Origin of the sequence: Xanthomonas sp. LMC-A-07 (assembly GCF_030208825.1) — a bacterium.
GTDB classification, from domain to species: Bacteria; Pseudomonadota; Gammaproteobacteria; order Xanthomonadales; family Xanthomonadaceae; genus Xanthomonas; species Xanthomonas campestris.
Genome location: NZ_JARVTF010000001.1, coordinates 1 through 57671, shown reverse-complemented (window position 1 = coordinate 57671; position 57671 = coordinate 1). Strand labels below are relative to the sequence as shown.

Annotated in this window: 38 protein-coding genes, 1 other RNA gene and 1 pseudogene (1 of these 40 running past the window's edge); 7 read left to right on the top strand and 33 right to left on the bottom strand. The window is 67.0% G+C overall.

From position 1 onward, the window contains the following. The 4 genes from QRM89_RS00200 to hemF form a co-directional block, all read left to right on the top strand. Nucleotides 1-2203: the 3' portion of a S9 family peptidase gene (locus QRM89_RS00200; RefSeq protein ID WP_285447014.1), read on the top strand. The gene continues 170 nt to the left of window position 1, outside the view; 2203 of the gene's 2373 nt are visible here — the last part of the coding sequence; its start codon lies beyond the left edge, outside the window; the stop codon is at nt 2201-2203. 539 nt (nt 2204-2742) lie between these two features. Continuing rightward, nucleotides 2743-3453 carry a hypothetical protein gene (locus tag QRM89_RS00195; RefSeq protein WP_014506145.1) on the top strand — a complete coding sequence of 237 codons (711 nt, stop codon included), beginning with the start codon at nt 2743-2745 and terminating at the stop codon, nt 3451-3453. Continuing rightward, nucleotides 3450-4019, top strand: coding sequence for a hypothetical protein (locus QRM89_RS00190; RefSeq protein ID WP_285447013.1), 570 nt, complete (start codon nt 3450-3452; stop codon nt 4017-4019). Before QRM89_RS00195 ends, QRM89_RS00190 begins: the two co-directional genes overlap by 4 nt. Before the next feature lie 301 nt (nt 4020-4320). Then, a complete protein-coding gene (hemF, locus tag QRM89_RS00185) occupies nt 4321-5220 on the top strand; it encodes an oxygen-dependent coproporphyrinogen oxidase (RefSeq protein WP_011039090.1) in 900 nt (299 codons plus the stop codon). A 550-nt stretch (nt 5221-5770) separates the two neighbouring features. On the opposite strand, the gene polA is transcribed toward hemF, so the two are convergent. Beyond that, nucleotides 5771-8572 carry a DNA polymerase I gene (gene polA, locus QRM89_RS00180; protein WP_285447012.1) on the bottom strand — a complete coding sequence of 934 codons (2802 nt, stop codon included), beginning with the start codon at nt 8570-8572 and terminating at the stop codon, nt 5771-5773. Between the two features lie 77 nt (nt 8573-8649). Between polA and QRM89_RS00175 the strand changes: the two genes are divergently transcribed. Beyond that, nucleotides 8650-8931, top strand: coding sequence for a DUF2782 domain-containing protein (locus tag QRM89_RS00175; RefSeq protein WP_011039092.1), 282 nt, complete (start codon nt 8650-8652; stop codon nt 8929-8931). A gap of 280 nt (nt 8932-9211) precedes the next feature. Here QRM89_RS00175 and tssA read toward each other — a convergent pair whose 3' ends face one another. The 14 genes from tssA to QRM89_RS00105 all read right to left on the bottom strand — a co-directional run bounded on the left by tssA (nt 9212) and on the right by QRM89_RS00105 (nt 36133). Then, nucleotides 9212-10249 (bottom strand): type VI secretion system protein TssA, encoded by a 1038-nt coding sequence (tssA, locus tag QRM89_RS00170; protein ID WP_285447011.1) that lies wholly within the window; start codon nt 10247-10249, stop codon nt 9212-9214. Between the two features lie 48 nt (nt 10250-10297). Then, complete coding sequence (locus tag QRM89_RS00165) at nt 10298-17056, bottom strand: filamentous hemagglutinin N-terminal domain-containing protein (RefSeq protein ID WP_285447010.1); 6759 nt, start codon at nt 17054-17056, stop codon at nt 10298-10300. Nucleotides 17057-17067: 11 nt separating this feature from the next. Then, nucleotides 17068-18744, bottom strand: coding sequence for a ShlB/FhaC/HecB family hemolysin secretion/activation protein (locus tag QRM89_RS00160; protein ID WP_285447009.1), 1677 nt, complete (start codon nt 18742-18744; stop codon nt 17068-17070). Continuing rightward, nucleotides 18741-19178, bottom strand: coding sequence for a hypothetical protein (locus QRM89_RS00155; RefSeq protein ID WP_115573804.1), 438 nt, complete (start codon nt 19176-19178; stop codon nt 18741-18743). The genes QRM89_RS00160 and QRM89_RS00155 overlap by 4 nt, the downstream gene beginning before the upstream one ends. Beyond that, nucleotides 19175-22834, bottom strand: coding sequence for a bifunctional serine/threonine-protein kinase/formylglycine-generating enzyme family protein (locus QRM89_RS00150; RefSeq protein ID WP_285447008.1), 3660 nt, complete (start codon nt 22832-22834; stop codon nt 19175-19177). Before QRM89_RS00150 ends, QRM89_RS00155 begins: the two co-directional genes overlap by 4 nt. A 4-nt stretch (nt 22835-22838) precedes the next feature. Further along, a complete protein-coding gene (locus QRM89_RS00145) occupies nt 22839-23555 on the bottom strand; it encodes a PP2C family serine/threonine-protein phosphatase (protein ID WP_042597904.1) in 717 nt (238 codons plus the stop codon). Beyond that, on the bottom strand, nt 23552-24121 hold the full coding sequence (gene tagF / locus QRM89_RS00140; protein WP_285447007.1) for a type VI secretion system-associated protein TagF: 570 nt from the start codon (nt 24119-24121) through the stop codon (nt 23552-23554). The genes QRM89_RS00145 and tagF overlap by 4 nt, the downstream gene beginning before the upstream one ends. Before the next feature lies 1 nt (nt 24122). Beyond that, nucleotides 24123-27653, bottom strand: coding sequence for a type VI secretion system membrane subunit TssM (tssM, locus tag QRM89_RS00135; RefSeq protein ID WP_285447006.1), 3531 nt, complete (start codon nt 27651-27653; stop codon nt 24123-24125). After that, on the bottom strand, nt 27650-28900 hold the full coding sequence (gene icmH / locus QRM89_RS00130; RefSeq protein WP_285447005.1) for a type IVB secretion system protein IcmH/DotU: 1251 nt from the start codon (nt 28898-28900) through the stop codon (nt 27650-27652). Before icmH ends, tssM begins: the two co-directional genes overlap by 4 nt. Nucleotides 28901-28904: 4 nt before the next feature. Further along, nucleotides 28905-30239, bottom strand: coding sequence for a type VI secretion system baseplate subunit TssK (gene tssK / locus QRM89_RS00125; protein WP_115007769.1), 1335 nt, complete (start codon nt 30237-30239; stop codon nt 28905-28907). Between the two features lie 459 nt (nt 30240-30698). Then, on the bottom strand, nt 30699-32015 hold the full coding sequence (tagH, locus tag QRM89_RS00120; RefSeq protein ID WP_285447004.1) for a type VI secretion system-associated FHA domain protein TagH: 1317 nt from the start codon (nt 32013-32015) through the stop codon (nt 30699-30701). A 58-nt stretch (nt 32016-32073) separates the two neighbouring features. Next, nucleotides 32074-32622 (bottom strand): hypothetical protein, encoded by a 549-nt coding sequence (locus QRM89_RS00115; RefSeq protein WP_285447003.1) that lies wholly within the window; start codon nt 32620-32622, stop codon nt 32074-32076. Continuing rightward, nucleotides 32619-34586 carry a type VI secretion system tip protein TssI/VgrG gene (gene tssI / locus QRM89_RS00110; protein ID WP_285447002.1) on the bottom strand — a complete coding sequence of 656 codons (1968 nt, stop codon included), beginning with the start codon at nt 34584-34586 and terminating at the stop codon, nt 32619-32621. Before tssI ends, QRM89_RS00115 begins: the two co-directional genes overlap by 4 nt. 143 nt (nt 34587-34729) lie before the next feature. Next, entirely contained in the window at nt 34730-36133 is a 1404-nt protein-coding gene (locus QRM89_RS00105) for a tetratricopeptide repeat protein (protein ID WP_285447001.1), read from the bottom strand. A 328-nt stretch (nt 36134-36461) separates the two neighbouring features. On the opposite strand from QRM89_RS00105, the gene QRM89_RS00100 reads away from it, so the two are divergent. Further along, nucleotides 36462-36536, top strand: a non-coding RNA gene (locus QRM89_RS00100) — sX9 sRNA. Between the two features lie 303 nt (nt 36537-36839). Here QRM89_RS00100 and QRM89_RS00095 read toward each other — a convergent pair. The 18 genes from QRM89_RS00095 to tssB all read right to left on the bottom strand — a co-directional run bounded on the left by QRM89_RS00095 (nt 36840) and on the right by tssB (nt 56443). Then, complete coding sequence (locus QRM89_RS00095; RefSeq protein WP_285447000.1) at nt 36840-37127, bottom strand: PAAR domain-containing protein; 288 nt, start codon at nt 37125-37127, stop codon at nt 36840-36842. A 70-nt stretch (nt 37128-37197) separates the two neighbouring features. Further along, nucleotides 37198-39729, bottom strand: coding sequence for a serine/threonine-protein kinase (locus QRM89_RS00090; RefSeq protein WP_285446999.1), 2532 nt, complete (start codon nt 39727-39729; stop codon nt 37198-37200). Further along, the gene (gene ecfK / locus QRM89_RS00085) at nt 39708-40247 is read right to left on the bottom strand and encodes an ECF-type sigma factor EcfK (RefSeq protein WP_103702672.1); all 540 of its coding nucleotides are present in this window, start codon (nt 40245-40247) and stop codon (nt 39708-39710) included. The genes QRM89_RS00090 and ecfK overlap by 22 nt, the downstream gene beginning before the upstream one ends. Before the next feature lie 296 nt (nt 40248-40543). Continuing rightward, nucleotides 40544-41266, bottom strand: a complete 723-nt coding sequence (locus QRM89_RS00080; protein ID WP_119960900.1) for a ThuA domain-containing protein — start codon at nt 41264-41266, stop codon at nt 40544-40546. Nucleotides 41267-41370: 104 nt separating this feature from the next. Then, nucleotides 41371-42105 (bottom strand): hypothetical protein, encoded by a 735-nt coding sequence (locus QRM89_RS00075; RefSeq protein ID WP_285446998.1) that lies wholly within the window; start codon nt 42103-42105, stop codon nt 41371-41373. A 60-nt stretch (nt 42106-42165) separates the two neighbouring features. Beyond that, nucleotides 42166-42825: a type II CAAX endopeptidase family protein gene (locus tag QRM89_RS00070; protein ID WP_285446997.1), complete on the bottom strand. Its 660-nt coding sequence runs from the start codon at nt 42823-42825 to the stop codon at nt 42166-42168. A gap of 52 nt (nt 42826-42877) precedes the next feature. After that, nucleotides 42878-43243, bottom strand: coding sequence for a DUF4124 domain-containing protein (locus QRM89_RS00065; RefSeq protein ID WP_238154123.1), 366 nt, complete (start codon nt 43241-43243; stop codon nt 42878-42880). Nucleotides 43244-43672: 429 nt separating this feature from the next. Further along, complete coding sequence (locus QRM89_RS00060; protein WP_080870226.1) at nt 43673-44605, bottom strand: DNA/RNA non-specific endonuclease; 933 nt, start codon at nt 44603-44605, stop codon at nt 43673-43675. Between the two features lie 335 nt (nt 44606-44940). Then, the gene (locus QRM89_RS00055; protein ID WP_042597878.1) at nt 44941-45549 is read right to left on the bottom strand and encodes a hypothetical protein; all 609 of its coding nucleotides are present in this window, start codon (nt 45547-45549) and stop codon (nt 44941-44943) included. A 203-nt stretch (nt 45550-45752) separates the two neighbouring features. Then, nucleotides 45753-46733, bottom strand: coding sequence for a hypothetical protein (locus tag QRM89_RS00050; RefSeq protein WP_285446996.1), 981 nt, complete (start codon nt 46731-46733; stop codon nt 45753-45755). A gap of 45 nt (nt 46734-46778) precedes the next feature. Next, nucleotides 46779-49523, bottom strand: coding sequence for a type VI secretion system ATPase TssH (gene tssH / locus QRM89_RS00045; protein WP_285446995.1), 2745 nt, complete (start codon nt 49521-49523; stop codon nt 46779-46781). Nucleotides 49524-49580: 57 nt separating this feature from the next. Then, a complete protein-coding gene (gene tssG / locus QRM89_RS00040; protein ID WP_285446994.1) occupies nt 49581-50621 on the bottom strand; it encodes a type VI secretion system baseplate subunit TssG in 1041 nt (346 codons plus the stop codon). Next, a complete protein-coding gene (tssF, locus tag QRM89_RS00035; RefSeq protein WP_285446993.1) occupies nt 50585-52477 on the bottom strand; it encodes a type VI secretion system baseplate subunit TssF in 1893 nt (630 codons plus the stop codon). Before tssF ends, tssG begins: the two co-directional genes overlap by 37 nt. 3 nt (nt 52478-52480) lie before the next feature. Then, nucleotides 52481-52984, bottom strand: a complete 504-nt coding sequence (gene tssE, locus QRM89_RS00030; protein WP_115007705.1) for a type VI secretion system baseplate subunit TssE — start codon at nt 52982-52984, stop codon at nt 52481-52483. A 6-nt stretch (nt 52985-52990) separates the two neighbouring features. Continuing rightward, nucleotides 52991-53785, bottom strand: a complete 795-nt coding sequence (locus QRM89_RS00025) for a type VI secretion system accessory protein TagJ (protein WP_285446992.1) — start codon at nt 53783-53785, stop codon at nt 52991-52993. A gap of 66 nt (nt 53786-53851) precedes the next feature. Beyond that, nucleotides 53852-54355: a type VI secretion system tube protein Hcp gene (locus QRM89_RS00020; protein ID WP_042597867.1), complete on the bottom strand. Its 504-nt coding sequence runs from the start codon at nt 54353-54355 to the stop codon at nt 53852-53854. Between the two features lie 82 nt (nt 54356-54437). Beyond that, nucleotides 54438-55931 (bottom strand): type VI secretion system contractile sheath large subunit, encoded by a 1494-nt coding sequence (gene tssC, locus QRM89_RS00015; protein ID WP_114999454.1) that lies wholly within the window; start codon nt 55929-55931, stop codon nt 54438-54440. Between the two features lie 2 nt (nt 55932-55933). Then, nucleotides 55934-56443: a type VI secretion system contractile sheath small subunit gene (tssB, locus tag QRM89_RS00010; protein WP_042597864.1), complete on the bottom strand. Its 510-nt coding sequence runs from the start codon at nt 56441-56443 to the stop codon at nt 55934-55936. A gap of 281 nt (nt 56444-56724) precedes the next feature. On the opposite strand from tssB, the pseudogene tagK reads away from it, so the two are divergent. Then, nucleotides 56725-57382 (top strand): annotated as a pseudogene (gene tagK / locus QRM89_RS00005) (transcriptional regulator TagK). Nucleotides 57383-57671 lie beyond the last annotated feature (289 nt).

Here is a 57671-nt window from a genome sequence, read left to right as displayed (position 1 = left end):
GCGCGAAGGCAGCCCGGTGCGCGATACCTATCGCCAGCCCGCAGCGGGCGGCGCCGCCGCCGAGCGTGTGGCCGACACCGCGCGTGCGGGGCTGGATGCCGCCAACCCGAGCTACGACGCCGGCCGGCAACGCATGCTGTTTGCGCGCAACGGTGACATCTTCCTGCGCGATCTGCGCTCCGGGGCGCTGACCCAGCTGACCCGCAGCAACGAGGTCGAATCGCGCCCGCAATTCGCCAGCGATGGCGGTGCGATCTGGCGCGCCGGCAACAACTGGTACCACTGGCGTGCCGATGGCGGTACCGCGCAGGTGGCAGTGGTGAAGGCCGAGCGCGATCCCAACGCCGCGCCCAAGGCCGATGTGCTGCGCGAGCAGCAACTGGCCACCCTGGCCACCTTGCGCCGCGACCGCGAGCAACGCGAGGCGTTGCGCACCCAGGACGATGCCTGGCGCCGCGCCGACAGCACGCGCGCACCGGCACCGGTGTATCTGGGCGATGAGGTGGAGATCGTCGACAGCGCGCTGTCGCCGGATGGACGCCATCTGCTGGTGGTCACCCAGGCCAAGGGCGCCGACGAGGGCCAGGACGGCAAGATGCCCAAGTACGTCACCGAATCCGGCTACGAGGAATTCCAGGAAGTCCGCACCCGCGTTGGCCGCAATGCCCCGGTGGCGCACGCGCTGTGGCTGGTGGACGTGGCTGCCGGCAGTGCCAGAGCGCTGTCGTTCGACCCGTTGCCCGGCATCGCCACCGACCCGCTGGCCGCGCTGCGCAAGGCGGCCAAGAAAGATCCGCTCAAGGGCAACCGTGCCGTGCGCGTGGAAAGCGACGGCGATGGCAGCGGCCCGGCCGTGCACTGGAGCGATGACGGACGCAACGTGGCGGTGGAAATCCGCGCCGTGGACAACAAGGACCGCTGGATCGCCAGCGTGGATCTGGACGATGCCAAGCTGCAGCCGCGCCATCGCCTGAGCGACAGCGCCTGGATCAACTGGGGCTTCAACGAATTCGGCTGGCTGCCGGACAACCGCACGCTGTGGCTGCTGTCGGAAGAATCCGGCTATTCGCAGCTGTACACGGTGGAAGGCAATGGCAAGCCACGCCAGCGCACCCGCGGCACGTTCGAAGTGTCCGCACCGGTGCCCAGCGCCGATGGCAGCGGGATGTTCTTCCTGTGCAACCGGAAATGGCCGGGCGATTACGAGGTGTGCAAGCTGGATCTGCGCACCGATCAGCTCAGCGAAGTCACCGCGCTCGACGGCGTGGAAGATTTCAGCCTGTCGCCGAACGGCCAGCAGGTGCTGGTGCGCTATTCCGGCAGCTACCTGCCCCCGCAGCTGGCGGTGGTGCCGGCCGCTGGCGGCCAGGCCACGGTGCTCACCGACACGCGCACCCCTGCATTCAAGGCGCAGCCGTGGATTGCGCCGCAATACGTGCAGGTGCCTTCAACGCACGGCGCCGGAACGGTGTGGGGCAAGTACTACGGCCCGCAGCATCCCGAGCCCGGCAAGCAGTACCCGATCGTGATGTTCGTGCACGGCGCCGGCTACCTGCAGAACGTGTCGGCGCGCTACACGCCGTATTTCCGCGAGCAGATGTTCCATAACCTGCTGGTGCAGCAGGGCTACATCGTGCTGGATCTGGACTACCGCGCCTCCGAAGGTTACGGGCGCGACTGGCGCACCGCGATCTATCGCAACATGGGCCATCCGGAACTGGAAGACTATCTGGACGGCCTGCAGTGGCTGGTCGACACCAAGCAGGGCGATCGCGCGCGTGCGGGCATCTACGGCGGCTCCTACGGCGGTTTCATGACCTACATGGCGCTGTTCCGCAGCCCGGGCACGTTCAAGGCCGGCGCCGCGCTGCGGCCGGTCGGCGACTGGATGCAGTACAACCACGAGTACACCTCCAACATCCTCAACACCCCCGACCTCGACCCGCAGGCCTACAAGACCTCCTCGCCGATCAACTATGCCGACGGCTTGCGCGACCATCTGTTGATTGCGCACGGCATGATCGACGACAACGTGTTCTTCAAGGACTCGGTCGACATGACCCAGAAGCTGGTCGAGCTGCACAAGGACAACTGGCAGGTGGCGCCGTATCCGCTGGAGCGCCACGGCTTCACGCGGGCTGATTCGTGGCTGGATGAGTACAAGCGCATCCTCAAGCTGTTCAACGAACAGGTGAAGCCGTAACGGCAGCGGTCTTGCCAGGGCGATGCGTCGTGCATCGCCATGGCGTGGAGGTAATGCCGGCATTGCGTTCGCCGCCCTCCACGCTGGTGATGTTATGCAGGTACGACCGCCAGCGCGCGTGATTTTGGGTAATTGCATGTGTGGCGGCCTATCGGCACCGGCGTACTTGCCAGTGTCCGAATGATCCGATTGCTAAGTTAGGAGCGCACCTGGGCGCGACGGGACTTCCCGGTAACGCCTCATGGCGCCCAAGTGCGCTCCTACGATGGGATGCTGCGGCTAAGGGGAACACGCGAGATCGGCTGCCAGCGCTGCGTCGACCGATGATCGGAGCAGCGTATGCCGACCACGTGTGCGCGCACGGCAGTGACGCTGTAACGCACTCACCCCACCCTACGTGTCACGCCTTAAGCTTGGTGCAGGATCGGCAGCAGGCGTGCGTGTATGCGCCCCGTGCGCCGGTCCGCTGCCTGACCGGTGCGCCACCGGCCGTGCGGCGGCGCCATCCACTCCTCAATCGGCGCGTAGAAGGAATCGCGATGGGCCTGTGGGACCGTTTGTTTGGACGCAAGACCCCGGCGACACCGCCGCCCGCTGCAGCGCAAGCCGCGCCCGCCGCTGCCGCGGATGTAGACGCCGCTGCCGACATCGATCCACAGCTGCAGCCCGCGCTGGCGCTGTTCCAGCAGGGCGATCACGTCGGTGCGTACAACGCCGCAGTGGCGCATCTGGACGTCGGTGCCGATGCGCACCGCCTGTGCGCGATCTCGCTGAGCGCCCTGGGTCGGTACCACGAAGCGTTTCCGCATTGGCTGGCGTTGTTCGAGGTGGAGCAGAGCGCGCACAACGCGCTGCAACTGGCCACCACCTCGGTGATGTGCAACGAGATCGACCGCGGCGAAGCCTGGCTGATGAAGTTCGACCAGTTGAACGAGCAGGAACGCGCCACCTCGCCGGCCACCGCACGTACCAATTTCCTCAGCGCGCTGACCCAGGCCGGCCACGGCGAGCATGCATTGCCGCACCTGGAATGGCTGCGCGAAGCGTATGCCGGCATGTCGATCACCGATGGGCATTTCCTGTTCGTCCGCGGGCTGCCGTTCTTCGAAACGTTTCTGGAGCGCAGCACACCACTGTTGCGCGTCTGCCTGCCCGCCGATGCGCTGGCCGACTGGTATCTGCAGATGCAGCCGGCGCTGGATGCACCGGGCCAGGCGGCAGTGGCCGCGCACGTCGCCTCACTGCAATGAACCGCACGCTGGCACCGGCAACGCGCGGCGGGTTCGTCACGCCAATGGCGTGGGTGTCGCTGCTGCTGGGCGTGGCCAGCGCGCTGACCAACCTGCTGCAGATCCTGCTGATCGTGCTGGTTCCCGGCTCCACCGCGCTGCCACTGCCCCCGGGAATGCGCATGCCCGCCTCCTGGCAATGGCTGATCGACCATGCGGTGAGCCTGTCGGTGCTGGGCGTGGTGCTGTCGGTGGCCTTCGCCTGGATGAGCTGGGCCTTGCTGCAGCGGCGTGAGTGGGCGCGGATCGGCTTCGTGCTGGTGCTGGTGATCACCGGGCTGCTCAATTTCGGGGGCTTGGCCCTGATCGGGCCGCTGTTCGATGGCCTGCAGTCGATGCTGCCGGCAGACATCCTGCACAGCCCGGAGTGGCCGCAGATGCAGGCGCGCCTGCAGACCACGCGGCTGATGGCGCTGCTGCTCACCGGCCTCGGTGCGCTGGTGATCGCGCTGTTTCAGTGCGCCCTGGCGTGGCGGCTGTGCGCGCCTGCGGTACGCGCGGAGTTTGCGGCCTCGCCACGGGGCTGATCGTTCGCCTGGAATCATGGCTGGGAGCGGTTGTCTTCAATCGAAGAGACCTCGCGTGCGTGGCGCCCGCGCCGCCTGCGAGGCACGCTGTCGATCCAGCCCGGAAAAAGCCTTTCGCGACCGCCCTGCCGCCCAAGCCCCTGCGCGCAGTTGGCACTGCACCTCCACGGTGGATCGGGCGTTGTGGCGACGACCTGGCTGCCCTGCATGCGAACGACCAGACGACCCACCGCGTCGCACCGCGACACCTTGGCGCGTGTGCGAAATGCACGCAGCGCGGTGCACCGCTTAGAATCGAGGCATGAACGAATTCGACCGTGTACGTGACTATCTGACCGATCTGCAGGACCGCATCTGCGCCGCCGTGGAAGCCATCGATGGCAAGGCGCGCTTTGCCGAGGACTTGTGGCAGCGCGCGGAAGGCGGCGGTGGGCGCACCCGCATCCTGCGCGACGGTGCCGTGTTCGAACAGGCCGGCATCGGCTTCTCCGACGTGTCCGGCGCGCGGCTGCCGCCCTCGGCCAGCGCGCATCGGCCCGAGCTGGCGGGCGCCACCTGGCGTGCCTGCGGGGTGTCGCTGGTGTTCCACCCGCACAATCCGCACATCCCGACCACGCACGCCAACGTGCGCTACTTCCGCGCCGAGCGCGATGGCGAGATGGTGGCGGCCTGGTTCGGCGGCGGCTTCGACCTGACCCCGTTCTACCCGGTCGACGAAGACGTGATGCACTGGCACCGCACCGCACAGGCGCTATGCGCGCCGTTTGGCGAGGAGCGTTACGCCGCGCACAAGCGCTGGTGCGACGAGTACTTCTTCCTGCGCCACCGCAACGAGACCCGCGGCGTGGGCGGGCTGTTCTTCGACGACCTGGGCCAGGACTTCGAACGCGACTTCGCCTACCAGCGCGCGGTCGGGGACGGTTTCCTGGACGCCTACCTGCCGATCGTCGAACGCCGCAAGGACACGCCCTACGGCGAGGCTGAGCGCGCCTTCCAGCTGTACCGGCGTGGCCGCTACGTGGAGTTCAACCTGGTCTACGACCGCGGCACCCTGTTCGGGCTGCAGAGCGGTGGCCGCGCCGAGAGCATCCTGATGAGCCTGCCGCCGCAGGTGCGCTGGGAATATGGATTCCAGCCGCAACCGGGAAGCGCCGAGGCACGTCTGGCTGATTATTTGATTCCGCGCGATTGGCTCGGCTGAATGTCCAAACGCGTCACCGATGAAACACAGTGTTGATTCACGGATTAAATCGGCCCTATTTAAATTTGTGATTGCGGACGAAACCAGGTCGCCCCGTCATTCGATGAACTGGTTATGTTGCGCTGCACGCAGTGACGCGTGCACTGTGGCTCTCAGCACGCTCACTAAAAGCGCCGAAGAGTGCCATCCGCCACCGCCGCTACGCTGTAGGCCCGAGGCCGATTCACCGCTGTAGCACTGCGGCATACATGGCCTGCGTGAGAAATCGCAGGCAATAAAAAGCCCCGCAGACCAGGGGGAGGTCGGCGGGGCCAGGGAACGGAAACTTGGGGAGGAGTTTCCGCTCCGAGATCTGCTCCAGGGGATGGGAGAGATCTGCCGACAGGCGTTGCGCCCGTCGAGGGATATAACACCATTTTCTACATTGATGGATCGTGAAGATCGCCGTTAAGAATTTGTAGAATTTAGCGGTTATTCAGTGCTGCGGCGCGGTGCGAGTTTCTGAATATTCTGATCTGCGTATTCAGCATACGAGGCATGCGCTGCACCATCAATGCGCCTCGTCCCAGTTATCGCCCACGCCAGAATCGACCACCAGCGGCACGCGCAGGCTGGCGGCCGCGGACATGCGCGCGGTGACCTCGGCCAGCAGCGTGTCGACGAAGTCGGCGTCGGCCTCGAACACCAGTTCGTCGTGCACCTGCAGGATCATCAGGGCGCGCTGCGCGTGATCGGCAATCCAGCCATCCACGCTGACCATGGCGCGCTTGATGATGTCGGCGGCGGTGCCCTGCATCGGCGCGTTGATGGCCGCGCGCTCGGCGCCGGCGCGTTGGCCCTGGCTGCCGGCGTTGATGAAGTCCAGATACAGCCGGCGGCCGAACACGGTTTCCACGTAGCCCTTGTCGCGGGCCTGCTGGCGAGTGGTTTCCATGAAATCGCGCACGCCCGGGTAACGGCTAAAGTACAGCGCGATGTAATCCTGCGCCTCGCCACGGCCGATGCCGAGCTGGCGGGCAAGACCAAACGCGCTCATGCCGTACATCAGGCCGAAGTTGATCGCCTTGGCGGCGCGGCGCTCGTCAGCGCTGACGGTGTCGATGGTGCGGCCGAACACCTCGGCGGCGGTGGCGCGGTGCACGTCGGCGCCGGACTCGAACGCACCGACCAGGCCGGGATCGCCGGACAGGTGGGCCATGATGCGCAGTTCGATCTGCGAGTAATCGCAGGCGATCAGCTTGCGCCCGGCCGGGGCGACGAAGGCGCGGCGGATGCGGCGGCCGTCTTCGGTGCGGATCGGGATGTTCTGCAGGTTGGGATCGGACGAGGACAGCCGCCCGGTGGCCGCGCCGGCCTGGTGGTAGCTGGTGTGCACGCGCCCGGACTGCGGGTGGATCATCTCCGGCAGCTTGTCGGTGTAGGTGCTGCGCAGCTTGGTCAGGCCGCGGTATTCCAGGATCACCCGCGGCAGCTCGTGCTGGTCGGCGATGGCTTCCAGCGCCTCTTCGTTGGTCGAAGGCTGGCCCTTGGGCGTCTTGACCACGGCGGGCAGCTTGAGCTCGTCGAACAGCAGCGCCTGCAGCTGCTTGGGCGAATCCAGGTTGAAGCTGCGCCCGGCCAGCTCGGTGGCCTTCTGCTGGGCGGCGAGCATGCGCTTGGACAGGTCCGCGCTCTGGCGGCGCAGTTCGGCCGCGTCCACGCACACGCCGTTGGCTTCGATGCGCGCCAGCACTTCCACCAGCGGCATCTCGATGTCGCGGTAGACCTGCTCCAGGCCCGGCTCGGCGGCCAGCCTGGGGCCGAGCACCTGGTGCAGGCGCAGGGTGATGTCGGCATCTTCGGCGGCGTAGCGGGTGGCGTCGTCCAGGCTGATCTGGGCGAACGGGATCTGCTTGGCGCCCTTGCCGCAGACGTCCTCGTACTTGACCGTGTCGTAGCCCAGGTAGCGCTTGGCCAGGCTGTCCATGTCGTGGCGGGCGCTGCCGGAATTGAGCACGAAGCTCTCCAGCAGGGTGTCGTCGCTGTAGCCGGCCAGGGCGATGCCGTGGCGGCGCATCACGTGCAGGTCGTACTTGCCGTGCTGGCCGAGCTTGCGCACCGCAGGGTCGGTGAGCAGCGGCGCCAGCTGCGCCAGCGCCTGGGCACGGTCGAGCTGGGCCGGGGCGCCGGGGAAGTTGTGGCCGAACGGCAGATACGCCGCCTGGCCGGGCTCGGCGGCCACGCTCAGGCCGATCAGGTCGGCCTGCAGCGGGTCCAGGCTGTCTGTTTCGGTATCGAAGGCGAACTGGCCGGCGGCGCGCAGGCGCGCGATCCAGCTGTCGAGCTGTTCCTGGGTCAGGATGGTCTCGTACTGGCCGGGCGCCGACAGCGCGGGGTCCACTTCCATCGGGGCGCTGACCGGGCCGGACACGAAGCCGGTGCCGCGCGCGCGGCCGGGTTCGGTGCGGGCGCTGGCGGCGGCGGCTCCCAACGGCATCGGTTCGGTCAGCAGGCCGGCCTGGGCGGCTGCACCGCCGAGTTCGCGCAGTGCCTGGGTGAAGCCGTAGCGTGCGTACAGCACCGCCAGCGTTTCGGCGTTGGGCTCGCGCAGGTCCAGCGCGCGCGGGCCGCTGGCCAGGGTCACGTCGGTCTTGATGGTGACCAGTTCGCGGTTGAGCGGCAGCCGTGGCAATGCGGCGCGCAGGTTGTCGCCGATCTTGCCCTTGATCTTGCCGGCGTTGGCGATCACCCCATCGAGCGAGTCGTATTCGGCCAGCCATTTGGCGGCAGTCTTGGGGCCGCACTTCTCCACGCCGGGCACGTTGTCCACGGTGTCGCCCATCAGCGCCAGCAGGTCGACGATCTGGTCGGGGCGCACGCCGAACTTGGCGATCACCGCCTCGTCCGAATCCATGCGGCTGCCGCTCATGGTGTTGACCAGTTCGATGCCCGGGCGGACCAGCTGGGCAAAGTCCTTGTCGCCGGTGGAGATGGTGACGCTCAAGCCATCGCTGGCACCTTGCAGCGCCAGCGTGCCGATCACGTCATCCGCTTCCACGCCGTCGATGCGCAGGATGTCGATGCCCAGCGCATGCACGATGTCGCACATCGGCTGCACCTGCGCACGCAAGTCGTCGGGCATCGACGGGCGGTTGGCCTTGTAGTCGGCATACAAGTCATCACGAAATGTCTTGCCGGGCGCATCCACCACGAACGCCACATAGGCCGGGCGTTCCTTCAAGGTCGCACGCAGCATGTTGACCACGCCGAACAACGCACCGGTGGGCTCGCCCTGGGCATTGGTCAGCGGCGGAAGCGCGTGGAACGCGCGATACAGGTAACTGGACCCGTCGATCAGGACTAATCTGCTCATGCCGTAATTCTACGCTGCACGCCCACGCCACACCCGGCCAGCGCATACTCGGTGACGACCTCACACGGACCATCACGATGAAGAGAGCAAGTCTTTTGCTGTTGCCGCTGCTGCTGCTCGGCGGCTGCGCCACCACCGGCGGCGGCGGCGATGTGCCGGCCAATGCGGATGTCACCAGCAAGACCATGGGCAACGGCGACAAGGTCGACGAATACCGCGTCAACGGGCAGCTGGAAATGGTGCGCGTGACCCCCGCACGTGGCGCGCCGTACTTCCTCTACGACCGTGACCATGACGGCCATACCGACGCCGAACGTGACAAGGTCAACAAGACGTATTGGCAGTTGTATAGCTGGTGATTGGGGAGCGGTGATTGAGGAGCGGTGATTCGGGATTCGGGATTGGGGATTCGCTAGGCGAAGAGCTCAGCGATTGCGTCGCCCGGTGCTTGTTTGGTGCGTCCTGATGGCGTCAAACGGTTTAGCAGCTGCGGGCCAAACGGGCCCGCAGGTTTCGGTGCGACGAAGCACTGAAGCAGGCATGCTGGGCGAGCGGGTCCGGCAATCCTGCAGCGCCCGGCGAGCGGCTGGTAGCGCCGCTACTGTGCCCTGCGGCAGCCGACAGTGGTGAGCATATTGCTCAGCTGTTCTCCAGCGGGCCGGTGACGCGTTGCAGTTCATCGATCCCGCCTGGCGCCAGTTCCTTCATCAGCGCCAGGAAGTCGCAGCCAACCAGTCGCTGCGCGCGCCGCAACAACATCGGCACCGGGCTGGACGGTTCGTTGCGGGCGTAATAGGCGCAGATCTCCTCCAGCCGCCGCATGACATCGTCCGGGCCGGCGATTTCCCCAGTGCGACGCGCCGGGCTGCCCGCAGCGGTGGCAGTGTCATCGCCTGAATGCTCGGTGGCGTCGGCGGCCTCTCCCATGCCCTGGCGCGCCTGCCAGTGCGGCAGCACGAAGCGCTCCAGATCGCGCAGGTCGGCCAGCAGCGGACGCAGGTCCGGCGCGGCGGTGCCGAGCTGTTCGGTGAGCAAGGCATCGATCGCCCGTGCGGTGGCGGCGGCGTCGGTAATCGCCTTGGCCGAGGCCGCCAGCGTGTCGAGCGGGCAATCCAGGCAGCAGGCTTCGATCTCGGCCAGGCTGGGCACGGCCTGCCCTTCGGCCAGCTTGAGGCTGCCGTTGGCAGCGCGCAGGTCACGCAGGCTGAAGCGGCCCAGCCGCGGCGACTGCACGAACGCAGTGGTGCGCAATGCGCCGAGCAGGCCCATTGGGTCGCTCAGGCCCACCAGCGCGTTGACCCGCGCGGTGGGGTCGTTGTCGTCGTCGGCATCCAGTTGCGGGTGCACGCTGTCCCAGTGCTGGCCGAGCAGGCCGTGGATCAGCGCCAGGGCGTCTGCCCAGCCGGGCAGGCCGCGCAGCCGTAGCCAGGCGGCGCCGAGCTTGCTGGCGATGCGCAGGTCGCGGCTGCGCCGGCTCAACTCCAGCGCCAGCGTCTGCACTTTTTCCCAATCCGGCTCCTCGGCGGCGATCACGCTGTCGCCGAGCGTGCGTTCCGGGCGGATGGCCGATTCGCGCTCCAGGCGCAGGAAATCCGGGTCGTACTCCAGGTCCGGGCCGGCCGGCGCGTCATCGCCAACCGGTGCCAGCAGGGGGTCCAGCGCACTGTCGTCTTGCATGGCACAGGCTCCATCGAAGAGCCGCCGCGCACGGGCGGCGGCGGGACATCACGGGGGGCTGCAGACCGCGTCCGGGTCGCCGGCATCGCAAACCGGTTGCTGGTCGTCGGGCAGACGCAGGCCCGGGCGCACCAGGCCGAACGCGCGGTATGGCGTGCCGCTGGCGGAGAGATCGACAAAGGCCACCACGCGGCTGGCCGAACTCTGCGCCCGCGCCGCGAAGGCCGAAGTCGGCACGTTGAAGCCGGAGGTGCCGGCCAGGTCGAGCAGCCCGCCATCGGCGGTGGTGGCATTGAAGTAGGCCGGCGGCGCGCCGACCGCGCTGATGGTCTGGGTGCCGCTGCCGATCACGTACAGGGGGTTGTCCTGGGTGCCGATCCGGCCGGTGGCCGCATAGGTGCCGGTGCCGTTGCGCAGCGTCGCGCGGCCGTCCTGCAGCAGGTCGCCGCGTACCGACAGGAACAACGGGCTGTTGCCGGCATCCACGCTGTAGCTGCTGCCGTTCGCCAGCACCAGCAGCAGGTTGCCGGCGTTGGTCAGGCTGAAGCCGCTGCCGGCGGTGAAGTTGCCCAGGCGGCCGATGCGGTTGTCGATGAAGCTGGCGGCATCGCCCAGCACCACCGCGCCACCGGCGCTGCCACTGAGCAGGCCCGCCTCGATCCAGCTGCCGGCACGCTGGCGAATGCCAGCCACCGCCTGCAGCCAGCTGCTGGCGCCGCTGAGCTGACCCTCCAGCAGCAGTTCGCCGCCGCTGCGCAGGCGCAGCGAGGCACCGCCATCGACGCGGCCATTCACCAGCAACGTGCGGTTGCTGACCACATCCAGGCCCTGCGCGCTGAAATCACCCAGTGCGGCGATGGCGTTGTTGGCGCCGGTCAGCGTGACCGCCCCCGCAGCGCTGCCGCTCAGGCGGCCAGCCGTGAGGCTGCCGCCGGTCTGGGTGATGGCCCCGCCGCTGCGCAACGCGACGCTGCCGGCACTGTTGATGTCGTGCCCGAGCACGACGCCGCTGCCGCCGCTCAGAGCGATGCTCCCACCGCTGAGTGTGCCGGTGCTGGCGAGCTGGGTACCGGCCTGCAGGTTGAGTGCGTCGGTGGCCTGGGCGGTGACCGCCAGCGCGTCGCGATCAGCGATGGCGATGCTGCCGCCGGTGGCCTGCACGTTGCCCTGGAAGTCGTTGTTGGCGTCGGTCAGCACGATGGCGCCACTGCCGGCGTCCAGCACGCTGGTGCCGGCTACGGTCAATGCGCCTTGTTGGGTGATGGCGCCACCGGTCGCCAACGGCGTGACCGCCGCTGCCACAAATCCAGTGCCGGCCGCGTTGCTGCCGCCTTGCGTGCGCGCAATCAGCGTGCCGCCAATGCGGCCCTGCCCCAGGTCCAGGCCACCCGTGCTGGCGACATCCAGCGCGCCGACGTCCAGCGTTCCCAAGGCCAGCGCGTTGCGGTCGCGCAGGCGGCTGTCGCCACCGGAGAGCGACACCGCGGACTGGAAGTCGTTGCCTGCATTGTCCAGGGTGATGCCGGCGCCGCTGCTGTTGATGCGGGTGCTGCCGGTGATGGTGAGCGCACCACTCTGGGTGACCACACCGCCATTGGTGTTGGCGACCAGATCGCCGTTGATCAGGCCCACGCCGAGGTTCATCGCGCCGGTGCTGGTGACCTGCAAGCTGCCGGTGTCCAGCGTCCCCAGGCTCAGGGCATTGCTGTCGCGCACGGTGGTGGCGCCACCGCGCAGCGCGAGCACGCCCTGGAAATCATTGCCTGCGGCATCCAGCGTTATCGCGCCGCTGCCGGCATCGACCGCCGTGTTGCCCGCCACCTGCACTGCACCACCGGACTGGGTGATCGCCGCATTGGTGCTGGTCAAGGTCAGCGTGCCGGCGGTCAGCGTGTTGCTCAGCGCAATGCCGTTGGCACCGGTCAATTGCACGGCGCCACCGCGCAACGGACCTGCCGCTGCCAGCACGCCGCCGTTGGCCGCCAGTGTCAGCGCGGCGGTGCCGGTGTCGATCTGGCTGACAGGCAGGTTCAGGCCGCCGCCGGCAACCAGCGACACCGCGGCGTTGGCACCACTCTGCAGCGCAGCAACGCTCAGATCGTTGCGATCCTGCAACACGACGGCATGGCCACTCAGCGCGACCGTGCCGCCGAAATCATTGTTGGCGTCGGTCAGCACGATATCGCCGCTGCCTGCAGTCAACGTGGCTGCACCAAACACCGACAACGCACCGCCCTGGGTGATCGCCGCATTGCCGCTGGTCGCGGTGAGTGCACCGCGCACGCTGCCGCTGCCCAGGTTCAAGGCGCCCGCGCTGGTGGCGGTGAGTGCATCGGTGGAGAGCGTGCCCAGGGTGAGGGTGTTGCTGTCGCGGACCTGCGTGGCGCCGCCGCTCAGGTTGAGCGGGCCGACAAAGTCGTTACTGGCGCTGGTCAGGCTGATGGCGCCGCTGCCGGCATTGATCGTTGTGTTGCCTGCTGCAGTGATTGCGCCAGCGCTCTGGGTGATGTTGGCGTTGGTAGTCTGCATGCTGAAGGCGCCGGTGCTGCGCACAGCGTGCCCAAGCACCAGACCGTCGCGCGCGGTCAGGCGGACGTTGGCACCGCTCAGGTCACCGCCGGTGGCCAGGGCGCCGCCGTTGGCGACGAGGGTGAGGTCGGCACTGCCGGTCTCCAGTGCCTGCGTCGGCAGCACCAGTGCGCCACCGGCGGTCAGCGAGATCGCAGCATTGCTGCCGCTGCTGAGTGAGGACACCACCAGGTCGCTGCGGTCGGTGACGGTGATGCCGGTGCCGGTGAGGTTGATGCCGCTGCGGAAGTCATTGCCGGCCGAGTCCAGCGTGATCGCGCCGGTGCCGGCGTTGAGCGTGGCCGTGCCGCCGATGTCGAATACGCCGCCGTTCTGGAGGATGGCGGCATTGGTGGTCGTCACCGCAAGCGTGCCGGTGCTGGTCACGTCCTGCGCGAAGGTCACGCCATCGCGGCCGGTCAGCGTGAGATTGCGGCCGGCCAGCGCGCCGGTGGTGAGTGCACCGCCGTTGGCCCGCAGGGTGAGGTCGGCGCTGCCGGTGTCGATGATCTGCGCCGGTAGCGTTAGTGCGCCACCGGCGGTGAGCGAGACGGCGCCATTGCTGCCGCTGTTGAGTGCGGTGACCACGAGGTCGTTGCGGTCGACCACGGTGATGCCGGTGCCGGTCAGGCTGATGCCGCTGCGGAAGTCGTTGTTGGCACTGCTCAGGCTTAGGGTGCCACCACCAGCATTGGCCAGCGCGACGCCGGTGACATCCAGCGTGCCGGCGGTCTGGGAAATGGCTACATCGCTGCCCAGCTGCAAGTTGCCGCTGGTGGTGACGTCATGCGCCAGGGTGAGGCCGTCGCGTCCGCGCAGCGTGATGTTGCGACCGCTGAGCGTGCCCGCCGTGCTCAGCGTACCGCCGTTGGCGATCAGGGTCAGATCCGCGCTGCCGGTGTTGAAGGCTTGCGCGGGCAGCACCAATGCGCCGCCGGCGGTGAGTGAGACTGCTGCATTGCTGCCGCTGCTGAGCGCCGAGACGGTGAGATTGTTTTGATCGACCACGGTGATGCCGGTGCCGGTGAGGTTGACCGCGCTGCGGAAGTCGTTGCCGGCCGAGCCCAGTGCGATCGCGCCGGTGCCGGCGTTGAGCGTGGTCGCACCGCCGATGTCGAATACGCCGCCGTTCTGGAGGATGGCGGCGTTGGTGGTGGTTACCGCAAGCGTGCCGGTGCTGGTCACGTCCTGCGCGAAGGTCACGCCATCGCGGCCGGTCAGCGTGAGATTGCGGCCGGCCAGCGCGCCGGTGGTGAGTGCACCGCCGTTGGCGCGCAGGGTGAGGTCGGCGCTGCCGGTGTCGATGACCTGCGCGGGCAGCGTTAGTGCGCCGCCGGCGGTAAGCGAGACCGCGCCATTGCTGCCGCTGTTCAATGCCGACACGGTCAGATCATTGCGGTCGACCACGGTGATGCCGGTGCCGGTCAGGCTGATGCCGCTGCGGAAGTCGTTGTTGGCGTTGGCCAGCGTCACCGCGCCGGTGCCAGCGTTGATGGTGGCCGCGCCGCTGACGTCGAGTAGGCCGCTGCTCTGGGTGATGTCACCGGTGCTGCTGGTCAGTGCGAGCGTCCCGGGGGTGGTGACGTTGCCACCCAGGGTGATGCCGTTGATCCCGGTCAGGCTGATGTTGTTGCCGGCCAGGACACCGGAGGTGGTCAGGCGGGTGCCGCTACGCAGGGTGAGGTTGGCGGTGCCGGTGTCGATGTCGGCCAGCGGCAGGGTCAGCGCGCCACCGGCCTGCAACGAGAGCGCGTTGTTGCTTCCGTTGGTGAGTGCGCTCACGGTGAGATCGTTTTGATCGACGACGCTGATGCCGTTCCCGCTGAGGCTGAGCGTGCTGCGGAAATCATTGCCGGCTGCGTTCAAGGCAATGCCGCTAGCGGCATCGACGGTGGCCGCACCGGTGGCATCGATGGCGCCCGCATCCTGGACGATCGCGCCACTGCTGCTGGTCAGTTCCAGCGTGCCGGCACTGGTGAGGTTGCCGCTCAGGCTGATGCCGTCGCGCCCGGAGAGCAGCACGTTGTTGCCGGTGAGTGCGCCATTGCTGGTCAGCACGCCGCCGTTGGCACGTAGCGTGAGATCGGCGCTGCCGGTGTTGATCGCCTGCGTGGGCAGGGTCAATGCATTGCCGGCGGTGAGCGAAACGGCGCCGTTCGCACCACTGGTCAGCGAGGACACCACCAGATCGGTTTGATCGACCACGGTGATACCGGTTCCGCTCACGCTGACGCTGTCGCGGAATTCGTTGCCGGCGCGCCCGAGGTTAAGCGTGCCGCCGGCCATGGCCGTGGCGGTGCCGCCACTGTCCAATAAGCCGCCGGTCTGGTTGATGTTGCCGGCGCTACTGCTCAGCAGCAGCGTCCCGGTGCTGGTGATGTCGTGGTTGAGCGTGATGCCATCGCGTGCGCTCAGGCTGACATTCCGTCCGCGTAGCTCTGCGCGTGTACTCAACGTGCCGCCGCCGGACACCAGATTCAGATCGGCGCTGCCGGTGTCGAACGACTGCACAGGCAGGATCAGGCTGCCACCAGCCTGCAGATCGATGCCGGTATTGCCGGCCGAGGTCAACGACGCAACCTGCAAGGTCGTGCGATCGACCACGCGCACGCCCGCGCCGGTCAGGCTGATGGCCTGACCAAAATCATTGTTGGCGCCGGCGAGGTTGATGGCACCGGCACCTGCGTCGATCGTGCTGGTGCCGGTCACCGTGAGCGCGCCGGCGGTTTGGTCGATCGCACCCGTGCTGCTGGTCAAGGCCAGCGTGCCGGTCGCGGTGACGGCGTGGGCCAGGGAAATGCCGTTGGTGCCGGTCAAGCTGACGTTGCTGCCGGACAGCGCCGCAGCGGTGCTCAAACTGTCTCCGCTACGCAAGGCGAGGTCGGCGCTGCCGGTGTTGATGGCGGTGGTCGGCAACGTCAGCCGGCCGCCGGCGTTCAAGGACAGCGCACTGTTGCTGGACTGGCTCAGGCTGCCGATCGTCAAGGCACCCGCGGCGTTGACTGCGACATTGCCGCCGGTGGCGCTGAAGGTCCCGCCAAACGTATTGGCCGCGTTGTTCAGCGTCAGCGCATTGCCGGCCAGGGAAAAATTACTGTCTCCGCCAACGGTCAGCGCAGCGGTCTGGGTCAGGCCGTTGGCATTGGTCAAGCTCAGGGTGCCACCCACGTCCAGCATGCCGAGTGTGGCGATGCGGTTGCTGCCGCTGAAACTCGCGCTGCCGCCGATGCTGCCGCCCAGGGCGCCCGCAGTGTAGACGCCGCTCTGCTGCACGCTGCGGTCGGTGCTGATGCTGATCGCGCCGCTACCCACGTCGATGCTGCCGCTGCCGGCGATGCCGACGTTTCCGCCGCCGTTGGCGATCAGCGAGACGCTGCCGTCGACGCCGGAAATCGCCGCCGCGCGGATGATGCCGCTGTTGTTGATCAGCTGGTCGAACAGGCCTTGTGCCGCGCGCGCCTGCAGCGTGATGGTGCCGCCGGGCGCGCTGAGGGTGCCAGTGTTTTCTACTGCCACGCTGTCCAGCTGCAGCGGCAAGGCTTTGTCCACAACGACGCCGAAGCCACCGCTTTCGAAGGTGAGGGTGACCTTGTCGGCGCCGACCAAATTGATGTTGCCGGCGCTGGCGGTGATGGTGCCGTGGTTGACCACCTTGCCGCCGATCAGGTCGACCGCCCCGGCGGCCGCGTTGATGGTGCCGCTGTTGGACATCAGCGCGACCGTATTGCCGCCGGCATCGAGCACATCGTTGCCGGTCATGAAGTCAGAAGCGGTGGTGCCCAAGGTGCTGGCCACCAGACCGCCGACATTGATCTGCGCGGTACTGCCGAAGATCATGCCGTTGGTGTTGATCAAAAACACCTGACCGTTGGCGTTGAGATTGCCGAAGATCTGCGTGGGATTGCCGCCCTGGATCAGGTTGAGCACCGCCGCGTTGCTGGACGGCTGGTTGAAGGTCACCGTAGCCGATGAGCCGATGTCGAACGCAGACCACGTCAGCGCCATGCGGTTGGAGGTCTGGGTGATGGACTGGCTGCCCCCGCTGGCCGCATTGATGCTGCCGGTGCCGCCGACGATGCTGCCGCCGGTGGGCAGTTGCGTGGCGCTGACTTGCGCCATCACCGCAGTCGGCACGCCGGCGGTCAGGCAGGCAGCCAGCGCGAGCGCCAGCGGGCAATGCCGCAGCGGGAGGGCGCGCGGGGTGCGCGGGCAATGCGAAGCGTGGTTGGTGGCGTGCATGCGCAAAACCCTCAGAAAGAGAAGCCGAACCGCGTGTAGTAACGGACATCGTCGCGACCATCGGAGGCCAGGTGGCTTCCGGTCGGCAACGCGGCGCTGATGCGCCATTCGAAATTGGCAAACTGCGGCAGTCGGAAGGTGGCGCCGAGGCCGGCCGCATCGAAGCTGACCGGGGCGCTCCTGCCGTTGGACGCGAACACGCGGGCGTGATCGGCGAACACATCGAATTCCAGCAGTTCGCGCCAGGGGCGGCCGTTGAACGGCGAGGCAGCATCGGCAAATCCGGGCGCATCGACGTGGTATTCCAGCGCGGTGTAATACCCGCGATCGCCCAATGCATCGGACACCGGATAGGCACGCACGCTGTCGGGGCCACCGACGGCGAACTGCTCCATCGGGGTCAGCGTGTCGTTGCTGTATTGGCCGTTGAACTTGAAATACAGGCGCTGGGTGCGGGTGAGATATTGCAGGCGCGTGTACGCCAGCCGCGCTACGGTGAAATAGCTGTCGCGGCCAGGGCTGACCTGATCCAGCGCCGCCGAGCGATCGCGCACGGATTGGCGTGCACTGACCTGCAACAAGTCCACGCCGCGCCAACGCAGATCGGTGCGGCGCACCGAGGCACCCAGCTCCACCACATCGAATCTCTGGTCGGACAACTGCATGCCCAACGCCTCCAGCCGCGATTGCTCCTGCAGATAGCGCGCCGAGCCCTGCACCTGCAGTAATTCGCGGTTGACGAATTTCCAGTCTGCGCCCGCGTAGACCACCGAAGTCGGGCCCCTGAGGCCGAGCAGTGCGAACACGCCGTTGCGCACTTCCAGTTCGCTGCGGCTGGCGCCGACCACCGCGCTCAGGCCCGAAACCTGCGACACCGGCAAGGCATAGGACAGCGCGCCGATCTGGCTCTGCCGTGGCGACAGCGAATAGGCGTAGTTGGCGGCGAACACATCGCCCACGCCGAACGGGCTGTTCCAGGTGATGCCGGCTTGTGCGCGATAGCGCCCGGTCAGTTCGGTGCCGTAGTTGTTGCCGCCCAGGCTGATGACATACGGCCGCGCGGCTTCGCTGGCGACCAGCACTACGTCGGTTTCGCCGGCGTTCTGGCCCGGCTGCAACACCGAGGACACTGAAACCCCGGGCAGATCGCGCGCATACAGCAGCGCGGTGTCCACGTCCTGCTTGCGCAGCGGGCGGCCCTGCAACTGCCGCAGCGGCGCGGCCAGCGCGGTGCCGCGGTAGCGCGCGGCGCCCTGCACGCTGACCTGGCCGATACGGCCTTCGAGCATGCGGATCTCGATGCGTTGCTCCGGCCCGGGCGTCTGCGCCGGCAGGTAGGCGGTGCTGACGATGAAGCCGGCAGTGCGATAGGTGCGGGTGATGGTGTCGGCCACCGCCTGCAGCTGATCGAAGCGCAGCGCCACCACCGGCTGGCCCTGCGCCAGTTCGGCGAAGGCGGCGTCGGCCACGGCCTGCACGCGCGCTGGGTCGATGCCGGCATCGGGATAGGTGCCCACGCCCTGCACGCGAAAGCCGCGAACCGGCAGGGTGAGGGTGCTGTCGCTCCGATCCTTCACCGCCGGCAGCGCCGCAGCGCGCGCCGCCACCGTGGCATCGGTTGCCGTCTGCGCCCACGCAGGCACGGCCAGCACGAGGCACGCGGACACCGCCGCGGCCAGACACGTCATACGCATTCGTCCATTTCCCCTAAGACAATCCGTTGTGGAGCGAGGCCGACGTGCCCGGTGGCGCTGGTCGTCCGCACAGGGGCGGTGACGCGGCAATTGGCACAGCTGACCGCATCACTTGCTGAACGCGGATCGAAGCCCGACGTACATTTACGGAATATTAGCAATATTAGTGTGACAAAAATCACACTTACGAAAATTGCGATCAGCCTGCGACCCCATTTGCGCAGCCGGGTCCGCCCCCCTGGCAGGCTCGACTGGCCACCGGCGGCAGTGGGCAGGGCGTTGCGCAGGGTCACGCCCTGGGCCTGGCGGGCCGCGTCCAGCACGCTGCGGCGCCGGGCGCGGTACTGCGCGCGGTCCAGCTGGCCGTGCTGATGCGCCTGCGCCAGCGCCTGCAACTGCGCGTTGGCCGGGTGCGGGGCGGTGCTCATGGCAGCTCCCGCAATACGCGCAAGCCCACGTCCGGTTGCGCGGAGCCATTGTCGGCACGGCTGGCCTGCACGGTGCAGTCCGACCAGTAGCTGGCGAAGCTGCCGCCGCGCGCCTGCACGCCGCCGCCGGTACTGACCCATTCCCAGACGTTGCCGGTGAGATTGATCAGGCCCCAGGGATTGGGTTCGCGCCCGCGGGCCGACACCGGGGCGCGCGGGCCGTCGCCGGCGGTGGCGGTGGGCGGCACGCAGTTGCTGTCTTCGGCCTGCCGCCAGTTGGCTGCGGCCTGCGCGGCGTGCAGCCACTCGGCGTCGCTGGGCAGGCGGTAGCGCCAGCCGCCGCTGCCGATGGTGAGCCAGCGCAGGTAGGCGCGCGCCTGGGTCAGGCTGATGTTGCGTACCGGTGCACGCGCCAGCTCGGGCGTGGCGGTCGCCTGTGCGGTGCAGCGGCCGGTGGCCTGGCAGAACAGATTGAAGTCGGCCACCGCCACTTCGCCGCGCGACAGCGCGTACGGGGTGCCGCCGGGCAGGCCGGGGATCACCACCAGCATCGGGCCACGGGTGTCGCCCAGGGTGTCGAAACAGGCCGCGCCCCGCCCCGCCAGCCCGGTGGCGCCGCACGGGTCCGGGCCGGTGGGAACCGGCGGCAGGCCGGCCTCATCGTCCACGCTGGTGGGCAGTGGCGCCGCCGGGCGCGCCGGCGCCGTGCTAGCTGCGCCGGGCTTGCCGGTGGTGGCCTTGCCGCGTGCGGGCTTGGCGCCCGCGGCCGGGGTTTCGGCAGCGGCGCTGGGTGCCACGCTGTCCGACGCCGGCGCATCGCCGGCCGGGGCGCGCTGCAGCCGGGCAGCGAGCGTGCCTTCGGGCAGTTGGCCGGCGGCCTTGAGCTGGGCTTCCAGTTGGGTCATCGCGGTGGCGTCGGTGCGGTACAGGGCCTGCAGGCGCTGGCCCAGTGGCTGGCGCTCGGCGGCCGGCACGGTGCCGGCGCGCATCACCGCGGCGACCACCGCATAACGGGCCTGCGCGCTGCGCAGTTCCGCGCGCTGGCCAAGCGTCTGCACGCCCTGGGCCAGCAGTTCGGCCGCCTGTGCATAGCGGCCCTGCGCGAAGGCGTCGGCGGCGGTGGTGCGGTACACCTGCGACAGCAGTTGCGGGCCTTCGCTGCGCAGCAACGGATGCTCAGGTTGCAGCGTGCGGATGCGTGCCAGCGCGTCACCGGTCTTGCCCAGATCGTTGGCGGCCGCGGCGCGGCGCAGCGACTCGATGCTGCCGGCCACATCGGCCTCGGCGCTTTCGCGGGCCAGTGCCTGGTCCATCTGCTGGCGCAGCGTCTGCAGGCGCGCCCGCTGGGCGAGCAACTCGGCCGACTGCGGTTGCAGGCCCAGGCCGAAATCCACCAGCGCCTGCGCGCCGGGCAGTTGCGCCGGGTCGTTCTGTGGCGCGACGAGACCGGCGATGGCCGCGGCCACGGCCATGCCCTGGGTGCTGCGCTCGGCGGTGGGCAAGGCACGCAGCGCTGCGTCCACGCGTGCGCGCCAGGCGGGGTCAACGGCGGGCTGCGCAAGATCAGCCGCCAGCGCCTGGCGGGCAGCGGCCGCATCGCGCGGCTGTGCGGCCACCGCGGTGCGTTTGGCCTGCTGCTCGGCCACGTCCACCTCGGCGCTGCGCAGCTGCAGCCGCAACGATTCGGGAAACACCGCGCGCGCCTGTTCCAGTTCGGTGCGCGCAGTGGCCAGCTGGCCGGCGGCCACGGCCTGCGCGATGGCCGCATCCAGGCGCACTTCCAGCGTGGAATGCCGCAGCAGGCTGCTGCCGGGGTCGATGCGGCGCACCTGGTCCAGGGTGGCTAATGCATTGTCGGCCTGGCTGCGGAACAGCAACCCGGCGTCGAGCTGACGGTTGAGCGTGGTGTCCAGCGCGTTGAGGCGTTCGTTCTTTTCGCGCTCCATGGTCTGGCGGCGCGCATCCAGCGCTGGCGAATACAGGCGCAGCCGGTCGCGCAGCGCAAACACCTGCAGCGCGCCGCGATAATCGTCGTGGCCGTTGGCCGGATTCCACAGCGCATCCAGGCGGCGCAGCAGGAAATCCTCGATCAGATCGCTGCGGTCCATCAGCACGCGGCGGCGGTCGTCGGCACTGAGGCTGGACAGCGCCTGCATGGCCTCGGTTTCGTTGCGATAGCGCTGCGGATCCTGCGCACCGAAGCGCGCAATCACCTCGTCCAACTGGCGCTGATGCAGATAGCGCGACGCCCCCCACCCGCCCAGGCCCAGCAGCACCAACGCGGTGGCGCCATAGCCCAGCACCGGCAGCGCGCGTTCGCGCAGCGGCACCTGGCGCAGGCCATCGAGCAACTGGTCCACACGCTTGAGACGCTGTGCTGCGGGGAAGGCCACTGCCGCGCACAAGGTGGCGTACTGGCGGCGGGTCAGGCCGGGCACCGGCGGCGGGCGGCGGCCCTCGCGCAGGGCCACTTCGGCACTGAGCTTGTCGAACGGGTGCTTGCCGGTGAGCAGTTCGAAACACACGCAACCCAGCGCATACAGATCGTCGGCCGGGGTGGGGTCTTGCCCACGGATCATTTCAAGGCTGGCATAGGCCGGCGTGAGCGCGCCCAGCGTGGCGGCGTCGAACACGGTCTGTTCGCCGGCGACATCGGCGGCGTGCTTGCCGGCGCGCGCGATGCCGAAGTCGAACACCTTGGCCACGCCCTCGCGGGTGACCATGACGTTGCCGGGCTTGAAATCCGAATGCACCACGCCGGCGGCGTGCGCGCGGATCAAGGCGCGGCCCATGCCGTCGATCAAGGGCCAGGCCTGTTTCAGCGGCATGCCATTGAAGGCCTGTTCGCGGATCAGGGTTTTCAGATCGCAGCCGTCGATGTACTCCATGGTCATGAAGACCAGGGTGCGGTCCTTGTCGAAGTCGTACACGCGCACGATGTGGTCGTGCGCCAGCTTCTGCGAGCGCCGCGCTTCGCGCTGCAAGGCGACCAAGGCATCGGGATGGCGGCGGAACTCGTCGCTGAGCACTTTCACTGCCAGCCAGGGATCGCGGTCGCGTGCTTCCACCTTGCGTTCGTCGCGGGCCAGATACACCACGCCCATGCCGCCGCGGCCGAGTTCGCGTTCCAGCAGGAAGCGCCCCTTGAGCAGGCTGCCGACGCCGGCGTGCTCGCCACCGGCGGCATCGGCCAATGCGCGCCAGCTGGACAGGCTGGCCGTGCCGGCGGTACCGGTGCCGGTCTGGGTGCCGATGCCCAGGCTGGTGAGGCTGGGCGCTTCATTCGGCAGCGGCAGTGCCGGCTGCACGCGGGTGATGTCGTCGTCCTGCACGCGCGGCGCGGCGCGCAGCGGCATCACCACGGTGGCGTCGTCGTCTGCGGGTGTGGGGGCTGCGGTGGGCGGCGTTGCGGCGATCGCTGCCGGTGCCGACGCGGCATCGCGCAGGGCTTCCAGGCGGCTGACCAGGGTGGTGACGGTGGTGGCGTCGAGCAGGTGTTCGCGCTGCAGGCTCCACAGCGTTTCCACCCCGTCGCGGTATTCGGCCTCGGGCAGGGCCTGGCGCCTGCCGAGTGCGGCCAGCACGGCGGGCAGGTCGAGTGCGCCGCTGCGCATGGCGGTGACGAGTTCGGTCACGGTGGCGGTGTCTTCATGCATGCGGTCACTCCTGCAGGCGGACGACGACGGCGGTGACGTTGTCGCGCGCCGCCCTCCCCATCGCCAGATCGAACAGGCGCGCCAGCAGCGCGCGTGGCTCCCCGAAGCGATGGCATTCGGCATCCAGCTCCGGGTCGGGGATTTCCTTGTTGATGCCGTCGCTGCACAGCAGGAACTGGGTGCCCGGCAGGCTCGGGGTCAGCACCCAATCGACGAACAACGGCTCCTGCGCGCCCACCGCGCGGGTGAGCGCACCGGCGGCAACGGCGCTGGCCTGGCCGCCGCCGAACTGGGTGATGTCGTCGCGCACGCCGTGCACGTGGTCGCGGGTGAGCTGGCGCAACGGGCCGCCGTGCTGGGCGTAGATGCGGCTGTCGCCGACCCAGCCGCACAGCATGAAATCCGGGTCGTGCACCAGCACCACCACGGTGGTGGCGATCATGTCCACGCGGCGGATGCGCGCAACCTGCAGCAGGTCATGGTTGATCTGCGCCAGGGTGTCGTCGATGGCGTCGAGGAAATCGCACAGGTCGGCCGGGCGCTCCAGCGCGCCCAGCCGCTCCACCAGCAACTGGCTGGCGTAGTCTCCGGCGCTGTGCCCGCCCAGGCCGTCGGCCACCACCCACAACCCGGCGTCTTCGCGCACCAGCAGCGCGTCTTCGTTGAGGCGGCGCACCTTGCCGGTTTCGGTATGCCCGGCCGATTGGTAGGGCGCACTCATCGGGTTACCTCGGTGATGTCCTGATCGGCCAGCAACCAGGCCAGGTAGCAGTCGGCGTCCGGTAGACCGGGCAGCGGCATGGCGCTGCCGCCCAGCGGCCACCACAGCGACTGGCCTGCCGGCGGTGCGGGCGTGGCGACCGCGTGGCCTGCCACTGGCAGGGCCAGCAGCGCGGTATCCAGCGCCACCGCATCGGCCCGCGCCCGCAGCGCGCGCCCCAGGCAACCGGCCAGGGCGGCGAACCAGGCATTGGCCGGCAGCTGGCCGCCGCCGAGCGGCGCGGCCAGGGTGAGCGGGAAACAGCGCCCAACGCGGTCTTCGCCCGGGCCGATCACCCCGGCCCAGGCCGCGTTGCCGCACACGCCCGGCCCCAGCGCGAACGCACGCACGGCGCTGCTGCGGTAGGCGGCGGGCCAGCGTTCGCCCAGTTGCTGGCGCACGGCGTCCAGGCAGGCGGCAAAGTGCGCGTCCCACGGCTGCACGAAGCTGGCCGGCAGCCGGCGCTGCACGAAATCGCCCACGCCGGGCAGCTTGCCGTGGAACCCGGCCGGTGCGGTGGTGGTCATCTCAGCCACCACACGCAAAGCGCTGGACGTCGCTGTCCAGAAACGGATGGCGCAGGTTGCCCGCGCGCAGCGGCACCTGCACGTCATGGCCGCCCAGCGCGAAGCTGGCGACAAAGCGCAGATCCGAGGGGTTTTCCAGATGCCCGGCCTGCAAGGCGCGGAACAACGCCCATTCGCCCTGGTAATCGAGCGTGCCCAGTGCCACGCCGTCGGCACCGAAGGCGGCAATGGAAACATGCCCGGGCACCGGGCCGGGCCAGATCATCGGCATGCTTTGCGCCGCGCCGGCCTGGTAGTCGTAGCGCTGGCCTTCGATGTCCAGGGTGAGCCGGGTGACGCCCTCGCCCAGCGTGGGCGCCAATACGGTGAAGCCCACCTGCGGGGTTGGCCCGCCGCGGAAATACTTTTGCCGGATGCGCTGCGCCAGCTGCAGCTGCGCCGGCAGCCCGGGCGCGCCGACCACCGCATCGGGGCCTTCCTTCCAGCGCCATTGCGCGGCCTGGGTGTCCAGCAGCGGCTGCACGGTGCCGGTGTACAGCGCGTCCAGGCGCCCACCGGTGCCGAACAATTCGCCAAAATTCTGCAGCGGGATTTCCACCTGCGCCGCCGGGTCGAACGGGTAACGCCCGCGCACAAAATCGCTGCACACCTCGCCCACCGATTGCCGCACCTGCGCATCCAGCGCGGCGCGCGCGCCCTGTGTCATCAACGCGGCGCTGCTGCCGGCCAGGCTCTGCAACCACTGCGTCACCGGCGGCGGCAATTGCGCCACCTGTTGTCGGGCAAGCGCCAGTTGCGCACTGGCGGCCGCCGCATCGCCGCCGCCTTGCGAGACCACCAGCAGCTGCTTGCCCAGTTGATCGAGCACGCCGAGCAGTTGGTCCAGCGGCGTGCTGCCCGGTGCACCGGCAGCCAGCGCATTGAGCGCGGCGAAGTGCTCGGCGATGGCGGTGCCGGGCGGCGGTGCATCCGCTGCGGCGGGAGCGGCGCTGCTGGCCAGCGCCGCGCTCATTGCCGCGCCGCCGGGCAGCTTGGCCGCGGCCGCACGCGCGGTGGCGCCGGCCTTTTTTTCTGCCGCCGCCAAGGCCCGCTGCGCGGCATCGGCCGGCGGCGCGCGGTCCATCGTCTGGGTGTGCTCGCCCACCACGCCCAGCAACAGCCGCAACGGCGAACTGGGGCCGGCGAGCTTTGCCGCGGTGGCGCTGGCGGCGGCCAGATCGGCGGCCGGGCGCAGCTGCAGATCGGCCAGCAGCGCGTCCCAATGGCGGATGTAATCGGCCTCGTAGCGTTGCCCGACTTCGCGCGCCAGGCCGGCCTTGGCCAGCGCATCCAGCGGTGCGCCGCCGAACACCCAATCGTCCTGACCGAAGCGTTCCACCGCCTGGCCAATGCCGTCGCGCTGCAGGGCGGCGAACACCGGCTGGGTGTACAGCGCCGGCACCGGCGCGGACAACGCGGTCCCACTGCGCCGCACGAAGGTGTCGGCGAGCAGGCCCAGCGCCTTGTCCAACCGCAACGGCGCACCTGCCGGCGGCGTCAGCAACAGGTTGCCGTAGATCAGCGTGGCCAGATCGGCCGCGCGCAGGCTGGCCCGCGCCTGCGCAATGCGCTCGCCATCCAGCGACAACGCACGCACACGCCCCGGGCTGTCCAGCAGCGCCTGCAGATGCGCGTTGAACGCAGCCTGCAGCGGCTGTGCACGCGGGAACAACGCACGCGCCTCGATCGCGGCCAGCGCGCTGAGCTGGGCCGGGTCCAGATGCGCCGGCTGGCCGAGCATCAGATAGCCCTTGAGGGTGTAGTACAGCGCCTGCGGGGCCTGTGCGTTGTCGGCCAGGCCGGTGCGGAAGCGCACCGCCAACGCCGGCAACAAGGTGGCATTGAGCTGACGCAGGTAGCCGGCCTGCAGGTGCTCGCCGAGCACGCGGCCCTGGAACAACCCCAGCCGCATCGACCACGGCGCGCCGCCGTCGTACTGGCGTGCCACCTGCACCACCGCACGGGTGGCATCTGCCTGCTGCAGCGTGCGCGCCACGTAGTCCGGCATGCTGCTGGCCGTATTGGGGTCGGCCACGGCCGGGCGTGCGTCCAATGCGCTGCGCACTTGCGCCAGATAGGCACGGTTGCCCAGGTAGCTGGCGCCCAGCCCGGCCAGCAACGCGGCGGTGAGCAACCCCACGCCCGCGTAGGCCGCAGCCTGCAGCCAGGCCATGCGCCGCTGCTGCGCCGGCGGCGTGTTGGCCAGGCCGGATTCGCGCAGCACCACCTCGCGCAGCAAGCGTTCGACAAAGAACGTGCGCCGTTGCGCACCGGGGGCATGCACGCGCGCATCCTCGATACCGAACGTGCGCGCCACCGCGCCCATCATGCGATCGATCGGTGTGCCCTCCTGCGTGCCCGAGGTGAGATACACGCCGCGCAATAACGGCGCCGGTCCATACGCATTGCCGGCGAAGGTGCCTTCGACAAACTGCCGCGCGCGCTCGCCCAGTGCCGCCACCTGCTGCGGAAACGACAGGATCGCCGCCCGCCGCAGCCGGTCGCGTTCCAGGTTCAGGCGGTCGAACAGGCGCGCGCTCAGGTGCTGCTGCAGCACATTGAATTCCTCGGCGAAGCGCCGCGCCGCGCGGCCATCCAGCGTTTGCACCAGCGGGAACGACACGCCCCACACCTGGCTGCGCTGCGCCGGACTGAGGTCATCGAAGAATTCGCCGAAGCCGCCGATCAGGTCGCACTTGGTGAAGATCAGATACACCGGCACGCTGGCCTGCAGCTGTTCGGCCAGTTCGTCTAGGCGGCGACGGATGGCCTGCATATGGGTGTCGCGCTCGGCATCGTCGAGCAGCAGCAGGTCGGACATGCTCATCGTCACCAGCACGCCGTTGAGCGGGCGCCGCGGGCGATGGCGGCGCAGCAGGCGCAGGAAATCGCGCCAGGCGCCGGCGTCCACCGCCTGGTCGGAATCCTGCGTGGTGTAGCGCCCGGCGGTGTCCAGGAACACCGCTTCATCGGTGAACCACCACTCGCAATCGCGGGTGCCGCCCACGCCGCGCAGTGCCTGCTCGCCCATGCGCGCGGCCAGCGGAAACTGCAGCCCGGAATGCTGCAGCAAGGTGCTCTTGCCCGAGCCCGGCGGGCCGATCAGCGCATACCACGGCAAGCTGTACAGATCGGCGCCGCCGCGCCGCTTGCGCAGCAACTGGATGGCCTGCTGGAAGCGCGCCTGCAACTGCAGCCGCTCCTGCCCGCTGCGCAATTCGCGGTCGTCGTCGCGGCCGGGCCCGGCCAATGCGTTGGACAACTGCGCGGCGCGCCGCTGCCCACGCCAGCGGCGCAGTTGCAGCACGCCCACCCACAAAGCAATCAGCAGCACGATCGCCAGCAAGCGCGCCGCCACGCCGGTCAGCGGGCTCCAGCCCGCCACCGCCAGATACGGCCCGCCCACCCACACCAGCAGCGACAACAACGCCAGCGCCAGCACGCTCACCACCAGCCCCGCGCCCAGTTTGGACAGCAGCGTCTTCATCGTCATTCCCCAGGCTGGAACAGGATCTCCACGCGGCGATTGCGCGCGCGGTTGGCCGGCAACTGCGGCGGCTGCGCCAGCGGCTGCGAATCACCGGCGCCAATGAATTCCACCCGGCCAGGCACGGCCAGATGTGTCTGCAGCAACTGCGCCACCGCCTGCGCACGCGCGCCGGACAACGCGAAGTTGTCCTGGAAGCGCAACGAGCGCACCGGCACGTCGTCGGTGTGGCCCACCACGATCACCCGCCCGGGCAATTGATCGATCGCCACGGCAACCTGTTCGATCACACCGCGCTGCGTGGGCTCCACCTCCACGCCGCCGGAGGCAAACATTGCGTTGCTGCTCAGCTGCACGCGGGCCTGGCCATCGGCCTGCTCGTCCACGCGCAGCAGCCCTGCCCGCTCGGGCACGGCCAGCAATTGCTTCAGGCGCAGGCGCGGCGGCGCGACCGGCGCGGCGTCCGGTGGCGTTGCACGGGCCAGGCCCCATTGCGCGGCCTGCGCGCTGATCGGTGCCGACAGGCTGTTCAAGCGCGCCTGACACCACACGAACGCCACCACCAGCACGCTCAGCCCCAGCAGCGCGGCCGCCCACACCGGCAGATACCGACCAAGCCGGCGGCGGTCTTCCACGCCGCGCCAATGCGGCGCCAGCGTGTCCGGTGCGGCGCCGCGCTCGGCACGGATGCGGCGGTACAAGTCGTCCTGGATCTCGCCGATGCGCGCCAGCCCGCCGGCTTCGATCTGATACCGGCCCACGAACCCCAACGCCAGGCACAGGTACATCAGTTCGATCAGGTCCAGATGCCGCGCCACATCCGCACACAAGCGCTCCAGAATCTGGAAGAACTTGGCGCCGCCATACGATTCGCTGTGGAACACCACCAGCAAGGTCTTCTGCGACCAACCGCTGCGCTCGCCCCATGGCGCGTTGAGCACCGCCTCGTCGAGCAGGGTGCACAGCACGTAGCGTGCCGCGGTCACCGCTTCCACCGGCGCACCGCCGTCGCGTGCGCGTTGTTCGAAGCGCCGCACCTGCGCCATCACCTGCTCGCGCAGACGGGCCACATCCGGCAGCTGCGCACTGTGGCGCAATTGCACGGCCAGCAGCAACAGCGGCGTGGCGGCCTGCACCAGCGGGTTCACGCTGCGCCCAAGCAGCTCGCTGATGTCGGTGTCTTCGGCCACACCGCTGTCTGCAGGCGGTGTGGGCGAGGCCACGGGGTCGAAATCGGCAACGGGACGGCTCATGCGCTCAACTCCGGATGGCCCACAGTTGCAGGTCCAGCCCGGCAAATTCGCTGCCGAAATGGAAGGCGATCCCGCCAGAGGTCTTCAAGTTCCGCCACAGCGGCGCGCTCTTGTCGAACTCGAAATACAGGTAGCCGGCGTGATACGGAATCTGCCGCGGCGCCACCGGCATTGGCGTGGCCACGATGCCTGGCAGCTGCAGATTCACCAGGTCGCGAATCTGTTCCACCGGGCCGATCTTGGCGTGCGCGGGCAGCTGACGGCGCAGCTCTTCGGCCGGCATGTCGGCCTTGGCGGCGAGCACGAATGCCGCGCTGTCCAGCAGGCTGGGGTCGGGCACCATCGCGACCCACACACCGAACTTGCGCGCCTGCACCGGCAACGGCGTGGCGGTCTGCTCGAACACTGCGCTCAAGCTGCTGCGCAGCGCGGCGATCACCGGCTCAAAACTCTCCTGCTGCGCCTCGTGCCGATACGCCGGCCACGCCGGCGGCCGCTTGCCGGGTGCGGTGAACGTGCTGAGCTCACCGGCCAGCGCAACCAGCGCACGGAACAGGTCTTCCGGATGCGCCAACGGGGCGCTCGCCCAATGCGCGATCTGCGGCTGCCAGCGATTGACCAGCTGCAGCAGCAGGAAGTCAGCGATATCGGCCGCGCCACCGCGGTCGGTCAAGGTCACCCGCGAGGCCAAGGCTTCGCCGCGCTGATGCAGCAGGCCGAGCAGTTCGATGAGGAAGGTGGTCAGCCGTGAGGAGGCCTGGCACACCATCGCGCTGGGAATGAAGTGCGGGTCCAGCACCACCTGGCGGTCTGCGCGTGATTCGATGATGCGCGCCACCGCGATGCGGTCCAGGCCTTCCAGCGGTTGCGATTGCGGCAGCAGCCGCGTGCTCAGGCCGCCGACTTCCATCAGCACCGCTTCGCTGGTGCTGCCCGATGCATCGCCGGTTTCGGTCTCGCGCACGCGGTAGCGGAACAACTGATCGGCCGGCGACTCCGGCCGCCCCAGTTCCGGCTGCGCCGGAACGCGCAACGGCACCGTGAGATAAACGATCTGGTCGCGGCAATTCGGGTCCACGTCCAGCGCCACCGGCAGCGGATCATCGCCGGGCATCGCGAACGGCGTGCCATCGGCAAACACGCCGCGCGCACGGCGCAGGCCCAGCTTGCCGACCGCGAGTAGATCGGTTTCCCATTCCAGCTCGCTCACGCCCCAGGCATGCGGGCGCAGCCGCGCGGCACGCAGATCGACATAGCGTTCCAGGTACCGCTCCTGTTGCTGCAGATGCTGCGGGCGCAGAAACAGCCCTTCGCTCCAGACGACCTTGTTGTTCTGCATGATCCACTCGCTCTGAAGAAGCCGGTCGCCGCTGCAGGCCATGGCGCGCCGTCGCGATGCTGTGCTGTCGGCGCCCCTGCGCCGCACGGACACGTCCGCTGGACCGTGTCGATAGCGTGATTCTGCGGCGCGCCCGCTGCGCTCACCCGTCAAAACGTCTCAGCGGAGTGTTGGGAATTGTTGGGGTGTGTTGCGGGCTGGAAGGCGCTGTTTCTTCGTGCGTTTTGCAGGCGTGCGCTTCGTGCGGGCAGGTGCCACGGTGACGCTTCATCGCGCGCGAGCGCGCTCCTACCAGAGCTGGTCCATGGCCTGTTGGGGTGCGCAGCTATGGAACACCACGCCCCTAAGAAGAACAATCGGCCACGCTGTCGTAGGAGCGCGCTTGCGCGCGATGAGGCTTTTTCGGGAACGCTTCATCGCGCGCAAGCGCGCTCGTACACTTCCCAGATCACGCCACGCTTAGCGTGCTGTTGGCTGCCGCCGCGCCGATTTCAACCGCGCCAACTGCGCCTCGTACGCGCGCGCAAATTCGTCACCAAACAAGCGACGAAAACAATCATCCGGGTCGCCGCGCAGTTGCTCGAAATTATCGCGATAGCGCTCCCAGTAACGGCCCTTGCCGCCGAAGCTCAATCGCTTGCCGCCCGCATCGGCTTCCTGCTCCAGCCGGTCTGGGCTGAAATGAAACAGCATGGCGTCGAAGGCCGCACGCATGCCGGCCAACATCGCCATCTGGTGGCAGCGGATGTCATCGAAGGCATCTTCGAAGGCGGGCACGCCGGACAGGAAGGAGGCACTCGGCGGTGCCAATAATTTCTGCAGCGCATCCTCGGCGGTGGCCGCGAACTTGAGCGGGTTGTTCTCCGAGCGCTGGATCACGGTGACCGGCAAACGAAACGTGTTCTTGATCTCGGCGCGTGCACGCAGCACGTCCATCACGCCGTCGACCACGATGGCGAAGATGCGGTCCAGCTCGGGCGGCAAGCCCGCCATTGCTGGCGTCGGGCTCGGTAGTGCGGCAGACACGCCAGGGCTCGCAGACACTGGCGCCGGCGCCGCAACTGCCGCTGCCGGTGCGAAGTCACCCAGCGTCATGTCCCAGTTTTCCGGCAAGGTGGCACGCGCTGCGCCAGTGCTTGGCGGGCGGAAATGGTCCTGGTTGGCGTTGCTGTGATTCCACGCGCTCGGCGCGGGAATGACCGGCGCGACCGGCAACGGATCCAGCAAACGCAGCGGGTCCAGTTCCCGGGGTGAGGCATCCAACAGCAAATCGCCCAACGCGTCATCCACCGGCGCACGCCCGACCGCTGGCGCGCCGAAATCCAGCAGATCGAATGCAGCACTGGGCACGGCAGCCTGTAGCGGCCTGGGCGGCGGCGCCATCTGGGTGCGGTCGTCCATCGCATCCAGCAAGGGATCGAACGCGGGCGTCACTGCCACGATGCCTACAGGGCTGACGCTCTGCAACTGCACCTGGATCTCGAAGCTGTCCAGTTGCAGGCAGTCGCCATCACCCAGCGCGGCCGGCTCGGCGCGCGTCAATGGCGTGCCATTGAGCGAGATGCCATTGGTGCTGCGGTCTTCGATGAAATACATGCCATTGAGAAAACGCACCACCGCGTGCGTGCGCGAGATACCGGGCGCAGCCAGCACCCAATCGCTCTCGTCGGAGCGGCCAATGCTGCCGCCGCTGCCGGCAAAGCGCTTCTGCGCCTGCGCACCGAATTGCGCGGCCTGCGCGCCGCTGACGGTGAGGATCAACTGCACACTGGACACGACACACGCTCCTCCAGACAAGAATCGACAACACGCACGTCACCGCAGCAACGCACGCTCATGACGCCGCTGCGCCGGCCAGCAACTGCAGCGCATGCGCCGCGTAGCCCTCCCGGCGCGCCTGCATGGCGGCCGGTTCGCGCGCCGCCAGCAAGGTGATGGCCGCGGCCACCGCACGTGCGGTGAGATGTTCGGCTGGTGGCACCGCGGTGGCTTGCTGCGGGGGTGCCAGGCTGCCGCCAGACCACGCCACCGCGGCGGCCAGCCACGCGCCCAGCGAGACATAACCGCCGGCATGCGCAAACGCCTGTGCCGCGCGGCGATGCGCTTCGCTGGGCTCGCGCACCCATTTCTCCGCCAGCGCCGCGCCGGCACGGTCTTCGTCATCCAGCGCTTCGGCGCGCGCGCACTGGCATGCCCAGGCGACCGCATAGCGCTTGGGCAACAGCCGCGCCAGCAACTTGATCGCATCGTCGCCATGACCATGCGCCAGCAATGTACTCACCGCCGCCTGTGGCGCCAGCGGGGTGCGCAGATGCGCGCAGGCCGTGTCCGACAGCTGCATCTGTGCGCAGGCCTGCGCGAGCGAGGGCATGGGCGTACTCATCCGATCATGATCAGGCCGCCGCTGACCTGCACCAGGGCATCGGCCTTGATATTGACCAGCGGGCCTTTCAGCGTGGCCGAAGCACCGGCCTCGGCGGTGAGCATGCCGCCGGACGACAACTTCAACGTGCCATCGCCCACCACCTCGGTGGCCGGCGAAGTCGACTGCAGTTGCGCGCTGGCCACCTGTTTGATGGTGGCCGCGGTGGTCTTGGCTTCGGCGGTGGCGTCGATGAGGATGTTGACGCCGCTCAGCACGATGTCGCCGTTCTGTTTCATCACCAGGCGCGCGCTCCCCGTCACCAGCTCGATCTCTTCGCCAGCCTGCAACAACAGCTTCTTGCCGACATCCACGCTGTCGTTGTTGTCGATGCGCGCACGTCGGTCGTGCTTGACCGTCACCACCTGGTCGTTCTCGACGGTGGCGGTGTGGTCGTGCTGTATCTCTTCGCGCAGGTCGCGCTGGGCGCGCTGGTAGATCTCTTCGGCACCGGCCTTGTCGTCGAAGCGCAGTTCGTTGAAATCCGCTGCGCCGCCCAGCAAGGTGCGGCTGCGAATCCCGCTCTGGGTCTTGTTGTCGGGCAGCGAAAACGGCAGCGCATGGTCGGCGTTGTAGACGCTGCCCACGATCAGCGGGCGGTCCGGGTCGCCATCGAGAAAACTCACCACTACTTCCTGCCCCACGCGGGGCAGGCTCATCGCGCCCCAGCCCTTGCCCGCCCACATCGAGGCCACCCGCACCCAGCACGACGGCCCACCGTGCGTGCGTGCGGAGGTGGACCAATGAAAGGTCACCTGCACGCGGCCGTACGCGTCCACCGCGATGTCTTCGACAGTGTCGCCAGTGACCACACCGGTCTGCAGGCCGGCGATGCTCGGCCGTGGCGTGCGTTGCGGGCTGCGGAACGGCAGGCGGCTGTCGATCACGCGCAGGCGGCTGGAAAACGGCGGCGTGTCGCCGGCATGTTCCGGCGCCACCAGGCTGGTCTCGGCAGACACCACCAGGTATTCCTGGTTGTAGGCTTCGTTGGGAAAGCCGCGCAGCGAGAACAGCGCGCCCACCGGCAATTCGCAGGCATTGGTCTGCGCATCGTGGCAGCCGCGCTGCACGTTGTGCGCCTCGCGGCGCACCTGTGCATAGCGCTCACCGACACCCTGCACCGGATGCGCGCCGGGGAAGTCGAATGCCACCAGTGCGTCCACCGGATGCAGGTCTGCACCGGTGGCCTGGTCCTGGGCCGCTAATGATGCACGCGGCAGCTGCGGGTCGTAATCGGTGAGCTGGTGCTCGGTGGTATGCAGTGCGCGCGCACTGCGCCACTGGCTCACCACCGCCTGCTGCAACCGGAGGTTCTGCAGTTCCGGTGGCACATACGGCAGGCTCTCCACCGGCGGCACGGTGGCGTGCGCGCCCAATGCATCGGCCAGCACCAACGTGTGCGCGGTGCGGCCATGGGTGAAGTAGTAATAGATGCCCTCCTGTTCCATCAGGCGGCTGATGAAGCTGAAGTCGTCCTCGCGGTATTGCACGCAGTAGGTACGCGCCGGATACGGCGTGCTCAGTCGCCGCTGCACATCGCCGTAGCCGATATCGCCCAGCACGCTGGTGATGATGTCCGGCACGCTCATGTCCTGGTAGATACGGCAGTCGCGGCGCTGGGTGAGCAGCCAGGGTTTGGGCACCAACTGCAACTCCAGTGCCGCATAGCTGAGCCCGTCGATCACCGTGTAGCCACTTTGCGCACAGCTGGCCACAATGCCGTGATACCAGCGCTGCACGTTGCCGTCATCGGACAGCTCCACCGCCGCGGGCGTGCCGAGCAAGGCGCGCAGGTCCGGGCGTGCATCGCTGCACAGCGCCTCGATGCGGTAGTCGAACAGCTGCCCCAACGCTTCGCTGGCCAGCATGCGGTGCAGCAGCAGGCGCTCGCCAAGGTCGGTGTGCAGCGTGATGGTGCGTGGCATCGAAGCATCCACAGATGGGTGAGGGCAACGCGGTGCGCGTTGACCGACGCAGCCGAGCGCGGAGTCGCGCGCACGCTGCGGCATCTTTCAGCGTCGGCAACGCATGCTCACACGCGTATGCCTGCGAAAGCCGACAATTCGTCTCACGCGTTGCCAGCTGCGCGCGCGGTCACCACCCAGCCATGTACCGGCTGGCCGCGCTCGCTACGCAAGACCTGCGCGGCAATGGCCACTGTCTGTAATTGCGCGTGCTGCAACGCTGCAACGATGTGTGCATGGCTGTGCCGATAGCGGCCGCTGGCATCCAGGGTTACATCGCCTTCGCTGGCCTCCAGTGCTTCCACGGTGAAGCCCAGCACACCGCCGGGCGTCAGCGCGCTGGCGGCCGCCGCCAGCACGTCCTGCAGTGCGCCGAAGTACACCAGCGTATCGGCCGAGGCGATGACGTTCCAGCGTGCCGGCTGTGTTTGCAGATAGGCAGTGAGTTCGGCCACCTCGAGTGCGTCGTAGCCGCCACGCAGGCGTGCCTTGGCGATCATGCCCGGCGACAGGTCCACACCCACCAGTTCGCGCGCGTGCGCACGCAACAACGGCGCGCACAGGCCGGTGCCGCAGCCGGCATCCAGCACCGCGAAGCCGCGGTCGGGCACCGGTAGGCAGGCAGTCAACGCGTCGGCCAGGAGCTGCGGCGCGCGGTAGTCCAGGTTGTGCAGCAACTGCTCGTCGAAGCTGTCGGCAAAGCCGTCAAACAGCTCGCGAACATAGACATCGCCGGCGCGTGGCGGCGCAGCGGTGCCACCGCAGGCGGCCAGCATATGCGTGGCCACCGCATTGCCCGGGTCGCGCAGCAACCACTCGCGGTACACCGCTTGCGCCTGTTGATGTTCGCCCAGCAGATACAGGCCGGTACCCAGCGCCTCACGTGCGAGCAGGTGCTCCGGCGCCAGCGTGCAGGCCTGGCGCAGGCACTCCACGGACTGTTGCAGATGCTCGGCTTCCTGCGCGTTGTTGCGCAGGAACAGCCCGAGCAGATAGTGCCCATGGGCGGACTCGGGGTAGGTGTGCAGCAGCGCAGCATAGGTGACGAAGGCTTCTTCGACACGGCGCTGCGCTTCCAGCACCGCGGCCAGGTTGGACAAGGCGTCCGCATGCGCCGGCGCCAGGGCCAGCGCACGGCGATAGCTCTGTTCGGCCTCGGCCAAGCGCCCGCATTCGCGGTGCACGTTGCCCAGGTTGTTGCAGGCATCCGGTTGCGCCGGCGCCAGCAACAGTGCCTGCGTGATCGAGGCAACAGCGGCGTCGCTGTCGCCGCGTTGATGCTGCAGCACGCCCTGGTAATGCAATGCATCGGCATGGCTGGGTTGCATCTCCAGCAACTGCGCATACAGGCGCGCGGCCTGCTCCAGGCGGCCGCTACGGTGTGCGGTGATGGCGCGCTGCAACGTGGCCGGCTGCGGAACCTGTGCCGGCACTGCAGTCGGTTGGGACAGCGGTGCGGTCGCTGCGGTCGATGGGCTCAGGTCGGGCTGCGCGATGGCGGTGCTCATTGGGATCTCCGGAGCGGGAAAGCGGGAGGAGCTGCAGACACTGGTGCCAGTACTGGAGACGGCGGAATGAAATCACTGGGTTCGGATGGCGCACTCTCCTGCACCGCTGGCTGTAACCACGTCACCGCCGCAAACCAAGCAAAACCAGGTAGGAGCGCCCTTGGGCGCGATGCGGCCTTCCCGATGAAGTGCAGCTACATGAGGCCAGCAGCATTGCGAGATCACTAGTTCGGGCACGATGCAGCACAAGCGCATGCATGCAACTAAGAGCAGCTATCAAAACAACTGCGCAGCCGCCAGGCGGGCGCGGCCAGTGCTCGGAATCGGCATGTGCCCCCGTACACTCCGGTTCCTCCGCGCCGTCCGCACCCACCTGACGGCTGCTCGCTATATTTTGTTAGCCGCTCTAAGTGGGTACTTGCCGCAGGCAACCGACATCTGATCTTGCATCTGTTGCGCGCCTCAAACGCTGGGCGCAGCAATACCTGTTAAAACGTGCCAACTGCTGTGGCGGAAACTTCAGCGAGGCTCGCAACATGTGTCATGTGCACAGACGCGGGTGGCTCGGGACGCAGTCACCGTTCGCACGACAACCTCAACGCCACTTCAACCGCTCACGCATCGCACAGAAGTACTCCCACATCCCGGCACGTATTGCGTGCAACCGCATGCCCAACTTGCACGGCTCCAGCACACAAGCTTCGCCCTATCCAATCAACACCGTAAAACAACCCAGCATGATGACCCCGCCATGCGCAGTGCTGTCGCCCAGGCGTGCCGCCGGCTGGCCGGCGATCAACACCGTGGGCGCACCGGCCACGATGCTATCCGGCGGCCCCACGCACACGCAGCTATCGCCGATGCGCGCTGCGGGCAGGCCGCCGATCAACACCGTGGGCGCACACGGGCCGGCGAGCGGCCCGCCCACATGCGGCACGATGCCGGTGACCATCGGGCAGACGTGCAGATCGGTGATCCGCGCAGCGGGCTGCATGACGCGCTCCAGCGCACTTCCAAGGACTGCAGGATCGGGCAGCGGCGTGCCGGCGACCCGACAATTCGTCTCAGCGTTCGGCCACGCGCGGCGCTGCCGCATCGACGCTGGCGACCTCCGCTGGCAGCGGCGGTGCGTCCAGCGCCGCGAGTGTCTGGCGTACTGCCTGCAACGGCGCTTCGGCGTCGCCATAGATGCCAGTGAGGATCTGCAGCGATTGCTGCGCGTGCTCACGTGCAGCCACAGGGCGGCCCAGCACGCGCTCGGCCTCAGCCATGCCGCGCAGGACCTCCGCCGTCTGCGGATGCGCGCGCCCCAGCACGCGCAGCGCTGTGGCCAACGCGGCCTGCTGTTCGGATAACGACGCGGCCGGCTGCCCGGCGTCCAGCAGCCAGAACGCATGGTTGCTGCGGTAGGCAATGGTGTTCGGCGCAGCCTCGCCGAACACCGCACGCGCGCCCTCCAGGGCCGCGCGGTAGTGCGGGCCCGCTTCGGCCACCTTGCCCTGCTGGCGCAACGCGCCGGCCAGGTTGCCTTCCACCATCAACGTGTCACTGGCGCGTGCGCCGTACAACTTACGGGTGGTGCGCAGCAGTGGCGCCAACTCCGCCTCGGCCGCGGCAAAGTCGCGCTGCATCAGCAGCGACACCGCCAGGCTGTTGCGCATCGACACCACGTACGGATGCTCGGGCCCGCGCATCGCGATGCGTTCGCGCAACAGGCTGCGCTGCAAGGTAATGGCTTCTGTCAACTGGCCGGTTTCGGCCAGCATGCCGGCGTAGAAGTTGCCCGCGTCGATGCGCTGGTCGGTGGTGTTGGCTGCATTGGCCAGCGCGGCAAGATAGGCATGTCGGCTTTGGTCCAGTGCCTCGCTCATGCGCCCCTGATCGCGCAGTGTCCACGCCAGCCGCGCACGCATCGCGTTGCCCACGCTCTGCTGTCTGGCATCACCGTGCGCGGCCTGTGCGATTGCCGCACGCAGTACGCGCTCGGCCTCGGCAGCGTGGCCGCCGCCAATCAACGCCTGCCCCAGCATCGAGGCCGCTGTGAGTGCACGCATGCTGCCCTCCCCGCCCTGCTGTCGCGCCAGCGCGTGCGCGGTACGCAGGTGCGCCACCGCCTGCGGGTAATCGGCCAGTGCAATCAAGGTGCGGCCCAGCGTCAGTTCCACCTCGGTGCGGGCGTCGGGTTGCTCGGCCAGCTCGTGCGCGGCGCGTTGCGAGGCTTGCTGCAACACGCGCAACATCAAGGTCTTGTCCAGATCCTGCGCCACCGCCGGGTCAACGCTGGACAACACCGAACTCATGAAATCGCCGGTCACCCGCGCCAGCTGCGCATCACGCGCAGCCTGCTGCAGCGACCAGACCGTGGCACCCAGCCCGGCCACCACCGCGATCACCGTCAGGCCGCCGGCCAGCACGCCGCTGCGATGGCGCTGGGTGAACTTGCGCAGGCGCAGCAAGCGCCCGGCCTGCAGCGCACGCGGCGGGTAGCCGTCCAGCCAGCGGTGCAAATCGTCCAGCAAGGCCGACACCGACGCATAGCGCACGCCACGTTCGGGCGCGAGCGCGCGCAGCACGATCGCATCCAGTCCGTCGCGCAGCTGCTGCTGCAGCTGTGCGTGCGCGGTGCTGCGCGCCGCACAGATGCGCGCGCGCGCCTCGGCTGGCACGGCCGCCACACGTTGCGACGGTGGTTGCGGCAGGCCATCGCGCCCAGCCACCGGCGCCAACCCGCAACTGAGTTCGTAGAACATCGCGCCCAGCGCATAGATATCGCTGCGCGCATCCACATCCAGCGCGCCGCGCGCCTGCTCCGGGCTCATGTAGCCCGGCGTGCCACGCCCATGCGCGGAGGTCAGGCCCGGGTTGGCCGCATCGATGGCGATGCCGAAGTCGATCACCCCGGGCATCGGCCGGCCATCCACCTCGCTCACCAGCACATTGCTCGGCTTGAGGTCGCGGTGAATCACGCCCTTCTGGTGCGCGTGCTGCACCGCCTCGCTCACCCGCAGCATCAGCAGCACCCGCGCATGTAGCGACAACCGGTGCTCGTCGCACCACCAGGTGATCGGCTCCCCGCGCAGGTACTCCATCACCAGATAGGGCTGGCCGTGCGCGTCGGTGCCCACGTCGTGAATCTGTGCGATGGCCGGGTGCACCATCTGTGCCAGCAGCCGGCATTCGAATTCGAACAACGCCCGGCCCTGCACGTCCAGCGCATCGGCGGCCACCAGCTTGATCGCCACCTCGCGCTCGTAGGTGCCATCGGCGCGGTGGCCCAGATACACCTGCCCCATCCCGCCGGCACCGATCAACCGGTCGATCGCCCACGCACCAAAGCGCGTGCCGGCCGGCAGTTCCGGCAATGGCGCATGCAACGCGGCGGCGACGTGCTTGAGCGGTGCACGCACACGCATGGTGGCCTGCGCCTCCACCGCCAGCATCGCCAGCAACTCGTCGCGCAGCACCACATCGTCGCCGGCCTGCGCACGCGCAAATGCCTCACGTGCCTCCACCGGCAGCGCGCAGGCCTGATGAAACAAAGCCTCCAATCGCTGCCAGGTGGTGGCCGCCAGGCTCATAGCTGCGCGGCCAACCACACCCGCGCAAAGCGCAGGTCGCGTTCCAGCGTTGGCACCGACACCTCAAGTTGCTCGGCCGCCTCAGCCACGCTGAAACCCACCAGTTCGGTCAACGCAAATGCCTTGGCCTTGCGCTCATCCAGCTGTGCCAATTTGTCGAAGGCATCGGCCACCATCAACAAGGCTTCCGGCCGCGCCGCGCCATCGGACAGACTGATCGTCAGCGTCACCGCCTGGCCCAGCCGCTTGGCGCTGGCCTGTTGCCGCGCCAGGTCCACCAGCAGGTGGCGCATCTGCAGCGCCGCCACCGCATAGAAATGCGAGCGCGAACGGAAGCCCTGCTGGCCCTGCTCCAACCGCATCCAGGCCTCGTGTACCAGCTCGGTCGCCTGCAGCCCCACCCGCGCATCGCGCCGCAACACCCGCAACGCCGTGGCGCGCAATACGTCATAGACCTGCCGCGCCAATGCATCGCCCGCGCCGGGTTCATCGCGCTGCCAGGCCTGCAACAACTCGGTGATCGGGAGCTCGGACATCCGGTCCATCTCGCCTGCGTGGACGCGCAGTATCCCGCATTGGGAGCGAGGTGGACTGTTCAATACGTAACGGTTTAGCTCGCTGACACCGGTGGTGTCGACGGGCCGCCTACGCCGGATGGGTAAGCTGCCGGCTGCCGTTGGCGCGCCGGGTGGGCCGCCATCGTCACAGGTGCCGAAACAGTGGCGCCACGGCGCCGTCGCGAGCACAGCCGCGCAATAGGCCTGATTTCTGTCACAACTCTACGAGCCCGCGCGCCATGCCTTTGGCGCAAGCGAACAAGCCAGTAACGCACTCAGCAGCCGGGCGCGTACCCGGCCGCATAGCGCAGCCCCTGGCGCAACTGGGCCAGGAAATCGGTATTGGCATAAACGGCCGCGTCGTGGCCCAGCCCGGTGTACCAGGCCCGGCCGCCGTCGAATACGTGGCACCACGCAATGGGATGATCTGCGCCCATCGTGCCACCGGCATACAGCCGCTCGTCCACCGTGGCGACCACCTGCACCTGCCCGCGTGGATTGTGGCGGTAGTTGTAGATCTCATCGGTGATCGGCCAGGCATCGCCCACCGACTGCCCATCGCGCTCGCGCTGCACGCGGGTGGACTGCAGCCCCGGCGGATGTTTCTTGAACCATGCCCCGACCAATCGCCCATACCAAGGCCACTGGTAGCCGGTATCGGCGGCCGAATGGACACCCAGGAATCCACCGCCCTGCCGAATGAAGCCCTCGAAAGCCTGCTGTTGCGCCGGCGCTAGAATCTCGCCTGTCGTGTTGGCGAACGCCACCACGCGGTAACGCGCCAGGTTGTCGGCAGTGAAGACGTCCGCATCCTCGCTGTGGTCGGCCGCCATGCCCTGCTCTTGCGCAAGTTGCCGTAGCCTCGCCACCGCCGTCGGAATCGACTCATGGCGGAACCCGGCCGTCTTGCTGAAGATCAGCATCCGCTCTGGAGCGGACCCGGCAGTGGCGGTGACGGAGGCGAGCAGACAGATCAGGGCGAGCAGGATGTTGTGCATGCATGCATTGTTGCGCAATCAGCTTCTGATTCAATCGATCAGCACTTCCGGCCCGACGCCGTATGCCGGCGTTTGCGGCGCGCAACGACGCAGGCCACCCACGCTTAGCGCTTGGCCGCCTCGCAGAGCTTGCGATTGAACCAGGTGGACTTGGCGATGGGCAGGTACGCATCCCAGTCGCTGGGCGGCAACATCGTGCTGTTCTTGTCCAGCTCCGCTTGAAACGAGCCCTCATCGCGGCTGCGACCAGCCATGGTCTCGTCCAACGCCGCCAGACACTCCTGCGGGCGGTTCAGGCGCATCAGGGTGAGGGCGCGGTCGTTGGCGAAACGGTCGCGATCAAGCCAGGTGAAAAACTCGCCGCACTCGCCCGCAAAGGCCTGCATGCCTGCAAGTGCTTCGACATAGCGCTTGCCGCGATAGTCGCGCAGGTACGCCTCACGCCGTCGGCTGCTGGCCGCGGAGGTGCAGCCGGCCGGCAATTGCAGATAGTCGCCTTCGAAGCTGGCGCGCATGCCGCAATAGTCGCGGCAGCTGTCCTGGGTCAGCGCGGCGATGCTGAAGCCGCCCGCCACCGGCTTGAACGACAGCTTGCAGGGCGCATCGACAGCATCGCTCACCTCCGCCTTGTCGCCCTGCAGCGTGCCCGATAGCGAACAACTGTGGCCGTTGGCGCCCATGGTGAGAATCTCGAACTGGCGCACCCCGCCCTTGTCGCTGACCTGCAGGCTGCCCAAGCCTTGCTTGGTGCTGTATTCGCCAGGCGTCGGACCGGCCGCCACCGCGCCGAACGCCACGAGCCACACCAGTATCCCGCTCCATCCATATCGCCGTGCCATCGCCGCGTCCTGTGTTCGACCAAAGCGCAAGTGTGCGACATCGCGACGGGGCCAGGCCAGTCAGATGTAGACCATCAACCCCAGTAGATCCAGCGCGCCATGGGCCAGTATCGCCGGCCACAGTCGCCCGCGTCGGGCCACCCACCACCCCAGGATCAGCCCGATTGCAAGGATGCTGATGGCGCCAATCGGTCCCTGGTAGAGGTGATACGACGTGCGGATCGCCACGCTTACATTCACCGCGAAGGCCCGGCCATGTCGCGGCTCCAGGGCGCGGATTACGTAAGCGCATACGAACACCTCCTCGAAGATCGGATTGATCAGCGAGATCGCCAGCACAGCCGTGATCGACAGCTGCCCGGCGACCATCGCATCGAATGGATGCGTGTTGCTCCCCAAGCTCCAGTTCAACAGCGTCAGTGGATAGGTGACCAACAGGCACACCGCCAGCAAGCCGAGCCCCGCCGCCAAGTCGCGCAGCTGCCACTGCAGCCCCAGCGACTGCGGCCTCCATCCGCGGAACCACAGCACTGGCAGCAAGATTGCCAGAACGAGCAGTTCGTAGAACACCATGCCCCACAGGCTCGCGTCGGAGAAGACCGGCTCGACGGCATCGCGCGCGACTGCCGAAACGCTGGACCAGATCGACAGCCCGAATGCGATCGTCACCACGAGCAACAACTCACCCCATCCAGCAGACGCTCCTTGACGTTCTTGCATCGATCTTCCTTGGCATGCATTGATTGCAGATGCGCGACTTGTGACGCCCTTGCTAGCGACAGGCCTGCGCGACCGCCCGTTCGACAGCCTGCATGAACTCCGGATCGCGACGCATCGTAGTATCGGCGCGTGCGCTGTCGCGCACATGGGTAGCGCGCGTACACGCCTCCGGGCTCGGCTGGCGCTCGTAACTGATCAGGCGTAAACCCAGGTTTGATTCCTGGTTATTGCCGGACGCCGCTTGCGTACCCGCCTGCGCAGCTGTTGCCGTTGCCATCGGGGCCGTCGCGGCTTGCTTGTTCCAACGCTTCTGCTCCGCGCCGTCGGCGCACGGCGTGGACTGGTAAACAGTTCCCAGCTTTGCATCGCTGCACTTGTAGGCCGACTGCGCCGCTGCCGGCAACGACAACACGCACATCACCACTGCAAGACTTCTTTTCATTGATGCCTCCCCCCAAACGGCATAGCTTACCCATCCCAGGGCGCGATGCGTCGTTCCTCAGGAGCAGCACTTTTTCTTCGGTGGCGAGGATGGGTAAAGCGCGGCGGGCGGCTTGTTACCCGCCGGCCTGGACCGCCACAAAACCGGGACATTGCCGATGGCAGCGCCAAGCCGACGCACAGTGCTCGCTGACTAATTTCACATGCACCCTCTGTTGCGCGGGAGACGACTCAGCCGGCGGTGGAAGCGCATAGAACTGCGGTTACCGCCGACGCGCAAGCACAGCGGCCGTCGACACATCTTTTTGCGGGCATTGAGCGGCTCGTCGGCACCGCAAGTCGCTGTTATCGACCGATAAGTTAACCTGAACCCGTTACCCCCAGCAACAACAGCCATAACCACCGGCTACTTTTTTGTGCCCTTGCGTAGATTTCCCAGACCACTGAGCACTTGAGCATTGCTGTATGCATTGCATCCCGCCGATGTAGCCTTTGGCCTGATATGGTCCACATGCGGCCCTTGATCACCGGCAACAGTTAGAAGTGGTCCGCCAGAGAAAGGATCGCCCGGGTCATCCGGCGCCAGGTAACCATCAAAGAAGATCCTGTTGACCGTGAGGATGTTATTTATCTGGTAATCCTCGAATTTGCGCGCGTTGCTGATGGAAACACTCTTCAGGTCGCCAGTGACCTCGCTCATGTAGTCGAGCACAGCATAATGTCGCCTTGCGTTCTGCTCGGGGAGATTGAGCTGCGGATAAAGATGGTCCATCATCCACCCTGAATCGCGCATCTGCCAGTAACGCGTAGTCACCAGAATTACTTCGTCTTCGTCAAGCTCGATGTGCTCGATCGCCGGGGGGATATGCGGTATGAAACCAAACGACCAGGACTTTCCGCTTTCGGAGCTTGCAATGGCCGAGAAGGCCGAGGGAATTCGAGGATCGGCGTTGGCGCCATAGGAGATGGTCACAGAAAGCGTGATGCGTCCTTCTCCGGAGCGGATGATTTTCTTAAGCGCTCTTTCAAGGCTCTTCCATGCACCGTGCTGATTGAAGCTGGCGTACATCGGCACGATATTCTGGGGTACGTTCAGCCCACCGAACTGCGTTGCAAGCAAGTGGCCTGCATTGGTATTGAGCGGGCGAAAATCCGGCTTCCCAGGAATGCCCTGCAACGCATACGGCAACGCCGGCTTTTCCTTTTTGTGATTGCCAGGCTTCTGGTCGACTAGCGGGCCTTTGATCAGAATCGGACGCCCGCGTATCGTCCCTCCATACGTGAACATTTCCATTTCCGCATGAATTTCCCCAGCGCTATTGCTTCCAATCACAACCATAAATCCTCCAGAACTAGTTCTCGCAAAAAAAGAGGAATAATTAGTAAATTGAAGCAGACCCGATCCTCTGCGCTTCTATTTCAGAATCGTCATACTTTCGATCAACCCTAGATCCGCTAGGCTCCACCTAGACAAATAAAAACTTTCACTGCCATCCACAATTGCGACGATCGGCACTCCACGGCGCATTGCCGGGAAACGGGGTCAGGTTGACTTCCAAAGTGAACCTAGCCCCGTTTTTTTGCCCCGTTTTTTTTGTCCTCCGAACCCATGGTCCTCCATGGTCCTCACTTCATCCTGCATTACCGCCGGCGCGCACGCACACTGGCTGTAGGCTACTTAATCAGCCCACAAGTCGCCGCTGTCGACTGATAAGTGAACCTGACCCCATCACCTAAAATGAACCTGACCCCGTTCTTCACTATGTGCTCGCCCTCGACGTACTCGATAGCGAGGAACGGCTGGCCGTCCGACAGCAGCCCGCCGTCGACCAGCCGCGCGATGCCGTGATGCTCGAGCCGCGCCAGCAGCGCGCGCTCGCGCTGGAAGCGCTCGAGCGCGGTGCGCGCGTCGCCGCTCACGCGGCGCAGCAGCTTCAGCGCGACCCGCTGGGTGAAACCGTCCTGCTGGCGCTCGGCGAGGTAGACCACGCCCATGCCGCCCATGCCGCCCTGGCCGAGCCGGTGCAACACGCGGTAGTCGCGCGCGGCATCGGCCGAGAACTGCTCGCCCGAGAGTTCCGGCGCCTCGGCCAGCGCCCAGCGCGTCGCGTGCAGCGTGGTCTCCGACGCCACCGCCTGCCGCATCCACGCGACCTCGGCCAGGAGCGCGGCGTCGCCCGCGCACTCGCGCGCGACGAAATCGGCGCGCTCGTCCGGCGGCAGCTCGTCGGCCGCCGCCACGATGCCCTTCGCCCGCAGGTACAGCGCCTGCCGCTCGTCCATCGCCGCCTCCTCCCCGGTCGGTCGTCAACGCGTGGCTGGCACGGGAGACGACCCGACGCTCACTTCCCGGCGCGTGCCGGGTTCCTTGCGGACGGGGATTGTCGCAGGAACAGGACGAAGACTTGGAGATTCGCCACCGGTCGAGCGCTGCACCGTGATCGAGAGCCAAAATTTGCGATCTCGATGTGGGGTCCGCGATGGACTCAAAGGTGGAACGTGTACTTCGAAGACCCTCGCATTCTTTCAACTTCAACGATCATGCTCTTCACCGTGTCATTGTCGGTGTAGCTGGCGATGGATCCCGGGATGAAACTTGAACTCCTGTCATCAAACATAGCAACGACCTTCGTTCTCATATACATCTCGTAACCGGCGACCAACTCTGCAATGGCTTGTTGCATGGTTATCTTCTTAGCAATTATTCCTCGCTGTGCGATATAGACACTCTCTTGGGTTTTCGGATCTGCGGAGGAAACCTTTTTGTATGCTTTTCCATCGTATATCTTCGCGAAATTCTCCCTGTTGAAGTCCACAAGAGCCTTAGCTTGTCCATCCAGAACATCTGGATGCGTCCTGGATAACGATTTCTCCTTCGTCCTCTGAACAAGGTTATGGATACCGTCTAATCCGGCTGGCGATGTGAATTGCTTCAGAATCAGGCCTTGGTAGTAGACGCTTTCCTCATCAAACGTCGTGACTTCGGTGAGGTAGGCACTCACACCCAGTCCAGTTAGGAGCGCGCCTCTTTCCTCCTTGGGTATGAGTTCGACAAGCCTACGAGTGAACTGGGCTAAGACACTGCTCGCAACATTACCGAGCTTGTTTCCCCCGGTGAAACAGCCTGCCAAATTGATCTTCCGGAAACAGATTCCCTTCTTGGCGAGTCCCGCGACTACCTCGGCGAGGAACTCTGCAGACGGGTTGGACTGAGTCGCGCCTGCGTGAATTAGAAAGTAGAGTCCGTTATCCCGCGAAGCCCCAAGCACATCACTGCTCGCGAAAATGGCCCCCACCACCTCTTCCACCTTCGCGGACTTGCCGAACTCGGCCGATACGACAGTGACCGCGCGGGCGCGGACCGTCCTACCTTTGTATTTTTTGGAAAGTGCTTCAAGATTGTCCGCCAACTCCTGGTCCCCATCACCGTGGTAAAAGGGGATCAGCACGATGTTCTCGCATTGCATGCTCTTTCTCCGTCATTGAAGCTCCTTCGCACCCTCGGAGCGTTTTCAATCGAAGCGATAGTCGAATCCGCCTTCCTTGCGCCCCACTCGTACGCCCGCGATGTCTTTTCCGTCGACCATCCTCCGCAGGAACTCCCGGCTGATCTCCGGCAACATCGAATTGGTCAAAATCGCATCGATCATCCGCCCGCCCGATTCGCTCTCAGTGCAGCGGCTCACCACCAGCTCGACCACCGCGTCGTCGTACTCGAATGGAATCCTGTAGCGCGCTTCGATGCGCTGCTTGATGCGGTTCAACTGCAGCCGCACGATCTTCGCCAGCATGTCGTGGCTCAGCGGGTAATATGGAATCGCCACCAGCCTGCCGAGCAATGCCGGCGGGAACACCTTCAACAATGGTTCGCGCAGCGCTTTGGCCATGCCTTCCGGGTCCGGCAGCAGTTCCGGATCGGCGCACAGGCTGGCGATCAGCTCGGTGCCGGCGTTGCTGGTGAGGATGATCAAGGTGTTGCGGAAGTCGATGCGGCGGCCTTCGCCATCTTCCATCCAGCCCTTGTCGAACACCTGGAAGAACAGCTCGTGCACGTCCGGGTGGGCTTTCTCCACCTCGTCGAGCAGCACCACCGAATACGGTTTGCGGCGCACCGCTTCGGTGAGCACGCCGCCTTCGCCGTAGCCAACATAGCCCGGCGGTGCGCCCTTGAGCGAGGAAATGGTGTGCGCTTCCTGGTATTCGCTCATGTTGATGGTGATCAGGTTCTGTTCGCCGCCGTACAAGGTTTCTGCCAGGGCGAGTGCGGTTTCGGTCTTGCCGACGCCGGAGGTGCCGGCCAGCAGGAACACGCCGATCGGTTTGTCCGGGTTGTCCAGGCCGGCGCGGCTGGTCTGGATGCGCTTGGCGATCATCTCCATGGCGTGGTCCTGGCCGATCACGCGCTTGGCCAGCAACTCGGGCAGGCGCAGCACGGTGTCGATCTCGTTGCGCGCCATGCGCCCGACCGGGATGCCGGTCCAGTCGGCGACCACGGCGGCGACGGCTTGATAATCGACAGTGGGCAGGATCAACGGGGATTCGCCTTGCAGTGCGCCCAGCTCGGCCTGTACCAACTGCAGGTGTGCCAACAGCGTGTCGCGATTCACCTGCACCGGCGCTTCGAGTACCGCTGTGTCACCTGACGCAATCTGCTCGGCATCGGCCTCTGCTTCCAGTGCGCTGCCAGTGCCTTCCAACGGCGCATTACCGCTACGCAGTTGCGCGCGCAACGACAGCAACTCATCGACCAATGCTTTTTCGGACACCCAGCGCTGTTCCAGCGCATGTAGCCGGCTGCGCTCGCCATCCAACAAGCCTGCGCACGCGACAGCACGCTCATCCACCACGATGCCGATCGCGCGCTCGCGCTCGATGATGGCGTGCTCGGTATCCAGCGATTCGATGCGGCGGCGGCTGTCGTCCACTTCGGCCGGAGTAGCGTGCAGGCTCACCGCCACGCGGGCGCACGCGGTATCGAGCAGGCTCACCGATTTGTCCGGCAGTTGGCGTGCGGGGATATAGCGGTGGCTGAGCTTGACCGCCGCTTCCAGCGCTTCGTCGAGGATCTGCACGCTGTGGTGCTGCTCCATCATCGAAGCAACGCCGCGCATCATGCGCACCGCCTTGGCTTCGTCCGGCTCGTCCACCTGCACGGCCTGAAAGCGCCGCGTCAGCGCGGGGTCTTTTTCGATGTATTTCTTGTACTCGGCAAACGTGGTGGCACCCACCGTGCGCAGCGTGCCGCGCGCCAGTGCCGGCTTGAGCAGATTCGCCGCATCGCCGGTGCCCGCTGCTCCACCGGCACCGACCAGGGTGTGGGTTTCATCGACGAACAGGATGATCGGCTTCGGGCTGGCCTGTACTTCGTCGATGACCGCGCGCAGGCGCTGCTCGAACTCGCCCTTCATGCTGGCGCCGGCCTGCAACAGGCCAACGTCGAGTGTGCGTAACTGCACGTCTTTCAACGCTAGCGGCACGTCGCCGCGTGCGATGCGTTGCGCGAAGCCTTCGACCACGGCGGTCTTGCCGACACCGGCCTCGCCGACCAGGATCGGATTGTTCTGGCGGCGACGCATCAGGATGTCGACCACCTGGCGGATCTCGTCATCGCGGCCGATGATCGGGTCGAGCTTGCCCTCGCGCGCCTGCGCAGTGAGATCGGTGGTGAATTTTTTCAGCGCTTCCTGCTTGCCAAGCGCGGCAGGCGCGATGGCACCGCTAGCCTCACCAGGGGCAGCGGTCTGACCGAGCGAAAATCCATCGCTGGGCAGCAGGCCGTCTTCCGGCGAGCCGGCCACGATCTCGGCGAAGTGCTCGTTGAGCACCGCAGGCGTGAGCTTGTCGAACTCCTTGGAGATCGCCAGCAACGCATTGCGCAACCCACGCACGCTCAGGATGCCGACCACCAGATAGCCGGTACGTACCTGCGCCTCACCAAAACTCAGCGAGGCATACACCCAGCCGCGCTCCACCGCTTCTTCCACATTGGCCGACAGATCGGTGACGGCGGTGGAGCCGCGCGGCAAGCCATCCAGCGCGGCGGTGACATCACGCGCCAGCGTGGAGGGGTTGAGTTGGAAGTGCTTGATGATGCGGTGCAGGTCCGAGTCCTGCAGCTGCAGCAACTGATGCAGCCAATGCACCAGCTCCACATACGGGTTGCCACGCAGCTTGCAGAACACGGTGGCGCTTTCGATGCCGCGATAGGCCAGCGGATTGAGCTTGCCGAACAGGGCACTGCGGGAGATCTCGGCCATTGGTGCGTCCTTCGAAGTCAGTACATCGGTCGTGAGCGAATCAAGTGGCCGGGCGCCTCACCCGGAGGGGCGCAGCAATACGTCGTCGGCATCGGCAATGCTCCAGGCGCGGCGGCCAAGCCAGGTATCCAGGCCCAGCCGGCTGTTGCGTGCCAGGCGCGGGGTGGGTACCTCGTCGGCCTTGAGCAGCAACTGCAGCTCCCAGCCGAATTCGTCGCCCAGATAGCTGCGCACTGCAGCGGTGAGTTGGCGCAACGCCTGCCCGCCGGGCAGGAAGCGTTGAAAGGCGATGCGTGGCAGCGGCCCCAGGCGAATACGCACGCGCTGTTGCGCGCCACGCACCTGTGCGCCCACCACGCTATCCACACCCAGGCGCGCATTGCGCGGGCCGATGCCTAGCTGCAGGTGCGCATCGACAGGCAGGCGCATCCATTCGGCGATGAACTCCTGCACCTGCACCGGCCAGGCAAACAGTTGCTGCAGCAAGGCACGCAAGCCTTCCGGTGTGCGTGTCGCCGCACCGAGGCGGCCGGCGTAGTAACGCCGTGCGTCGTCGGGCAAGGCATCGCGGTCGCGCAACTGCGGGCTGGCGATACCCACCAGTGCATCCAGCCACGCACGGAACTGGTCGCTCGCCGGGCGCTCGGCCTGCACGCTGGGTTGCGCCTGCGCCCAGGCGCGGTAGAACAGGCTCAGCATGCGGTGATGGAACACATCGGCGAACGCGGCGAAGGTGCCGTCCTTGGCTTGCTGCGCACGCTCGATGGCGTATTCGGTGAGATGCAGCGGCAGCGGCGCATTCGGCCCGAACAGGCCGAGAAACACGCTGTATAACGCGGCCGGTTGAGCGTCTTGCTGTGGCACGTAGCGTTCCAGCGCACGCGGGGCGAAGGCCAGCGACGGCAGATGCCGCAAGCGCACCACGTCGTCGCTTGAGCGCGCGGATTCGCCCAGGCGCGGCTGCTGCGGATGGCAGCGCTCGATCGCGCGCAAGGCCGCAAACGGGCTGAAGTCGTGTGGCCGGGCCTGCAGCGCCTGTTCCAGCGCGGCGGCGGCCGCGCTCACAGACGCGGGCGGGAGCCGGGCTGAGCGGGCCATCGGGCCACCTCGTTGCGTTCGGTGGTGCGCAGCACCGTTTCGGTAAACGAATTCACCGAGACGTAGCGCGCAAAGAAGTGCCGCAGTACCGAGGCCAGCAGGAACGCGCCGGTGCCTTCGAAAGCGGCGTCCTCGCAGGTGAGCGTGATCTGCAGCCCGCGCCCGAAAGTGATCGGGCCAGGCACCGGAATGCGCCGCACGATCGGCGTGCCACTCACCTGTTTGATGCCCTCGATCTGCCGCTGTGCGGAGGCGTCGAACGGGTCGCAGTACAAGGTGAGGATCTCGCGCAGCGCCGCAGCACTGGTGCTTTCGCCCGGGCCATCGTCGAACAGCGACAGATAATTGAGCTGCAATTGACTGAGCAGGCGCCACGCAGTTTGCCCATCGGAGAGCGCCGGGCGTGGCTTGGTCGGGCCGGCCACGCAGCGCACGCTCTGCACCGGCACACCGCTGTCCATGCTGAAATCGGTGCTGCCCTTGCCCACCGGCATATGCAGCGGCAGATCGCGGTTGCTGCACCACAATTGCAGGCCCAGCTGGCGCAGCCGTGTGCTGTGCGGCTGGTCGTCGGCGTCCACCAAACTGACGAAGACCTCGCTGCCCACATAGCTGGAGCGCGCACCGTCGCGGCGCTGGCGTGCCGACAGCAGCCTTGGCTCACGGCGCATGGTGTAGAACGCGCCGTGCCGCGCATGCCAGGTGCGCGCATCGCCGCCGTAGAACGGCGTATAGCGCTGCTCCGGCTCCTGGCGGTCGCCAAAACCTTCCACCTCGCCCAGGTGATGGATCTCGAAATCCATCGGCCGGGTGCGGTCGGCCAGCACGTGATAGTCGTGCTGACCGGTGTGCAGGTGGATGCGGTCGGCGCGACGTTCGAACAGATTGATCGCCGGCGTGCAGAACAGCTTGAAGTGCTCTGCGCTTACTGCCGCCGCCAGTGCGGGCACACTGCGCTCCAGCAACACCACGATTTCGAAACTGCTGCCATGCAGGCGACGCAAAGCGGCGCGCAGGCCGGTGAGTTCGGCGAACAGGAAGCGCTCCGGGCAGGCGAAGTATTCCTGCAACAGCCGGTAGCCGCTGAAGGAGCGGCCGTCGTAGGGAATCAATGCATCGTCGTCGGCGAAGCCGCGCGTGCGCAGTGCATCGGCACCAAGCAGCAGCTCGCGCGCGGCGCCGCCGGCATCGCTGCCACGCACCACCACACCCGCGCAGTCGCCGTGCACTTGTTCGTACAGGCGCTTTGGCAGGCCATCGGCGCCGGCCAGGAACAGCGGCAGTGCATCCAGCGCCAGATCCTGCGCCTGTGCGCCGCCCACCACCTCCAGGCGCAGGCGGATGCCGGCACGCACGCTGCGCCCGGGCGGCACCACCACACCGGCAGCGGCCAGCGCGGCCGGCGAGTCCAGGTACTTGGCTTCGGTCAATTGCAGCGGCCACAGCGTGACCGCATGGGCGGTGCGGAATTCGCAGGCGGTGCGCTCGCCGGCGCCGATCAGGCTGCGCAGCGCACTGTGGCGCGGCACCGCCACGCCGGCGGCCAGGCCGCTGTCTTTCAGGTCCGGCTGCAACTGCACCACCGCCATCGATGGCAGCGGTGCCAGATAATGCGGGTAGACCATCTCCAGCAGGTGCTGGGTGAACACCGGATACTGCGCATCCAGCTTGAGCTGCACGCGCGCGGCCAGAAACGCAAAGCCTTCCAGCAACCGCTCCACGTAAGGGTCGGCGCATTCGAACGCGTCCAGGCCAAGCCGCCCGGCAATCTTGGGATACTCGCGCGCAAACTCCGCGCCCATGTCGCGCACGTGCTGCAATTCGCGGCTGTAGTACGGGAGCAGGCGCGGATCCATGGCTCAGCCGTGCCCTTCGACAACGTCGAGCCGGCCGGTTTCCAGGTCCAGCGCGGTCTTCAGATACAGGTTCAACGGCAGCGGCTGCGCCCACATCTCCGATTCGATGGTGAACAGCAGCGAGCGCCGGTCCATGCGCGCGCCATCGGCATGCACGCTCACACGCAAGGTCTCTGGAATCAGGCGCGGCTCGAATGCCAGGATCGCCTCGCGCAACCGCTGCTGCAGCGCCGCCGCATCGATGCCGGTGACCGCAACGCCGGCCAGATCGGGAATGCCGAAATTGAGCACCGAGCGTTGCACCTGCGGGTGCGCATCCAGCGGATGGCTGGTGTCCAGATTCACGGTGTTCAACAACCACGACAGGTCGCGGATGACGCATTCGCGCAGGCGCGTGGCGGAGATGACGCGTTGCTCGCGGCTCTCATCGCGTTGGCTGGGTGCGGTGTCGGTCAGCCGGTCCAGCAGCGAGGGCTGCAGGCGTTCGGTGGTGGTGAGCTCGGCCATGGCGGGTCAGTCCGCGTCGAACTGCACGTCGCGCACTTCGAGCAGCGCCACATCGCGCGCCTCGGTGCTCCACATGCGCTGGCCCAGGCCGATGTCGCCCTGCGCGCCCTGGGTCCATTCGGTGCGGCGCGCCAGCTGCAGTTCGCCGGCATCCAGATGCTCGCTGCCGGGATAGCGCACCGGTACATAACCGAATGCCTGGCCGCCATTGCGCCACAGCACGCTCACCGGTGCCCACACGGTGTCGCGCAGATCCACCGGTGCTTCAAAGCGCAGCTGGCGGAGCTGGCTCAGCGGTGCCCAGGCATAGCCGCTGTCGAGAATGAGTTCGATGCACGGGCCAAAGCGCGGGTCGGCATCGGCCAGCCAGTCGAAGCGCTGCCCATCCAGCGTACCGGCGCTCGCAGGTGCCTGCTCAAAGGCCTGCGCACGCAACAACGCGGCCTGTTCGCCATGCCCTTGTGCGGAGAGTTGCAAGGCCTGCAGCTGCATCGCCAGCCAGGCAGCCGGTTCACCGATCACATGCGGCAGGCGCGTGCCCGCGAACACCTCGGCGCGCGTCTGCTCGGCGTGCAACACGGTGAGATAGGTCTGCACCAGCGGCTTGGTGCTGCTGTCCAATTCGGCGCAGGCACGCAGCTGGTCGGCCGCGCGCGACCACTGGCCCAGCACGGCCAGCAGCTGGAACAGGAACACGCGTTGCGCTGCATCGGCCGGTTGCCGGCGCACCTGCTGGATCAGCTGCTGCAGCGCCTGTGCCGGCTCGCCACGGGCAAGCAGGGTCTGTGCGGTGGCATCCATCGCGCGGTTCCTTGTTGGAAGAGGGGCGACGCCGGGTGCGGCGCCGCCGGTCATTGCCGTGTTGAATTACGCCTTCGCGACACCCTGGATGTCGTAGGTGAATTCCTTCGCGCCGCCCTGCGCGATGCCCTTGTCGTCCTGCGGCTGGAAGCCATACTTGAACTTGCCGAAATGCAGCGTCACGTTTTCGGTCAGGCGATCTTCGCCACCGGAACCGCCGGTGGACAGCGAGGTGATCAGCACGCCTTCGCTCAACTCGATGGTGAGAAAGTCGCTCTGCTCGCCGGTGGCATTGGTCACATACAACCAGGCGCCATCCACGCGCGCGCCGGTGCACACCGCATCCAGCAATGCGTTCGAACAACCATCGACATACTTGGTGATGGAGATGTCCTGGATATGCGCCTTGCCGCCGCTGGCCGAGCCGCCGCCGGTGTGCAGGTCGCCGGAATTGCTCGCGCCCCACGACCACGCCAGGATCGGGATCTCGCCCTTGTGCTTCTTGTGGTTGGATGCGCCTTCGATCTTGACCTTGCCGCTGCCAAACTTGATATGCATGTCGAACGCCATGGAACTGCTCCTTCGCTAAGTGGGAAACACAGGGGCGCGACGTGCCAGATGCACGCCGTCGCCGTGACGCAAACGCGTCGGATCAGGCCTTGGCGGCCGAGGGCAAGCGCGACACCAAGCGCAGGGAGACGGTGAGGCCTTCCAGCTGGTAGTGCGGCTTGAGGAAGAACTTGGAGCTGTAGTAACCGGGCGCGCCTTCGACCTCTTCCACCACCACTTCGGCAGCGGCCAGCGGCTTGCGCGCCTTGGTTTCTTCGCTGGAATTGGACGGGTCGCCATCGATGTACTGGGTGACCCAGCGCGTGAGCCAGCCCTGCATCTGTTCGCGATCGGAGAACGAGCCGATCTTGTCGCGCACGATGCACTTGAGGTAGTGCGCAAAGCGGCAGCACGCAAACATGTACGGCAAGCGCGCGCCCAGTGCGGCATTGGCGGTGGCATCCGGGTCGTCGTATTCGTCCGGCTTGTTCAACGATTGCGCGCTGATGAAGGCGGCCATGTCCGAGTTCTTGCGGTGTACCAGCGGCATCAGGCCCATCTTGTCGAGTTCGGCCGAGCGACGGTCGGTGATCGCCACTTCGGTGGGGCACTTCATGTCCACGCCACCATCGTCGGTGGGGAAGCTGTGCGTGGGCAGGCCTTCCACCGCGCCACCGGATTCGATGCCGCGAATACGCGAGCACCAGCCGTACTGCTTGAACGAGCGGTTGATGTTCACCGCCATCGCATAGGCTGCGTTCTGCCAGGTGTATTTGGCCGAATCGGCACCGGCGGTGTCTTCTTCGAAATCAAATTCATCCAACGGTGCGGTGGCCGCGCCATACGGCAGGCGCGACAAGGTGCGCGGCATCGCCAGGCCGATGTACTTGGCGTCTTCGGACTCACGCAGCGAGCGCCAGGCGGCGTAGTCGGGCGTGGAGAAGATCTTGGCAAGATCACGCGGGTTGGAGAGCTCGCTCCAGCTGTCCATGCCCATCAACTTCGGCGCAGCGGCGGCAATGAACGGTGCATGCGCGGCTGCGGCCACTTGCGCGATACCGTTGAGCAACTCCACATCCGGCGGGCTCTGGTCGAAGTAGTAATCGCCCACCAGGCAGCCGTACGGCTCGCCACCGAGCTGGCCATATTCCTGCTCGTACACCTTCTTGAAGATCGGGCTCTGATCCCACGCGGTGCCCTTGTAGCGCTTGAGCACCTTGCCCAGTTCCTTCTTGCTGATATTCAGCACGCGGATCTTGAGCTGCTGGTCGGTTTCGGTGTTACTGACCAGATAATGCAGGCCACGCCATGCACCTTCGAGCTGCTGCAGATCGGCATGGTGCAGAATCTGGTTGAGCTGCGCGGTGAGCGTGCGGTCGATCTCGGCGATATAGGCCTTGATGGTCTGCGAGACATCTTCGCTGACCACGTCGCTGCGATTGAGCACCTGCTCGGCCAGGGTGCGCACGGCCGATTCCACTTCTTCCTTGGCGCGTTCGCTCTTGGGGCGGAATTCGCGATTGAGCAAGGCGGCAAAATCGCCGTGTTCCAGTGTGTCGGCGGTGCTGCTAGCCAGTGCGGCTTCGGTGGCGGACATGGTCAGGCTCCTTCCGGCTCGGAGGCAGGCTTGGCGGCGGACACCAGCGACTGCAGCAGTGCCGGGTCACGGATGGCTTGCGCAATCAATTGCTCGGCGCCGGCCTTGCCGTCCATGTAGGTGTCCAGGTTGGCCAGCTGCGTGCGTGCTTCCAACAACTTGGCCAGCGGCTCGACCTTGCGCGCGATGGCCGCAGGCGAAAAGTCGTCCATGCTTTCGAAGGTGATATCCACCGCCAGCTCGCCTTCACCGGTGAGCGTGTTGGGCACCTTGAACTGCACACGCGGGCGCATCGACTGCAGCCGGCTGTCGAAGTTGTCGACATCGATCTCCAGGGCCTTGCGTTCTTCCAGCGAGGGCAGCTCGCCGGCGTTAGCACCGGACAGGTCCGACATCACACCCATCACAAATGGGATCTGCACCTTCTTCTGCGCGCCGTAGACCTCTACGTCGTATTCGATCTGCACGCGTGGTGCCCGATTGCGGGCGATGAACTTCTGACTGCTGGCCATGCCTGATCTCCGATTGAGCTTGCCCGTTGCGCCACCGTGCGATGCACGTGCGCTGCATTTGCCTGATTCCGCCGGCCCGGTCTGACGGCCTGGACCGCGCTGTGGCGCCGGGTGTGCGAACCCCGCACCCGCCGCGCACCACGCGTGCCGAACAGGGCCGTGGTGCCGCTTTCTCAGCGCTGCGGCGAGTCTAGGAATGGCCCTGGGCGCTCACCCGACAATTCGTCTCAATCGCATGGATGCGTGATGCATCGCCGATTTCGTGACATCGCCGTGATGGGTTGCCGGCGCTTTTCTCGGTTGATCAAGGGACAGGCCCCGGGGAGTGGGCCGTGATGCACGCGCATGACCATGTCCTACCGCACCACCCTGACCACCGCGCCGATCATGCCTGGCGAGGCCAGCGCCGCGTTGATGATCGACCTGCTGGCGTATATCGAGCAGCACATCGGCGAGGCCGAGCTGGGCACCGACTCGCTGCAGCAGGCCTTCGCGTTATCGCGTGCGTCGTTGTACCGGCTGTTCCAGTCGCGCGGCGGCGTGGCCAGCTATATCCGCGAGCAACGGCTGCGCACCGCGCACCGCTATCTGCAGGCGTACCCGGAGTGCAGCCTGACCTGGTTGCTGTATGAAATGGGGTTTGCCTCTGAACGCCAGTTCCAGCGTGCGTTCCAGCAGCGCTTCGGCATGCCGCCGATCCAGTGGCGCCGGCAATGCCGCGCCGCCCCCGCCGCGCAGACACCGCGGCGTGGCCATTACATGCCGATGTGGCGCTTCATGCGCGAACTCGGCCAGGACGTGCAACCCGAGCGCAACACCCCGCGCACCAGCGCCATCGCGCCCACCCACGGCGCCCCGCTGGTGCATGCCGAAGCCCTGCGCCGACTGGCACGGCCGATACCGCGGTTTGCGGCGCAGCTGGAGCCGATGGACGGCTGAGCGTGGGGCTGGTTGGACCCGAGATGCACGTAGGAGCGCGCTTGCGCGCGATGAGGCCTTCCCGGTAACGCCCATCGCGCCCAAGGGCGCTCCTACGGTGATCCGCACGCATCACGATGCGCATGCCGCTGAGCGCGCTGTTGCCGAGCAACCTCAGGCGAATGACGAGCTGCACACACCTGCGTAGGAGCGCGCTTGCGCGCGATGAGGCCTTCCCGGTAACGCCCGTCGCGTCCAAGGGCGCTCCTACGGTGATCCGCACGCATCACGATGCGCATGCCGCTGAGCG

What these genes read in the sequence shown, in the direction of transcription:
- QRM89_RS00020 (WP_042597867.1), bottom strand. Translation starts at nt 54,355, where the DNA reads ATGGCGTTCGACATGCATATCAAGTTTGGCAGCGGCAAGGTCAAGATC.
- QRM89_RS00075 (WP_285446998.1), bottom strand. Translation starts at nt 42,105, where the DNA reads ATGGCACGGCGATATGGATGGAGCGGGATACTGGTGTGGCTCGTGGCG.
- tssB (WP_042597864.1), bottom strand. Translation starts at nt 56,443, where the DNA reads ATGGCCAGCAGTCAGAAGTTCATCGCCCGCAATCGGGCACCACGCGTG.
- QRM89_RS00070 (WP_285446997.1), bottom strand. Translation starts at nt 42,825, where the DNA reads ATGCAAGAACGTCAAGGAGCGTCTGCTGGATGGGGTGAGTTGTTGCTC.
- tssA (WP_285447011.1), bottom strand. Translation starts at nt 10,249, where the DNA reads ATGCAAGACGACAGTGCGCTGGACCCCCTGCTGGCACCGGTTGGCGAT.
- QRM89_RS00145 (WP_042597904.1), bottom strand. Translation starts at nt 23,555, where the DNA reads ATGAGTGCGCCCTACCAATCGGCCGGGCATACCGAAACCGGCAAGGTG.
- tssG (WP_285446994.1), bottom strand. Translation starts at nt 50,621, where the DNA reads ATGGCCCGCTCAGCCCGGCTCCCGCCCGCGTCTGTGAGCGCGGCCGCC.
- QRM89_RS00105 (WP_285447001.1), bottom strand. Translation starts at nt 36,133, where the DNA reads ATGAGCACCGCCATCGCGCAGCCCGACCTGAGCCCATCGACCGCAGCG.
- QRM89_RS00065 (WP_238154123.1), bottom strand. Translation starts at nt 43,243, where the DNA reads ATGTGCGTGTTGTCGTTGCCGGCAGCGGCGCAGTCGGCCTACAAGTGC.
- QRM89_RS00060 (WP_080870226.1), bottom strand. Translation starts at nt 44,605, where the DNA reads ATGGTTGTGATTGGAAGCAATAGCGCTGGGGAAATTCATGCGGAAATG.
- polA (WP_285447012.1), bottom strand. Translation starts at nt 8,572, where the DNA reads ATGAGCAGATTAGTCCTGATCGACGGGTCCAGTTACCTGTATCGCGCG.
- QRM89_RS00055 (WP_042597878.1), bottom strand. Translation starts at nt 45,549, where the DNA reads ATGGACGAGCGGCAGGCGCTGTACCTGCGGGCGAAGGGCATCGTGGCG.
- tssH (WP_285446995.1), bottom strand. Translation starts at nt 49,523, where the DNA reads ATGGCCGAGATCTCCCGCAGTGCCCTGTTCGGCAAGCTCAATCCGCTG.
- tagF (WP_285447007.1), bottom strand. Translation starts at nt 24,121, where the DNA reads ATGACCACCACCGCACCGGCCGGGTTCCACGGCAAGCTGCCCGGCGTG.
- tssC (WP_114999454.1), bottom strand. Translation starts at nt 55,931, where the DNA reads ATGTCCGCCACCGAAGCCGCACTGGCTAGCAGCACCGCCGACACACTG.
- QRM89_RS00150 (WP_285447008.1), bottom strand. Translation starts at nt 22,834, where the DNA reads ATGCATGAAGACACCGCCACCGTGACCGAACTCGTCACCGCCATGCGC.
- QRM89_RS00175 (WP_011039092.1), top strand. Translation starts at nt 8,650, where the DNA reads ATGAAGAGAGCAAGTCTTTTGCTGTTGCCGCTGCTGCTGCTCGGCGGC.
- tssI (WP_285447002.1), bottom strand. Translation starts at nt 34,586, where the DNA reads ATGCCACGCACCATCACGCTGCACACCGACCTTGGCGAGCGCCTGCTG.
- QRM89_RS00190 (WP_285447013.1), top strand. Translation starts at nt 3,450, where the DNA reads ATGAACCGCACGCTGGCACCGGCAACGCGCGGCGGGTTCGTCACGCCA.
- QRM89_RS00165 (WP_285447010.1), bottom strand. Translation starts at nt 17,056, where the DNA reads ATGCACGCCACCAACCACGCTTCGCATTGCCCGCGCACCCCGCGCGCC.
- tssF (WP_285446993.1), bottom strand. Translation starts at nt 52,477, where the DNA reads ATGGATCCGCGCCTGCTCCCGTACTACAGCCGCGAATTGCAGCACGTG.
- ecfK (WP_103702672.1), bottom strand. Translation starts at nt 40,247, where the DNA reads ATGTCCGAGCTCCCGATCACCGAGTTGTTGCAGGCCTGGCAGCGCGAT.
- QRM89_RS00155 (WP_115573804.1), bottom strand. Translation starts at nt 19,178, where the DNA reads ATGAGCACCGCCCCGCACCCGGCCAACGCGCAGTTGCAGGCGCTGGCG.
- tssE (WP_115007705.1), bottom strand. Translation starts at nt 52,984, where the DNA reads ATGGCCGAGCTCACCACCACCGAACGCCTGCAGCCCTCGCTGCTGGAC.
- QRM89_RS00080 (WP_119960900.1), bottom strand. Translation starts at nt 41,266, where the DNA reads ATGCACAACATCCTGCTCGCCCTGATCTGTCTGCTCGCCTCCGTCACC.
- QRM89_RS00050 (WP_285446996.1), bottom strand. Translation starts at nt 46,733, where the DNA reads ATGCAATGCGAGAACATCGTGCTGATCCCCTTTTACCACGGTGATGGG.
- QRM89_RS00160 (WP_285447009.1), bottom strand. Translation starts at nt 18,744, where the DNA reads ATGACGTGTCTGGCCGCGGCGGTGTCCGCGTGCCTCGTGCTGGCCGTG.
- icmH (WP_285447005.1), bottom strand. Translation starts at nt 28,900, where the DNA reads ATGAGCCGTCCCGTTGCCGATTTCGACCCCGTGGCCTCGCCCACACCG.
- hemF (WP_011039090.1), top strand. Translation starts at nt 4,321, where the DNA reads ATGAACGAATTCGACCGTGTACGTGACTATCTGACCGATCTGCAGGAC.
- QRM89_RS00025 (WP_285446992.1), bottom strand. Translation starts at nt 53,785, where the DNA reads ATGGATGCCACCGCACAGACCCTGCTTGCCCGTGGCGAGCCGGCACAG.
- tssK (WP_115007769.1), bottom strand. Translation starts at nt 30,239, where the DNA reads ATGCAGAACAACAAGGTCGTCTGGAGCGAAGGGCTGTTTCTGCGCCCG.
- tssM (WP_285447006.1), bottom strand. Translation starts at nt 27,653, where the DNA reads ATGACGATGAAGACGCTGCTGTCCAAACTGGGCGCGGGGCTGGTGGTG.
- QRM89_RS00195 (WP_014506145.1), top strand. Translation starts at nt 2,743, where the DNA reads ATGGGCCTGTGGGACCGTTTGTTTGGACGCAAGACCCCGGCGACACCG.
- QRM89_RS00095 (WP_285447000.1), bottom strand. Translation starts at nt 37,127, where the DNA reads ATGCAGCCCGCTGCGCGGATCACCGATCTGCACGTCTGCCCGATGGTC.
- QRM89_RS00115 (WP_285447003.1), bottom strand. Translation starts at nt 32,622, where the DNA reads ATGAGTACGCCCATGCCCTCGCTCGCGCAGGCCTGCGCACAGATGCAG.